The following is a 57,671-nucleotide window of genomic DNA, read 5'->3' as shown; positions in this document are numbered from 1 at the left end:
TATCAATATGAACACCTTGATTTGCAAACGCCTGTTAGGTCGCGATGCTGACCGTACCGAAGCGCCAATTGTGTTGGACGAGTTTGCTAACACGGCTTCTGCGGGATCTGTGATTGCGTTTGGTTTAAACCATGAAGACCTGGTTGCCGGTGACGTGGGAGTACTTTGCTCTTTCGGTGCAGGGTATTCAATTGGCTCACTAGTGATCCGTAAACGATAGTTTTTATCATAGCGCGGGCGATGCCTGCGCACCGTACCTAGCCAAAAAACGTTATGTGCTGTATATCGAAAGTTTCAGGGACGTTGCATCAATGCGCTTCCCTGTATTTCATCTCCTAAATAATGATAATAAAGGTGAGATAAAAGGATGATTTCAGATGTAGGCTATGGGTTAAATAGTCTGGCGCACTTAGCCCTTTTATTGCTGTTGTTAACGGTACGCAAACCCGGCGTAGCCAAGCATTTATTGGTATTGGCGACCGCAGCCACCTTTTTATGGTCTACAACCTTAATCACTTCGCTATTTGGACCTATCTCGCTAAGCTGGTTACTCAGCGCTGACGTGCTTAAGCAGCTCGCATGGCTACTCTTTTTGGCTGGCTGTATACAAACCAGCTTTAGTAATATCTTCGACGTTCTAAAACGACCTGTAACGTTAATTATTATTGCCCCCGCACTAGCAGCATTGCTCGCCCCTTATCTATTGGTAGTTAATCCCGCGTGGAGCTTTCTTGTACTGATCGTGTTGTCATTAGAAGTGCTTGTTCTTCTGGAAGTTGTATATCGACAGGCTGGGCGTGAGCAGTGGGCGTTTAAACCCATCATTATTTATCTGGGAGCAACCAACCTGTTTGAGTTCGTTACCTATGCAAACGCTACCATGGTAAACCAGGTTGAAATTGGCTACATAGCGGCACGAGGCTATATTTACTTCTTGTTAATGCCCTTACTCGTCATATCGATTCGACGAATTCATCACTGGGGCATTGATATCTTTATCTCGCGGGACGTGGTATTGCACAGCTCTCTACTCTTAGTGGCGGGCGGTTATCTTTTTGTGATGGCTGTTGTCGGCTACGCCATAAATTATATGGGAGGCAACTGGGGAGCGACGGTTCAAATCATATTGGTTGTGATGTCATTCGCATTGCTCGCCACGGTATTCTTGTCCAACGGCTTTCGCACTAAGATAAAAGTATTTATCACTAAACATTTCTTTGCGAATCAGTTCGACTACCGGGTTGAATGGGTGAAATTAACGCAGTGGTTAACACGTGCAGGGGATACCTCATCAGATGTTTACCACGCTGGCCTAACAGGAATGCTTAACGCCATTCAATATGAGTCAGGTCTGCTGTTTAAAGTAACGCAGAATGGCTATGAATGCGTGGCTAAGGCATCACCTATTACAAACACTGCGGCAACAGATAACAATGAAGCGTCAACTGATTCGAAAGAAAACAACCCTACCTGTACAACGTTGGAAACGCTCGCAAGTTACAGCGACAAAAATGGCTGGATCATTGATACGGACGCCTACCTCGTCAAACCATTCGATTACGAGGGGTTAAAGCTAGATAGAGATGCACTAAAAGCATGGGGCTACCAACTCTTCGTGCCTTTCTTAAAAGAGGGAAAACTGTGGGGATTTGCTGTTCTCGCGTCAGGAGACAATGAAAAAATCACTTTAAATTGGGAAGTGAAAGACTATCTAACCGCCGTATCTGAGCAAGTAGGCACGTACATGCAGCACCACGAGGCCGCTCAAGTGGTAGCAGAAAACGCCCAATTTGCGGCATTCAATCGAATGTCTGCGTTCGTTTTACATGACTTAAAAAATGTACTAGCTCAAGTCGACCTTATTCTTGCCAATGCTCAACAGCATAAACACAACCCTGAATTTATCGAAGACACCTTCGAAACCTTAGAGCATACTAAGGCAAGAATGGAAAAAATGCTCAAGCAGCTGACTGATAAGAAGGCCGTTGAAGAAGGTGTAAACTCAGAATTTTTGATTTCGGAGCTGGCCAAAGATGTGGTCAACAACCGCTGTTCAGGTTTACGTCCGCTACCAACAGTTCATGTGCTAAAAGAAACGGCCGTGACGGTTGATAAGGATAAGGTGGCAAACGTGCTTTATCACCTAATCAGCAACGCTCAGCAGGCAACCGCAGATGACGGAGAAGTCGACGTGGTGATCACTGGAAATTCTGACAACAAAACGCAGCTAGTTTTGATAGAAGATACAGGGTCAGGTATGGATAAAGCGTTTATTGAAGAGCGACTATTCAAGCCATTTGATACCACGAAAGGCAATGCTGGTATGGGGATTGGTGCATATGATGCAAAAACATATATCGAGTCTATCGGTGGCAAACTAACTGTTCAAAGTGAACCTGGACGCGGTAGCTGTTTTACGCTGTATTTTCCGATAGGATAGGGCGTATAACTAAAAAGTGGATATTATCAAATCCACTCCCTTTCGATGGATGAAGTAGAATAATAGGATGATGAAATGACCGATACCATTTTGGTAGTAGATGATGATTTAGGTATCCAAAAGCAACTTAAATGGAGTCTTACCGATTACAACGTTGTTTTTGCGGACGATCACACATCTGCCATAGCCCAGCTCCGTCGTTTTGAACCTAAGGTTGTTACCCTAGATTTAGGGCTTCCGCCAGATCCAGCGAATGCGTCGGAAGGTTTGCGTATTCTTCACGACATCATTGCGCTAGCGCCTAGAACCAAAGTTATCGTTGTTACAGGTAATAACGATAAACAACACGCATTAAAAGCAATCGATTTTGGGGCATACGATTTTTATCAGAAGCCTATCGATTCAGATACCATCAAATTATTGGTGCACCGTGCGCTTAATCTGTCTAAGTTAGAGCATGAGAATAGCATTCTTGCCCGCACCCGTTCTGGCATGTCCAGAATAGTGGGTAACAGCGAAGCTATTCAAAAAGTGGTACGTCGCGCTGAGAAAATTGCCAATACCGACATAAGCACTCTGTTACTTGGTGAAAGTGGCACAGGTAAAGAAGTTTTCGCGCGCAGTATTCACGAACACAGCCCTAGAAAAGACAAACCTTTTGTTGCTATTAACTGTGCGTCTATCCCAGAGAACTTACTAGAAAGTGAGTTGTTCGGTTACGAAAAAGGGGCGTTTACTGGCGCGAACAAAACCACCGTCGGCAAGATAGAAACAGCACAAGGCGGAACACTGTTTTTAGATGAGATTGGTGATATGCCCATTGGTCTGCAAGCTAAGATGCTTCGGTTTTTGCAGGAGCGCGTGATCGAGCGCGTTGGTGGACGCAATGAAATTCCCGTTGATATACGCGTAATTTGTGCAACACACCGCGATTTACAGGCTATGGTGGCGCAAGAAACGTTCAGGGAAGATTTATATTACCGTGTGGGGGAAATGCCGATCATGATCCCTCCTTTACGTGAACGAGACCAAGACATTATTTTACTTGCACGTACGTTCTTGAATATTTATCGCGAAGAATTCAAAGCTAAAGCGAAGAGCTTTTCAGAAACTGCAGTTAACGCCATGCTAGCCCATAAGTGGCCGGGCAACATTCGAGAAATGCAAAACAAGCTAAAGTCGGCGGTTATTATGGCTGAAGGTACGGTAATTCAACCTGACGATTTAGGCTTGATGCCTGTAGATGCCCATGATGAGCCTGAAACGTTGAATCTGCGTGAAGTGCGAGAAATTGCTGAAAGTCGAGCTATTCGCAGGGCCTATCAAAAAGCAGATAAGAATATGTCGAAAACGGCAGAATTACTTGGCGTCACTCGTCCCACGTTGTATTCGCTCATTGATAAATACCATATGGAAGATATCAAAAATAGCGACTAGGGTAGACATGACTACCAAACAAGAGAGAAATGTACTTCTCACCTGTTGATATCTGGGCGAACTCGCAGTTCGCCTTTATCCTTGTGTACCCACTTAAAATACAAACTGGCAGTGAGACTCTGCTAAGACGTCATGACCGCTGAAGGTCACCTCAACCGACACTTGGTTAGAGCCACGCTCAACAAAGATAACGCTCCCACAAATGTTACACACGTGGTGGGTTTCGTTATTAGCCTCGTGTAGTTCCGCTAGCGCTGACGGAGCACAGTCAATAACCAGCTGCTCTTTTTCAATTGTAACGCGCAGTTCACTGGTATCTGAATGGCTTAGCGTTTCGTCATCGGCGTCAAGCTCTCCGATATGATCAATTTCATATTGAATTGCTTGGCAGCTGCAGCTTCCTCTGTACATATCTCTATTCCTCTACTGCTATTTCTCGAGGGGCTCCGGCCATTTGATACTTGCCACGTTGTTGAACGATGTGGCAATTCTCGAACTAGGAAAATTAAACTTCGTATCTAGTGGAGTGGGGTATTCCCTTGGAGTTTTAAGCGTTTCGATTACGCCAACCCATCCATTTCTCCCTGATAACTTAGTGGCATACAGCGCGTAGTCGATAACAGCGAATGTACGTTTCCACGCGGTATCAAAGTCCCCCTCTCTATTTGGAGGAAGCAGCGAAAAGCCAATGCTACAAGTAATATTGATTGGTTTTTCTAAGCCGATATCAAAAGGAGTGTTTGCGACCATTTCTCGGCAGCGCTCGGCAACCTCAGGGAGCTCTTCACGAGTAGATTGGCGACAAACCACCAAAAACTCCTCGCCTCCCCATCGAATAATTAAATCCGTTTGTCTGAACACCTCTTTGAGGACATTGGCAAACGCTGATAGCACTTTATCGCCGGCAATATGCCCATAGTCGTCGTTGATGCGCTTAAAGTGGTCGATATCAATAAGTAAGCAAAGTAAGTCTTGTTTCGTCTTTCCTGTACTGGGGCTTTGTTTTGCCGAGAACTGGCTGCGCCTTATTTCACCGGGAAGCTGCGATTCGAGGTAGTGCCTATTGTACAAACCCGTTAACGGATCGCGCAGGCTTACCTCTTCTAGCGTTTTATAGGCTCTTTCCAGTTCTTGATTTTTTTCTTGAAGATTGAGTGTTTGCTGGCGTACTTCTCGGCGCAAAATAATCGTTTGCTGACGTTGTTTGTAGCGGCTCCACACTAAAAACGTCAAGAGTAACGCTGCTAATGATATGCTCCAAAGAAGAGTCGTCTGCAGGTTTTCTCGCTCAGCTTGCGCTAACGCCAGCTGCTTGGACTCTTCCAGTTGCTCCAACGTCCTAGATTGCCTCACAAGCTCAATCTCAGCCTGCAGGCCTTCAATGGCAGACTTGTTTTCTGAATCAAGTAGTACCTCACGCAGCTGCTGCATAACAGATTGAATATCTAAAGCTTTTTTGAATTCGCCTAGTGATACAAAGGCGCTTAGCTGTAACGAAAGAAAACTAAGCTGTCCTCTAAGGTCTCTATTTTTTCTCGCGTCAATGGTACCCGTGCGAGCCTCTTCCAAGGCTAATTCGAAACTCTGCTCTTTCATATAGGCTTGCGCTAAAGCGAGTCTGCCTTCTTTGACCAATTTTGCCTGACCCGATGAATCGGCAAATTGCATGGCTTCTTGCAATAACTCTCGCCCTTTAGCCGTATCGCCGTTTTCAACCAATGCTCTTCCCAATAGCATTTTTGCTTCGGCTATGGCCCCTACATCAGAGGTGGATAGCAGGAGTTCAAGACCTTCGTTAATTGCTCTTATCGCTTGGTCTACAGAGCCTGTTTTGAGAGACAGGGCACCAATACGAGTTTTGATCACACCAAGTAATCGAGTCTCCTGTGTTTCCTCGATACTGTCGAAAGCGTCTTGGTAGTAGGTATGAGCCAACGTAGCTTGGTTGAGCAAACTGTATATCTCACCGATGCGCAGCAACGTAACACTCATTTCATTGGCCATGTTTTTTTCACGAAAATAACGTAGCGCTTGCTTTAACGGCTCCAAAGCGGTTTCAATTTCGCCTTGTTCTTGTTGAATTATGCCTAGCTCAAGGTTCAATTTAGCCTTAAGTAATTCATTACGCTCAATTTGAGCAATAGACATAGCGCGACGCACATAAGTCAGTGCAATGGCATAATTTGAAAGGTGTCTTTCTGAGGTGGCTAGTTGTAATAGCGTTGACGCCATTTTGTTTAATTCACCATCTGTGGTGTAGCGTTCTAAGGCGGCATTAAAAATGGCTTTTGACACCTCAAAACGCGATGCGTTTTGAAGTAAAAGTCCGAGGGCAGAAAATGTATCAGCAGACATTTGTTGCTGTTGTAGCGCTTGCTCTAAAAGCAACAGTGCCTTGCTATCGGCGTCAGCATATTGCTTGGCATTTAAAAGGTTCTCGACATCAGCAATCTCGGTATTGAAAAGCTCGAACGCTTCTACCGTTTTTACCTGTGCGCCATGCACAGCAATTAGCAGGGCACACACCAGCACGCGCACTGTGCTAAATCCTTCACGGCCCATTCGATTGTATCTCCTATACGCTGTCAGAACATGCTGTCGGTGAGTATCCCAGTAGGCTAACGCCAAGGCAACATTATTATTGTGAAGGATAAAACGAATGAAATACGTATTTGGATTTATACTTTAGTCTAATTTATGCTGTTATTTTCAATCCACTCTCGAATCAGTGCAGACTTGGCTTTACCTGTCTTTTGGGCAATGTTTGCAAGTTTTTCAATACATTGCGGTGTTAACGTAAAGGTAGCATGTCGCATACCTTCTGATTTTGCAGGCTTTCTTATCGGCACGACGCGGTCTGTACGAACGTCTTTTAAATCGTTTTTTGCCGCCGATGGTTGCTTTTTATCCACTTTACCTTGGGCATAAAGCAGCGCATCGTCGATAAAATCTTCTACAGTTCGTAGATTGGGCTTAGCTAACGGCTTCGACTTTTTGAGGTTGAGTAAACTCATAAGCATCCTCCACTTTGCCAGCTAGTAGCTCTTCAAACAAGGTTCTTATTTCTGTGGCCGCTTTACCTTCTGGTTCACTCTCAATAACTGACTGCCCTGACTCTTCTGAATCGTCATACATGTTTCTACTAAAAGTAACAGAGTTTAGGACGGGAATGCCAAATGAGCGACACACTTCTTTTGCCTCTAGAATACGGTTTGCCAGGCTAGGTAGAGAAGGGCACTGTGTGATAACGAACGCGGCGTTCATTTTCGGGTTAACCATTTTACAGGTAGATAAAATATCTTCCATGTGAGGTACCGTTTTGAGATCGCGACGTTTGGGTCTAAGTGGAATCAGTATATGGTCAGCAACAGCCATTGACGAGCGAAGCGCTAGGTTATCTTGTCCACCACAGTCTATTACAACGTAATCGTAATACTGACGCAGGCTAAGTAATTCGTTACGTATTTTACCGTATAACTGAACACAGTTAATTTCAGCGAGACGAGGGTTAGCTTTACGCTCTTGGATCCAGTCTGAGGTCGTTCGCTGCGGGTCACAGTCGACCATTAACACCTTGGCACCTTTTTCAGTGCGAAGATACACTGCAATGTTTTGTGCCAGGCAGCTCTTTCCGCTACCGCCTTTTTCTCCACCAACCAAAATAATCATGGTGATAACCCTCGAATATCGCTTATGTTAAAATACTGAGCGTTACGGTGGGTCGTGAATGGTGTCACGACCGTACCTAACCTCCAGTCAAAGCATAGGCAGGCTATCAGCTAGGTTCAGCATCAAAATCGATATTAACGAATGTAAGACAATACCTATTGATTTGTGCAAAAACTCATTCTAGTCTTCTTACTTTATAATTGAGATTACCGATAAGAGGTTGTTATGTCAGAAAGTCGCTTCACTTCCAAAGAAGGCCAAAAAGTACCTAGCGTTTCATTTCCGTGCAGAGAAGGTGAGACGTGGGTAACGAAAACGACAGATGAATTATTTTCTGGCAAAAATGTTGTGGTCTTCTCACTTCCAGGTGCTTTTACACCAACCTGTTCTTCTACCCACTTGCCTCGCTATAACGCTTTAGCGAAAAAGTTTGCGAAACACGGCATTGATGAGATTGTTTGTGTATCGGTAAACGATACTTTCGTTATGAATGCATGGGCCGCAGATCAAGAAGCCGCTAACATAACCGTTATTCCCGACGGTAACGGAGAATTTACCGATGGCATGGGTATGCTAGTCGATAAAGCGGATTTGGGTTTCGGCAAAAGAAGCTGGCGTTACTCGATGCTAGTGAAAGATGGCGTGGTAGACAAAATGTTTATTGAACCTGATGTAGCTGGCGACCCGTTTGAGGTGTCGGATGCAGATACCATGCTGGCTTACATTGCGCCAGAGGAGCAAACTAACGCACCTGTTTCTATTATCACAAAACCGGGTTGTCCTTTCTGTGCTAAAGCGAAAAAACTGCTTGATGAAAAAGGCTACGAGTACGAAGAAATCGTGTTGGGCAAAGATGCATCACTAACCAGCTTAACGGCGATTAGCGGTCGTGAAACTGTGCCGCAGGTCTTTATCGGTGGTAAACATATCGGTGGTTCTGACGATCTAGAGGTTTACTTTAGCTAACGTAATATACGTATTAATCGTCACAAGAAACGGGAGCATGGTAAACTGCTCCCGTTTTTTATTAATTATCCGTAGCGGAGAATAATAGTGTCATCGAAGTTTTTTGTAAAAATGCTCATAGGTATTGTTGCGCTTTTAGGTGTAAATATGGCTATAGCCGCAAATTTATCTATACCCGATACGAGCGAAATGAAAAGCAGAAGTTTTTCAGACCTTCAAAATCAGTTCAAAGCATTTTACGAAAAAGAGTGGGGCCAAACCCAGCCGTGTAGAGAAACGGCACTCAATCGTTTTTCGGTATGCAGCAACGTATTGCGCAATGAAGGCAATTCGCCTTTCATGCTGACCAACAAATCAAGCAGCAAGGTGGCAGTGCTTATCCACGGCTTAAGCGACTCACCTTTCTTTATGCGTGAAATCGCCAACATCTTATTTGAACAGGGTTTCACTGTAGTCGTGCCGCTTTTGCCTGGGCATGGTAAACGAGATGCCGACGATGACATGTCTGACTGGGATTTAGCTGAGCGCTGGCAGGGGCATGTTGATGAAGTCATTAAATTGGCTGATAGCATGGGTGATACTTTGCTTGTAGGTGGCTTCTCTACAGGTGGTGCGCTGGCGGTTGAACATTATCTGGATAGTGCAGGAAACGAAGTAAATAATATTGATGGTCTTATGCTATTTTCTGGCGCGCTGGCGCTGTCTGATAATGCTGAAAGTATGTCTCGAATTTGGGGCATTAAACTTTTAGCCAGAATTATTGATGGAACCTATCAAACTCATGGCCCCAACCCTTATAAGTATCCAAATGTGGCAGGTTTAGCAGGGTTGGAATTGATGGATTTAATAAACATCATTCGGGACAAAGTCGAGGAAGGACAGCAAATTGAAGTGCCGCTATTTGCCGCTCATTCTCAAGCTGATGTAACCACGCCAATTCGCGGCATAGAGCAGTTAATGAACGCAAGTAAAGGTCCGAATACCTTTTTCGTTATCGATGAATCGTACGGGTTGTGCCATGCAGATTTAGTTGTGAATACAAGCTTGCTCAATAAAATGAATTTCAACGCAAGCATGGTTAATCAGCAAGAAGAGTGTGCGGTACCTAAAGCAAACCCGCTATTTTCAACCATGGGCCTTATGTTGCGAGATTACCTGTCTCAGTTTGAATAAGTTACTGGGGGCTGTTGACCTTTGGTGTACAACAAAGGTCAACCGGCCCTAGCTTAGCGACATTAACGGCTGGCTTTACTGCTTGGTTACATCACGCTATTATTTCGTTGCACAATAGACAGCAATATTTTGAGTACAGTATTTGAGAAAGTTTCGGATTAGTTTAATGCGCAAACGGTATAAGTCGGCGAATGCAAGTTCGTTTATCCTTACACTGTTTTTAATGGTGGCCCTCGTGTCGTCAGGTAGCGCTGTATCTATCGAACATTCATACGAACATGCCCATTCAATGTCGGTGGTGACACCGCAGTCGGATGCTGCTCATGCTAACCATCAGGTTCGAATGCCTGAGTCTGCTAATACACATTGTCAGCACCAAGAATTGTCATCACAACATGCGGATTTAAGTGCTAAAAACAGCAAGAGCAAACCCTCTCAGTTCGACGGCGTCCAAGTTAGCGATGCAGGCGTGAAAAGCGTGAAAGCATCGCAGATGAGCGACATGCCTTGCTGCAAGGATGAATGTAATTGCCCAGCCGATCACTGTTTTAATCTTAGCGCGAGTGCGCTCATTCAGCCCACCGTTGAAACCGAAATATCGGTAGCCAGAATGGCTGCCACTGCACCTATACTGGGGCAGCGCTCATCTCCTCACTTCGGGCAGTTTCGCCCACCTAAGTCACTTTTCACAGCATAGATCTATCTCGCGGATTTATTTCGCAGCAGAGACGTTTTTATGTCACGACGTCGTTTAGTCGTTTTGAGATGTCTCTAATCTTTTATCTATGTAACGCGTGGTAAGCCTTTTTGCTAAGCCCCTTTGTCGAATTTAGCGAAGAGCGGGGCAACGCCAACACGCCTTACACCTGGAAAGTGATGTTATACATGAGCAACTATTCGGTACCTAAAAAAGTGAACGAACGCGCTAACAGACCTTGTAAAGTAAGCGCTTTGTTCGCCTTAATTTTTGTGCTTTCTTCTTTTTTGATGGCTAATAAGCCTGTTGTCGCGCAGACCCTAAGCCTGGAACAAGCGCTGCAGTTAGCTATTCAATACGACCCTTTGCTTAAAGGGAATGCGCATCGAAAGGATCGCTTTAATGCAGAAGCTGAAGCGTCATCATATTGGGCAAATCCTCAGGTTTCAGCGTCTGTACAAAATTTGCCTACCGACGGCTTCGCATTTGACCAAGAGCCTATGACGCAATTTAAAGTTGGTTTGAAGCAGCAGTTACCGCGAGGCGATGAAAACCTCTACAGCCAGCAAAAGTATCAGGTTATGGCTGATCAAATGTCGGTAGAGAGCCAAGCTAGAAAGGCGTGGCTTAAACGTGAAGTTACCCTTACTTGGTTAGATTGGGTCTATGCAACACGTCGCATTGGATTATTGGACAAAGAGAAATCATTGCTTACTCAGCTACTCGATTTTACTGACTCCAGATACAGTCAAGGCGTTGGTGCAGCGGCGCAGCAAGACATACTGCAAGTGCGCTTGGCATTGTTGTCACTAGACGACAAATATGTGCAGGCCTACCAGCAAAAAAATGAAGCGAGATCGGCACTTTCAAAATGGTTTGGTGCGCCACTAGATGACTCTGTAAGCGCACCGCTGGCTCAATCAACGCAAGAATCAACGCTTTCTTATCCAAAGCGTATCGAGCTCGATGCTATCTTAAACGACAGCAACCTCAGCCTTTCTTCGTTCTTAACGGTTATTGAGAACAGTGAGCCTTTTTCAATACTACAGCATCATCCTGAGGCTATGCTGCTTCAAATTCAGACCCAGATAGAAGCGCAAAATGTGAACATAGCGCGAGAGCAAACTAAGTCTCAGTGGGCATTTGAAGCAAGTTATGGATACAGACAAGATGCGCAAAATGGGGCAAGCCGAGCTGATTTTGTGTCATTGGGTGTTCAAGTAGACCTTCCGTTTTTCAATAAATCTCGTCAAGACGCTTCAATAGCCGCAGCGGCTTCCAAAATGAGTGCGTCTGAAACGGATTTCCGCTTGAAAGTGAACGAGCTTGCCGCGAATGCAGAGGTGCTTAAATCACGCTTGTCAGCGCTAAGTGAGCGCAAAGCGCTTTATGAAACGGCGTTAATTGGAGAAACACAGCAACTTTCTGAAGCTGAACTGACAGCTTACACCACAGACACAGGTGATATCGGTGATGTTGTCAATGCCAACCTCAAGCAAGTACAAGTGCAGGATGATTTACTCAAAATCGACATCGAGCGCGCCAGAACACTGGCGTCACTTGCTTACTTGTACCTGCCCACTCACGCCCATTTTTCGAATAAAGAGTAGTTAATATGACATCTTCAACTCACCCTGCTCCAGATACAAAAAGCACGCTAATAAAAGGTTTGCTAACAGGTCTGCTATTTGGCGGCCTGATAGCGTTCGGCTTGGCCTCACTATTGTTGTCTGATTCATCAAAACACGGAAATGGTGAAAGTGCCCACAGCGGAGTAAATACCCACAGCGATAAAAGTGCCCACAGCGACGAAACTGATAATAAAGCCCCTTTATATTGGGTAGCGCCTATGGATGACAGCTATCGCCGTGACAAACCGGGAAAGTCACCGATGGGAATGGACTTAGTGCCCGTATACGCCAATGACGACGCAACGTCTGCGAAAAGTAATGAGCGTTCGCCTGGTACCGTAATGATTCCGCCAAATGTACAGCACAATATAGGGGTTAAAGTCGCGCCCGTTACCATTGGAACACTTCAACAGACTGTAACGGCGGTGGGTAACGTTGCCTACGATGAAGATAGTATTGTGCACATCCACCCTAGAGTATCAGGTTGGGTCGACAGGCTTTTCATTAAATCCCAAGGTGAGCAAGTTGAAAAAGAACAGGCACTTTATACCCTATACTCGCCAGAATTAGTTAGCGCACAAGAAGAATACGTTTTAGCCCTTAAGCGAGGAGACGCACGTTTAATTGATGGCGCAGCCGAGCGCCTAAGAACTCTGGGGCTATCAAAGGGCGTTATCGAAGAATTGCAGAAAAGTAGACGGGTAGCACAAACCGTCACATTTAACGCGCCGCAAAGCGGTGTAGTAGAAGCGCTGAATATCAGGGAAGGATTTTACGTTCAGCCCGGGACAACCTTGATGAGCATCGCACAGCTAGATACGGTGTGGGTGATTGCTGAGGTACCTAAAAAATACGCGCAAATCATAGCGCCTCATAATAGCGCTGTGGTTACCCTCGACGAAATGGACCATGGGTCCGATGCTAAATGGGAAAGCCACGTAGAGTATATTTATCCGTCTTTGTCAGAAACAACGCGAACCCTGAAAGTGCGCATACCGCTAAACAATAACAACCACACGTTAAAGCCCAATATGTTTGCCCACGTTGGAATAAAGCCTACTCAACGCAAGGCGGCGTTACTGGTTCCTCGCAGTGCCGTTATTCGCACGGCTGAGGGCGCAAAAGTGGTACTCAGTGATGGCGATGGCAACTTTAAGTCGGTACGGGTAACGCTGGGGCAAAGCGATAGTACACATTTTGAAGTCGTCGAAGGCTTGCTGCCAGAGGATGATGTGGTGGTATCAGCACAATTTTTGATTGATTCAGAGTCGTCGAAAAGCAGTGACTTTGAGCGAATGAAAGCGCCCGATCATCAGGCCACGACAACAGGTACTATTGAGGCAATTGAATTGCCGGCTGACACCGAAACGAATAGCGCTTCGAATAACGCAAAGTTAGTGATCGCTCGCGGACCGATTGAAAAATGGGGACGGGGACCTGCGACAATGTCATTTTCGGTATCAAATCATATTGACTTATCTCAGTTCAGAGAAGGCGACAACATCATGTTCACCTTTGTGACTGGCGAAGAATTCACGGTTATTGATATGCATAAACATAGTGAACATGCGGTGAACAAGGGCATGGTGCATGACTCAGGTTACAGCAATCATAAACATGATGCAGGCAACCTGAAGGGGAACGGAGAGCAAAGCGACGCTCACGAGTCAATGGTTCATAAGTCAATGGTTCACAAGTCGGCAGAACAAAAATCGATAAATCATAAGGAGCATATGCACCATGATTGAATCGGTAATTCGCTGGTCGGTAAACAATAGAATACTGGTATTGCTGAGCGCTATTATGCTCAGTATTGCGGGTGTCTGGGCGGTGAAAAACACCCCCGTTGATGCTATCCCTGATTTATCTGATGTCCAAGTTATAGTGAAAGTAAACTATCCCGGTCAGTCGCCGCAAGTGGTGGAAGATCAGGTGACGTTTCCTCTCACCTCTGCGCTAATGTCAGTGCCTGGCGCACAGACGGTGCGAGGGTATTCATTCTTCGGCGATGCCTACGTATATATAATCTTTGATGATGATACAGACATGTACTGGGCTCGAAGCCGTGTTCTGGAATACTTAAGCCAAGCGTCTTCGCAACTTCCAGAAGGCGTGACACCTCAGTTAGGTCCAGATGCGACAGGAGTAGGTTGGGTTTACATTTATGCGTTGGAGAACGATGCTAGTCAGCCAAATGCGCTAGATGCTGGTGAGTTAAGGGCGTTGCAAGACTGGTTCTTGAAGTTTGAGCTTCAGTCAGTTGAAGGCGTATCTGAAGTTGCGTCTGTTGGAGGGATGGTTAAACAATATCAAGTTATTGTCGACCCTGAAAAATTACGTGCCTATAACATCCAGCCATCCATGATAGACATTGCCCTTAAACGGGGTAACCGTGCGTCAGGCGCTTCGGTTATTGAAATGGCCGAGGCAGAGTACATGGTTAGCGCGCAAAGCTATATTCAGGGCATTGATGACATACTGGCGTTGCCCACAGGCGTTATCAAAGACGGCGTTAGCATAACGATTAACGATGTAGCTCAAGTGGTAGAAAGCCCGTTGATGCGCCGCGGTATTGCTGAACTAAACGGGAATGGCGAAACCGTGGGTGGCATTATAGTGATGCGCTATGGCGAAAACGCAAAAGCCACTATAGATGCGGTCAAAGCCAAGCTGGATTTATTAAAAGCGAGCTTGCCGGAAGGGGTGAATATCGTTCCCGTGTACGATCGCTCCACCCTTATTGATAAGTCCGTCGATACCCTCACCAATAAGTTGGTGGAGGAATTGCTGGTTGTTGGTTTGGTATGCGCTATCTTCTTGTTTCACATACGTTCATCTATGGTTGCGCTAATCAGTTTGCCTATTGGTATTCTCGCCGCCTTTATCGTAATGAAGCTGCAGGGACTTAATGCCAACATCATGTCTTTAGGTGGCATTGCTATCGCTATCGGTGCAATGGTGGATGGCGCTATTGTTGTGGTTGAAAATTTACACAAGCACATTCATCAGCATGCTGTTTCATCAAGTCAGGGAGCCTCAGCGAGTCAAAGGGATTCAGCGAGTCAAAGGGATTCAGCAAGTCAGGTTGGGTCAGGGAGTGCCCAGTCGCAAACATCTATACCAACCTCTGCAAAGCTTTCGGCAGCCAAACGTTGGGAGCTGGTGATTAAGTCGACCACAGAAGTTGGCCCAGCTTTATTCTTTGCGCTCCTAATTATAACCGTATCCTTTATTCCTGTTTTCGCATTAGAAGCACAAGAAGGGCGTCTTTTTGCGCCTCTTGCCTTTACCAAAACCTATGCCATGGCAGCAGCTGCGGCGCTGGCAATTACTTTAGTTCCTGTGCTGGCGGGTTATTTCGTACGCGGAAAAATACGATCTGAAGCCCAGAACCCGGTAAATCGAGCTTTAGAACGTGTGTATCAGCCATTGCTAACGCGGCTGCTTAACTACCCACTGCTCACTTTGGTGGGGGCATTTTGCTTATTGCTTTCCATGTACTGGCCGTTAAGCCAACTAGGTAGCGAATTTATGCCCGAACTGGACGAAGGCGATTTGATGTATATGCCTACTACCTATCCGGGTATTTCAGTGGGTAAAGCCAGAGAGCTTTTACAGCAGACGGACAAGCTTATTGCAACCTTGCCCGAGGTTGAAACGGTATTCGGGAAAATTGGACGCGCAGATACGGCCACAGACCCTGCACCATTGACGATGATTGAAGCCTTCATTCAGCTTAAACCGAAAGCGCAGTGGAGGGAGGGCATGACCACTGAAAAGCTCAAAGAAGAGCTTAACGGTCTGGTGCAATTTCCAGGGCTGACCAATGCGTGGGTAATGCCAATTAAAACCCGTATCGACATGTTGGCAACCGGGATAAAAACCCCTGTTGGGATCAAGATTGCGGGGCCTGACCTAGCAGGCATTGAAGCCATTGGAAAGGATATTGAGATACTGCTTAAAGACCTGCCCAATACAGCATCAGTATACGCTGAGCGTGTGGTGGGTGGCCGTTACGTTTATATCGATATCGACAGGCAGTTGGCGGCGCGCTACGGCATGACGATAGACGATGTTCACAGTATTGTAGGCTCGGCAGTGGGCGGCAAAGTGGTTACACAATCAGTGGAAGGGCGTGAGCGTTTTCCTATTGCCATGCGCTTTTTACAGCACTACCGCGATACGCCTGAATCTTTAGCATCCATGCCTTTCGTCACACCAAGCGGTGTTCACATTACCCTTGGCGATGTCGCGACCGTGCGTATTGACGACGGGCCGGCTGGGATTAAAAGCGAAAATGCCCGATTAAACGGATGGGTATATATTGATATCTCGTCAGACTCAGCCACGGGTATTGACTTAGGGGGGTATGTAGATAGCGCGAAACGTCATTTGTCACAGAACCTTGATTTACCCACTGGATACTCTATTACGTGGGCGGGGCAGTTTGCTTACCTTGAGCGCGCGAAAGCAAAACTGTCGGTGGTTATACCGCTAACGTTAGCCATTATCTGCCTGTTACTTTATCTGGCATTTAAACGCCTTCGCGATGTGGCACTCATACTCGCTACCTTACCGTTGGCGCTGGTGGGCAGTGTATGGTTGCTTTACCTTCTTAACTTCAATCTGTCGGTGGCGGTAGGAGTTGGGTTTATTGCCCTTGCAGGTGTAGCGGTGGAAATAGGCGTTATCATGCTGGTCTATCTAAACCAATATGTATCAGAAGCACTCACTAGCCACGCAACAGAAAATGGCAACACTAAAAAAGATGCGCTTGTGAAAAAGGCTATTGTCCATGCCGCCTCGGCAAGACTTCGCCCAGTTATGATGACATCGCTTTCTATTATTGTGGGCTTGTTGCCTGTACTTTATGCCACTGGAACTGGTAGTGAGGTGATGCAGCGCATTGCGGCGCCTATGGTAGGTGGTATGGCGAGTGCACTGGTATTAACGCTGTTGGTATTGCCAAGCGCGTTTTACTTAATTGTGTCACGCAAAAAATAATAGAGTTGAAAGTGTAGTAGAGTTGATAAAGCATGGGGAAGCGATAACACGCTTCCCTACGCTTCATTTTTAAAGTGTTGCGCGACTAGTGCGCTGCCGCATAGTCTTCCACTTGTTGCCAAACGCGTAAAAGGTTTCCGCTCAGTATCTTTTCAATGTCGGTACGGCTATAACCTCTATCAAGCAATCCTTGTACTAGGTTTGGAAAACTCGCCACATCTTTAAGCCCAATGGGGAGTGAGTCACCTACACCGTCATAGTCTGAACCAATACCTACATGATCAACACCAATCAGTTTTACCACGTGATCGATATGGTCAAGCACTTCATCAAGGGTTGAATAAGGGTAAGGTACTTCTTTGCGATAATTCTCTTCAAAGTTCTCTAGCTTAGGGCTGTCTTCGCCTTCTTTTTCAACCAACGCTTTGCGCGCTGCAGTAAGGCCACTGCGCCACTTGCCAGCTTCTTTAGAAACAAAACTAGAACCAAAGTTAATCATAATAACACCGCCATTTTCGCCGAGTTTTTTGATCATCTCGTCGTCCATGTTGCGCTCAAAACCGGGAGTAAAGCGGCGCAGTGAAGAATGTGATGCTATGACTGGCACCTTTGTTAACTCAATAACCTGATAAAAAGCGTCGTCAGACACATGGGAAATATCCAGCATGATGCCGATGTTGTTCATTTCGCCCACTAAGGTTTTGCCAAACGGGCTAAGGCCTTTCCACTTTCTGCGCAGGTCATACGAAGAATCAGAAATGTGGTTGGCCTGACTATGAGCGAGGGTAATGTAGCGGATGCCGCGCTCGTAAAAAGCCTTTAGATTCGCCAAGTCACCTTGAATAGGAGAACCATTTTCCATACCCATAGGTAGTGAAATTAACCCTTTTTCAAACTGGGATTTTACGTCAGAAGGGCTTTTAGCAATGGCAAATTTATCAGGTGCACGTGCAACAATGGCTTCTACTGAATCGATGAGCTCATGGGCAAGCTGTGTAGACTCTGGAGAGTTATCTAAACTAGCGGGCACATAAATACTCATAAAAGGGGCGTTCAAACCACCGGCTACTGCGCGCGGGTAGTCAAAGTCGCCATCCTGCGTGGCTTTAGTGACATCAACCCACTTTTCCTTTACGCGATAAGGAACGTCTATGTGACCATCTACAATAATGGTTTCTTTCGCGATGTTGATAGCTTTTTCAGATGCTGAATAAGTAGAAGTCTCAGCAAGTACAGAGTGTGAAGCAAAAAGCGCAGAGATAATTAATGCGCAAGATGAAAGTGGGAAGCGCCCCTTCATAGAAAATCCTTATTTTGTTTTTTATCGCTTAGGTCAACAACCGCTAACTTAATAGCAATACGAGACTAAAGGATAATGCGCACTGCGACAATAGGCTTTTACTTGCTATGCATTTACCCCAGATTGCTCTCACTAAGCCCTAAATTAGTCGATATTGCTCATTTTTAGAGCGCTTGTGCTTGTTTACTTCAAGTTTACATTGCAATAAAAATTTAAAACTTGTTATGGTGAAGACTGCGTGACTTCATTGCGCGAATACGGGATACTCCCAAGCGCTCCGCCAACTATCGATGACTACTATGCATCAGCGCGGCCGACGTAATTTTTTAGTGGCACCCGCTCTTCTCACATAATCAAGCCGGGGCCACAGCTAACAAGTATGAGAAATAAATATGGCTATTAATTTTGTACCGCTAGATAAAGAAAAGCATAAAGACCTAAAGGTTGCGGTAAATACATCTTTCAGCTTTGCGAAAAATACACACCTTGCAGCAGCAACGATCCGTGAATTTGCACAACTAGCTGCGACAATGCCGCTAGTGTTCATTGAAGACACTACATCAAAGCGTCACCACGTTGTGACTATGCTTGGTATGGAACAAGGTCAAAACCTTTTTCTAACTGGCGACAGCTGGAAAGGCCCTCACGTTCCAATGAACATCCTTCGCTATCCATTCGACGTGCGTCCAGACGGCGACAAGCTTGGCGTTTACATTGATGAAAACTCTGACCTTATTTCTGACGAAGGCCAAGCGCTATTCACTGAAGCTGGTGAAGCAAGCGAGTTCCTAGATAACCGTCAGAAATTCCTAGCAGACCTTGCGAATAGCGAAATGCTAACTCAGCGTTTTGTTGCGAAAGTCGTTGAACTGGACCTTCTTGATCCAATTCAAATTCGCCTTACTTACCAAGATGGTAAACAGCGCAATGTTACCGGCATGATGAGCATCAACGAGAAGAAGCTTCTTGAGCTGCCAGAAGAGCAGGTGCTTGAGCTACACAAGCAAGGCTTCCTAGGTGCTATCTACGCAGTAATGATGTCTGTTGGTCAGCTAAACCGCCTTGTTGAGCTTTCTAACGACACAGAAAACCCAATTCGCAGCATGCAGCTTTCTGCGGTTAAAGCAGAAGAAGCAGCACCTGAAGCGGCGCCAAACGCGTAATCGCTCCCTCATTTTGAAGTTTAAAAGCCCGCAAAGTTGCGGGTTTTTTTGTACCTAAAATTCACGTTCAGACTTCGTCACGTTTCGTTCAGAAACCGTTAAGTTTTAATGTCTTATCTTACACCTCGTTCCCAACACATTTTTTAAGGACAAAAGACATGAACACTAACACTAATAAGCTAAAAACTACGCTAACTGCACTATCACTTATCACGGCTTCAGTATTTACAGTCTCAGCAGCACATGCAGCTACACAAAACGAAGTACAGTTTACCGCTGTCGATCCTGAAGGATTCGATGACAACCTCTACGGTGCAAGGTATGTGCGCTACCTGGAAGAAGTTAGCGGAAACAGCGGCGCTTACCTTATAAACCCTTATCTTCAGCGTGTATCGAGTTTATCTGGTGGTTACGCCAATTTAGATGGTGCCGACTTTTTTAATCTTGGAGCGACGTTTTACATCGATGAAAACTTAATGTTAGCAATCGAAGGGGTTCATAGGAAATGGAACAATGGCTATGGCGAATCTGATAGCACCGACATAAATGCTAAGCTGGGTTACAACTTATCACGTGAGTGGCAAGTTGGCGCAGGTTTGACTTATCAGCACTTCAGCACTGAATATGCCTTCGAAGATGACGTGTTTGAAGCTAGCGGTAACGAATCTTCTGCATTAATTTTTACTCGTTACACAACTGTTGGAAAGGAGGGTAAAGGCTGGGACTTTATGGCCGAGTATATAGCTGAAAGTAATGACGTTTTTTATGGCTCAGCTCGTTACTTCTTCAATAAAGGTTTCAGTGTTGCTGGCTTGTTCACCTATTCAGATGCGCCAGACGGCTTTGTAAATGAAAAGGCTGTTGGAGTAGCACTCGATTATTGGGTCAATGAACAGTTTTCAATATCAGCAAGCTATGAAACGGATATTGATGGGGAAGAAAGCAGTGACGTTGCTTCACTTTCAGCATCCTATCGTTTCTAAGTAAGAACTCCCTGATTATTGCTATGCGTTAGCACGCGTTGATGTAAATGCAGTGAGTTAGCACTAGTCGTGTTAACTCACTCGTTTTTTAACGTGCTGATGTGGCGCAGCTGTTTGAATTACGACTCAGCATACGCGCAATACCGCTGAAAACAGCGTTAAACATAATCGTGAGATCTCGCCGCTTATTTACAGTCAAAAACAGCAGTTCATCGATTAATTACACCTTTATTTTTTCTCACCTGAATATTTTTTAATCTTTTTTACACGCCTAATCATACACTTCCTAAAAACACTGTATATCCAACCAGTTTAAACCCAGTGTTTATGCGGCTTTCACGCCTTTTTTCTACTTGACAGTGGGGATCATTGATACCTAAACTGTATCTCAGTGGGTAAATGTGGCGAATTGTGGATCAAATCATCATCACTTTGCAGATTAGTACTCAAAAAACAAGAAAACCAAGAGCAAATAATAAAAGGCTAGGGGAATGTTCCGCGGCGCTAACGCAATCAATCTGGATACAAAAGGCAGACTGGCTATACCGACGAAGTATCGTCAGTCGCTGCTGGATGATTGTCAGGGACAACTGGTCTGCACAGTCGATACACAACAAAGTTGTTTGCTACTTTACCCACTTCCCGAATGGGAAGAGATTGAGCTTAAACTCTCTAAACTTTCAAGCATGATCCCAGCCGAGCGTCGCTTGCAGCGATTGCTACTAGGTTATGCTTCTGAAGGTGAGATGGATAAAAGCGGGCGCATTCTTGTTCCTACTCCACTGCGAAGTTTCGCAAAACTCTCAAAAGAAGTCATGTTAGTTGGTCAGTTAAACAAATTCGAAATTTGGGATGCCGATATTTGGGCACAACAAGTTGAAGCTGATATAGACACCGAACGCAAAGGCGAATTTGAACTTACCGAACGATTACAGGACTTTTCTCTATGACGCAGCCTAGCGAATTTAAACATATTTCAGTATTGCTTGATGAATGCATTGAAGCCCTAGCGATTAAACCGAACGGTATCTACATTGACGCCACTTTCGGCCGTGGGGGGCACTCAGCACATATTTTGGATGCATTGGGTGAACACGGGCGTCTCATCGCCTTTGACCGTGATCCGCAAGCAATCAAAGCGGCAGAACGTTTCGCCGATGATAAGCGTTTTAGCATTATCCACTCACCATTTGGTGATATGGCAGAAGAAATCGAAGCGCTGGGACTAACCGGTAAGATTGACGGTGTGCTTATGGATTTGGGGGTGTCTTCACCTCAGCTAGATGATGCCGAGCGTGGTTTTAGCTTCCTTCGTGACGGCCCACTGGATATGCGTATGGACACCTCACGTGGACAAAGTGCTGCAGACTGGTTGGCTAACGCCGAAGAACAAGACATTACGCAGGTTATTAAAGAGTTTGGCGAAGAGAAGTTCGGCAAACGCATAGCCCATGCCATTGTAAACACGCGAAAAGAAACACCCATTACGCGCACAGCTCAGCTAGCCAAAATTATCGACGAAGCGGTTCCTGTAAAGGATAAGTTTAAACATCCGGCAACCCGTGCATTCCAAGGTATTCGCATTTATATCAATGCGGAACTTGAGCAACTTCGTGTTGGCCTTAAAGCCGCGACACAGGTGTTGGCGAAAGAAGGACGTCTTGCCGTTATTTCGTTTCACTCTCTTGAAGACCGTTTAGTAAAACGCTTCATTAAGGATCAAAGTAAAGGGAAATCAGTACCGCACAACTTACCGATTACTCAGGCTGAAATAGATGCAGATAAAGTGTTAAAAGCCTTGGGCAAAGCGATAAAACCTTCAGAACAGGAGATTGCGAACAACGTTCGCTCTCGCAGTTCGGTATTACGTGTGGCAGAAAAGTTATGACCAAAGCCGCGCCAGACAAGGCCAGCACTAATTTTAAATTACTGCTAATAATTGTATCAGATTTGACCCGCAACAAGTTGCGGGTTTTGTTGTATTTAATGGTTATCACAAGTGCCATGGCAGTGACACTAAGCAGTCATCACAACAGACAGCAGGTCATTGCCCTTGAAGACCTTATGCAAGAGAAAGATGAGCTTGATGTCGAGTGGCGTAACCTAGTGCTTGAGCAACGCGCGTTGACCGAGCATAACCGCATAGAAAACCTGGTTGAAAAACAGTTAGAAATGTACCGTCCAACCGCAGACGATGAAGTAGTGGTGAAGTTAAAATGAGTACAACAGCACTTTCTCGCCAACGTAAAAAAACCGGTGCAAAACAAAATGTCACGCCAAGCTTAGTGCACTGGCGCTTTGTCGTTGTGCTTGTTGTTATTATGCTAGTTTTCAGCGTGCTAGCCGCCCGTGCAGCCTATATTCAAGTTATTGAGCCAGACGAGCTAATTCAACAGGGTGACAACCGCACACTAAGAACCCGTGATATGCCAACCTATCGCGGGCTCATTACCGATAGAAATGGTGTTGAGCTGGCGGTGAGTGTGCCTGTTCGGGCCATCTACGCAGACCCTAAGGTTATCCATGAAAACAACGGCTTCGAGGAAGAGCGCCGTTGGGAAGCGCTGGCAGATGTACTGCGCCAAGACGTCAATGAACTCAAAGAAAAAGTGGCAAACCCCAAACGCCGCTTTGTTTACTTGCAGCGTCAGGTGTCGCCTGCCATGGCAGAGTACGTTGATAAACTGGACATTCCAGGCATTTATCTTCGCCGTGAAAGCCGCCGCTACTATCCTACAGGTGAAGTTTCAGCGCAGTTAATCGGCGTAACCGATGTTGACGACACGGGCGTTGAAGGCTTGGAACGCATGTATAACGAGTGGCTAACGGGCACGCCGGGTTCTCGTAAAATACGCCGCGATGCGAAAGGCCGTCAGGTAGAGATCTTAGAAACAAAATCAGGCGAAAAAGCCGGCGACCTGCAGCTGACTATTGATCAGCGTATTCAGGCACTTGCTTATAAAGAAATTAAAGAAGCCATGATTTATTACCAATCAAGCTCGGCTTCCGCCATTGTCATCGATGTAAAAAGCGGTGATGTGTTAGCCATGGTGAATGCACCGTCATTCAATCCGAATGACAGAAGCGATATTTCTGCGCACAGAATGCGTAACAGGGTTATTACCGATGCGTTCGAACCAGGCTCGGCGCTAAAACCGCTGGCCGTCCTTACTGCATTAGAGTTCGGTGAAGTGGAGCCCGAAGACTCAGTAAACACTCATCCAGGATGGATGCGATTAGGCGGCAGCCTAGTAAAAGATTCGCGCAACTACGGCGAACTAACGCTAGAAGAAATTATTCAGCATTCCTCAAATATGGGGACGTCGAAGCTGGCGCTTTCTGTGCCTAAACAGTTCCTGCTGGATACCTATTACAATATGGGCTTAATGAGCGATACCGGGCTTAATATGGCGGGTGAGAGTAGCGGTATCTTTCATGAGCGCAGCCGCTGGTCTGAATTTGAGCTAGCCACGCTGTCATTTGGATACGGCATTTCGGTTACCACTGCACAGTTGGGGCGTCTTTACGCAACGTTGGCGAACGGCGGTATTAAAACACCGCTTAATGTCATCAAGTCGCCAGAGCAACCTTCATGGCAGGCTCAATCTGAGCGGGTGATCAGCGAAGAAAACGCTAACGCTATTGTTCAAATGATGGAAAGCGTAACCCAGCGTGGCGGCACAGCAACAAAAGCGTCGGTACCAGGTTATCGCGTTGCTGGGAAAACAGGAACAAGCCGAAAAGCGGTGGCCGGCGGGTACGGCGAAGAGTACGTCAACATTTTCGCCGGTATCGCACCTGTGTCTGACCCCAGGCTAGTAACTATTGTATTGATCAACGAACCTGGCGGTGATTTGTATCACGCGGGGGATACCGCTGCACCTGTCTTTTCATCAATTATGGGTGGCGCACTGCACATGTTAAACGTTACGCCCGATGACAAGCAGGTTACATCTAGCCGCTTATTGAAAGGAGGTCAAAGTGGTAGTTAGTGCCTTTATTCAAAGTATAAAAGCTTTATTGGCGAAATTTGGTGTAGACGCCCCAGATATCCGCATTGAAGGTTTAACGCTAGACAGCCGAGAAGTGAATACACGCTTAGCGTTCTTGGCAATTAAGGGCCACGAACGCGATGGTCGAGATTTTATACCCCAGGCAATAAGTTTAGGGGCCCGTGTAATTCTGGCGCAAACTGAAGACAGTAGTGCCCATGGTCAGATGGAAATGCGTGACCACAGCGTCATTATCTCGCTGTATGAATTACCACAAATGCTCTCTGCATTAGCTGCTGCATTTTACGACTACCCTGCTCAGAAAATGACGACGGTAGCAGTGACAGGGACAAACGGAAAAACCTCTACAGTTCAATTGCTTACCCAGCTTAAGGATGCGTTAGGTACACGTAGTGCAAGCATCGGAACTCTAGGGAGCAGTGTGTTTGATGGCGATGAAACCCAGTGGTCGAACACGCCGGCAGCAAACACTACGCCCGATGCCATACGTATGCAGTATTTGTTGGCAGACTTTGTGCAAAGTGAAGTGCGCCATACGGCCTTCGAAGCAAGTTCTCACGCATTGGTTCAAGGTCGGCTTGGTACAGTAAAAACCGATATCGCTGTTTTCACCAACCTTACTCGAGATCATCTCGATTACCACGGCACCATGGAAGAGTACGGCAAAGCCAAGCGCTTGCTGCTTCAGCAGCCAGGTTTAAAGGCTGTGGTATTAAACGCTAATGATGATGAAAGTAAGAAGTGGGATGGTGCAGCAGATAAGTCGATTACACGCATCTGGACAGGTATAGACGAAAGTGGTCTGGATGGAAGCGGTGAAAGTGAGTGCTTGCGAGAGCATAACAATCCTCAAAGTCGCCATTGTTTCGCCACAAATGCTTCTTATCATGCAGGTGGATGTAGCTTTGAACTGGTGAGTTCGTGGGGAAGCGCTGCTATTTCGCTGCCACTATTCGGAAAGTTCAATATCAGTAATGTATTGAGTGCTATAGGTACGTTACTCGCTGAAGGTGAGCGTTTTGATGACGTTGTTAACGCGGTAAATGCGATCACGCCTGTACCCGGGCGAATGGAAGTCTTCTCTGTAACGGGTGCCGCTAACTTGGTGGTGGACTACGCGCATACACCAGACGCTCTGGAGAAAGTGCTGTTAAGCGCCAAATTCCATACAACGGGCAAAGTGTGGTGTGTGTTTGGCTGTGGCGGGGACAGAGACAAAGGCAAGCGACCGTTAATGGGGCAGGCTGCCGAGGTTGGTGCTGACGCTATTGTGATCACCACAGATAACAGTCGCAGTGAAAGCCCTGAATCTATCGCCGAGGATATCATTGCGGGTTTGAAAAACCGTGAGCTGGCAGTGTCTATTCCCGATCGCGAGCAAGCTATTCGTCATTGCCTTGAGCATGCGCATGAAAGCGACATCATCATCGTGGCCGGAAAAGGCCATGAAGATTACCAAATTATCGGTGACAAAAAGACTAACTATAACGAACGTGCAGTTGTGGCGCGACTGCAACAGGAGTACAGCAAATGATAACAACAACGCTGTCATGGATAGCCGAAAAGGTTAATGGAAAATTAAAAGGCGCTGCTGACGTTGAAGTGTCTGCAGTAAGTACCGATACCCGCACCCTTGAAGATGGCGCAGTGTATCTAGCCTTGAAAGGCCCGAATTTTAATGGCCATGATTTTATTTCAACGGCGGAGAAAGCGGGAGCAAGCGCGGTTATTGCCAGTGAAGACGTAGCAACCTCGTTACCTGTCATCATGGTTGATGATACCAAAGAAGCGCTTGGCCTGTTAGGTGCGGCAGTAAAAGCTTATGTGGCGCCCAAAACGATTGCGATTACCGGAAGCAGTGGCAAAACCACCGTAAAGGAAATGTGTGCCGCTATTTTGGAGCGAAGAGGAAATGTATTAGCCACAAACGGTAACTTCAATAATGATATCGGTGTGCCGCTAACCCTTCTACGTCTTGAACCTCAGCATGAATATGCAGTGATGGAGTTAGGCGCAAATCACATTGGCGAAATCGCCTACACCACGAACCTTGTTAAGCCGGACGTAGCGACTATCGTAAACGCTGCCGCTTCTCATCTAGAAGGCTTTGGAAGTTTGCTAGGTGTGGCGCGCGCCAAAAGTGAAATTTTTAAAGGTTTAGGCAGTGATGGTGTGGCGGTAGTTAACGTTGATAGTCAGTTTGCCGAATTTTGGCAAGGCAAACTTAAACAGACTAAAACGCTTACGTTTTCGCCCCAGCAGAAAAACGATGCTGATTTTAGAGCAGAAGATATCACTATTGGGCTAGATGGGTGCGCAGCATTCCACTTGGTTTGCCCGCAAGGAGATATGTCTATTCAGCTTACTATTCCTGGCGTTCACAACGTGGGGAATGCCCTTGTCGCTGCGGCATTAACGCTGCAAGTTGGCGCCACACTAGAAAACGTGCGCGACGGCTTACTTGCCATGAAGCAAGTTAGCGGCCGCTTGAATGTAAAGCAGCTTACCGAACAGGTTCGGCTGTTAGATGACACCTACAACGCCAACGTGGCGTCTGTAAATGCGGCAATTGATACGCTAAGTAGCTTTTCAGGTATCCGCGTTCTTGTTCTAGGCGACATGAAAGAGTTGGGTGAAAAAGCGCGTTTTTACCACGAGCAGGTGGGGGAATACGCTAAACAAAAAGGAATTAATTACCTGTATACCATGGGTGTTTTGAGTCAATCAGCTAGTGCTGTGTTTAATGAAAATGGTGGCCATTTCAGCGATGTTGAAAGTTTGTTGGCCGCAATGGAGAGTGATTTGTTAGTGCAGCAGCGCGATATTTCAATTTTAGTTAAAGGTTCACGCAGTTCCAGAATGGAACGTGTGGTAGAGGCGGTAGAGGCCTCTGCGCTGGGAAAGCACGATAGCCGTCGGGAGCGAATAGCATGTTAATTTGGCTAGCCGACTGGCTGACACAATTCGATTCAGGGTTTAACGTATTTTCATACCTTACCCTTCGTGCAATCTTAAGCACGCTGACCGCATTACTTATTGCCATTCTTATTGGCCCTAAGATGATTCGTTATTTGCAGCGTATGCAAATTGGTCAAACTGTACGAGACGATGGCCCGCAAAGCCATTTGTCAAAATCAGGCACACCCACTATGGGCGGGTTACTTATACTCGCAGCAATTGTAGTAAGCGGCCTGCTTTGGGCTGACCTGACTAACCGTTATGTGTTGGTAACCCTTACCGTGGTTGTGGCTTACGGTATTATTGGGTTTGTTGACGACTACAGAAAAGTGATCCGCAAAGATTCGAAGGGGCTTATCGCCCGTTGGAAATATTTCTGGCAATCTGTGGTTGCGTTAGGCGTCGCATTCTATCTATACAGCAGTGCAACAATAAGCGCTGAAACCTCACTACTGGTGCCTTTCTTCAAAGAAGTGTTCCCGCAGTTAGGTGCGTTCTTCATCATTATTACCTACTTTGCCATTGTAGGCACAAGTAACGCGGTAAACCTTACCGATGGATTGGATGGACTTGCCATTGTGCCCACTATATTGGTGGCAGGCGCATTTGCCATTTTCGCCTATGTGACAGGTAATGCGAACTTTGCTGAATACCTGAATATTCCTCATATTCCGCTTACCAGCGAACTGGTGATTGTGTGTACCGCCATGGTCGGTGCAGGCTTAGGCTTTTTATGGTTTAACACGTATCCGGCACAAGTATTTATGGGTGACGTTGGCTCACTAGCGCTAGGCGGCACACTAGGTGTGTTAGCTGTATTAGTGCGCCAAGAACTCGTGTTAATCATCATGGGTGGTGTTTTTGTTATGGAAACCCTGTCGGTCATCCTTCAGGTAGGTTCTTACAAATTGCGTGGCCAGCGTATTTTTCGTATGGCGCCTATTCACCATCACTATGAATTGAAGGGCTGGCCAGAGCCGCGCGTAATAGTGCGTTTTTGGATCATTTCAATCATTTTGGTGTTGGTGGGTCTTGCTACCCTCAAACTTAGATAAGCGCTAAAGAGATAAATCGTAATGTCGTATAACGTACGTGAGCATAGTTATGTAGTCGGTGGCCTAGGTGTTACAGGTCAGGCTTGCGTGCGCTTTTTGTTGCAAAAGCAGGCAAAGGTTAAAGCATTTGATACCCGTGCTAATTTTACTCTAGTTACCGACCCTGATTCTGATATTGATACTGACATGCAAGCGTTTATGGCAGAGAAGGTCACTTGCACTGCTCTAAGCGAAGATTACTTTGATGGTGTAGACACCTTGGTGTTAAGCCCGGGGCTTGCTCTGAATATTGAACAAGTGGCTTTAGCGCAAAAGTGTGGTGTTGAGGTGATCGGCGACGTGGAATTGTTTGCCCGATTAAATGCCTCCACGAGTGATGCTACGCCAGCTAAGCGCGTAGTAGGTATAACCGGCTCTAACGGTAAAACCACGGTTACTTTATTAGTGAACCATCTGCTCAAAAGCTGCGGCGTAAAAAGTATTGAAGCGGGTAACGTAGGCCGCCCTGTGCTTGAAGCGCTTCAAAGTGATGCCGATGTAGTGGTGATGGAGTTATCAAGTTTTCAACTTGAAACAACGTCTAGCTTGGTGCTCGAAGCTGCTACTGTTCTTAATATTTCCGATGATCACCTAGACCGTCACGGTACCCTTGAAGCCTATATCGATGCCAAGCATCGCATTTTTGATAACGCGAAATCTGCGATTGTATGGCGAGACGGTGAGTTTGTAGCGCCAGACGAGCAGATTATTGCTGACGCTAAGGGTAATGCTGCATCAAATTCAGTATCTGATGGCGTATCTAATGCTGTATCTAATGCCGAATTTAATGAAGACGCGCTAGCGTCAAAAACCATTGTTGAATATGGACTGGGAGAGTCGACCACAGGGTTTGCGATTGCGTCTTTTGACGGTGACGGTGGTACGCTTTGCGATGAACAAAGTCTATACATCACGTTTAATGACGAAAAGCTTATTGCCCTTAGCGATATTCATTTGGCGGGCATGCACAACGTACTAAACATCATGGCTGCATTGGGTATCTGCCTTCAGCTAGGTGTTTCGCCAGCGCTCGCGGTTAAACATCTACACAGTTTTAAAGCTGCGCCACATCGTTGTGTGGAAATAGCCCGTGTAAACGACATCCGCTATATCGACGATTCCAAAGCAACCAACATTGGCGCCACTGTAGCTGCCCTTGAAGGGTTAGCCCCGACTATACAAGGGAAGCTCATTCTTATTGCAGGTGGTGACGCTAAAGGCGCTGATATAGCCAGCCTCTCGCCTTATCTAACTAAATATGTATCGCACGTGTTTGCTTTGGGCAAAGATGCACACCTGTTTGAAAAGAGTTTTGCGCATACAACTCGTGTGGCAACGATGAAAGACGCCGTAAAAGCAGCAACAAGACTTGCTGCCCCTGGTGATGTTGTGCTGCTTTCGCCTGCGTGTGCAAGTTTAGATATGTTTAAGAACTATATGCATCGCGGTGACGTGTTTAAACAAGATGTACACGACCTACTTAATCTACACAGTAAGAACGACGACGCTGTGGAGGCCACATCATGATTGCTGCCTCTACCAAACTTAGCGCGTTATTTGCCGCGAAGCACGACGGACAACCTTCGGCAACGCACCCCTATGACGTGACGCTTATCTTAATTGCGCTCGCGCTAATGAGTATTGGCATTATTATCGTCACCTCGGCGTCGATGCCGGTGGCCGATAGGCTGCACGACAACCCCTTCTATTTTGCTATTCGCCACGGTATTTACATTGTTGGGGCGATCGTTGCCGCTATGGTAGTGCTGAATTTGCCCATGCAGTTTTGGCGCATGACCAATCCCTATCTTCTGCTCGCGGCCATCGCGCTATTGTTAGCAGTTCTGGTAGTGGGAAGAACTGTAAACGGGAGTACCCGTTGGTTGGCGATTGGGCCTATAACCATTCAAGCTGCCGAGCCTGCTAAGCTCTTTTTCTTTGCCTATTTGGCGGGTTATCTGGTTCGCCGCTACGAAGAAGTGACCGAAAATCTAAAAGGATTTATTAAACCCCTTGTCGTGTTCTTTGCGTTAGCGATGCTATTACTGCTACAGCCAGACTTAGGTACCGTCGTTGTGATGTTTGCAACCACGATTGGCTTGCTGTTTTTAGCGGGTGCACGACTTTGGCAGTTCTTCGCACTGGTGTTTGCAGGCATATTAGCGGTTGTAGCGCTTATCGTGTTTGAAGAATACCGAATGAAACGGGTTACCTCCTTTTTAGACCCTTGGGCCGACCCATTTGGCGCTGGTTATCAGCTAACCCAGTCTTTGATGGCCTATGGCCGCGGTAACTGGTTTGGGCAAGGCCTAGGCAATAGTTTGCAAAAACTGGAATTCTTACCCGAAGCACACACTGACTTCGTTATGGCCATCCTAGCGGAAGAGCTAGGTTTCGTTGGTGTGCTTGCCGTACTCGGCCTTATTTTGTGGATGGTGTTGCGTGCGCTGAGCATTGGAAATAAGGCACTTGAAAAAGGGCGAGCGTTTGATGGTTACATGGCTTACAGCATAGGCATCTGGTTCAGTTTCCAAACGGCGGTAAATATTGGTGCAAGCGCAGGTATTCTGCCAACAAAAGGGTTAACACTGCCGTTAGTTAGCTACGGCGGCTCGTCACTTATCATCATGTCAGTAGCAGTAGCCATATTACTTCGTATCGATTTTGAATTACGGGTTGATGGCGTACAGGCGATTGGCCGGGGCGACAGCAAATCCGGTAAGAGCAAGGCCCGCCGTAAAAAGCCTATTCCTACAAGCACGTCGCAAACTAAAGCGTCACAAGCTGAAGGTGAGGCAAGTGTAGAGAGCGGAGCCGATGAAGCGGATTTTTCTACAGCGACGGTTGAAGCTAAACCCACTAAAACATCAAGTGCGGAAGATGAAGGAAAAGCTGGCATTAAAGCTATACTCGCGCGGGTAGCGCAGGAGGCTGATAATGGCTAAGCGTTGCTTAATTATGGCTGGCGGTACAGGCGGGCATGTTTTCCCAGGCCTTGCAGTGGCAAACGCGCTTCGAAAGGAAGGTTGGGACATTCATTGGCTAGGCACCGCCGAGCGGATGGAAGCGCAAGTTGTGCCTAAGCACGACATACCTATTCACTTTATTCCGGTAAAAGGGCTTCGTGGCAAAGGTGTTACGGCACGTCTTCAAGGTGCTGTTGCGTTAGTTAAAAGCTTATTTTCTGCAAGGCGAATTATAAAGCGCCTTCAACCTGATATCGTTATTGGGTTTGGCGGTTACGCTAGCGGCCCTGGTGGGGTTGCTGCAAAAAGCTTAGGTATTCCCGTTATTGTGCACGAGCAAAATGCTGCTGCGGGCATGACCAATAAGCTCCTCAGTAAAATCGCAAGCCGCGTGCTTCTGGGCTTTGACGATGCCAAAGAACAATTTTCAGGTGGCGCTACTAAGGTGCATACTGTTGGCAATCCTGTTCGTGATGAAATTTGGCAGGTGAAGCCCAAATCTGTAGACATTGACGCAGACGCTCGTGAAAACACCACAGAGCATAAACAAGGCCTTAATTTACTTGTTGTAGGCGGCAGTTTAGGCGCACAAATTCTCAATGAAACCGTGCCGGAGACTTGCGGGGTGCTAGAAGGTTTATCAATCAAACACCAATGTGGAAAAGGCAACAGTGAAGGTGTCATTAAAGCCTACACGTCGGTGGGCGCAGATATGTCGAAAATCGATGTCAGTGACTTTATTGATGACATGGCCGCAGCTTATGAATGGGCAGACTTTGTTGTCTGTAGAGCCGGTGCGCTTACGGTAAGTGAAGTTGCAGCTGCCGGACGCGCAGCGATTTTCGTACCGCTACCTTTTGCGGTTGACGATCACCAAACAAAAAATGCGCAGTCGTTAGTAAAGCAAAATGCGGCACTGATGATTGCTCAATCTGTATTGAAAGAAAATTTAGGGCAGGCGGTGCGTCAGTGGTTACAACACCCTGAAGGCTGCTTAAAGATGGGTGCTGTTGCGAAAACATGTGCAAGCACTCATGCCACGGAAAATGTAGTAAGCCACGTTAAAAGCGTGGTAGGAGTAGGGGACTAATGGTTTTTAAAACCCCATTTGAAAGCCCGCAAATGCGCAGGGTGAAAAATATATTCTTTATTGGTATCGGCGGTGCCGGTATGGGTGGTATTGCCGAAGTATTACTGAACGAAGGTTATGCTATTGCTGGCTCTGACATTCAAGAAGGGCCAATGACACAGCGCTTAAGCGAATTAGGTGCTGATGTGAAAATAGGCCACCGTGCGGAAAATGTTGAAGGCATGGACGTTATTGTGGTGTCTAGCGCCATCAACGAGCAAAACCCAGAGATTATCGTGGCTCGTGAAAAGCGCATTCCAATAATTCGCCGTGCAGAAATGCTGGCAGAATTGATGCGATTCCGCCACGGTATTGCGGTGGCGGGTACGCACGGCAAAACTACCACAACCAGTTTGATTTCAACGATTTTCGCAGAAGCGGAGTATGATCCTACGTTTGTTATCGGTGGTTTGCTTAACAGCGCTGGTACGAATGCGCGACTAGGCAAAAGCCGTTATCTAATCGCAGAGGCTGACGAAAGCGATGCGTCGTTCCTTCATTTGCAGCCGATGGTTTCTGTGGTGACCAATATTGAAGCCGACCATATGGATACTTATGGTGGCGACTTCTCAAAGGTGAAAGATACCTTTGTTGATTTCTTGTCGAACCTACCGTTTTATGGTCAAGCCATTGTGTGCGGTGACGATGCAAATATCCAAGAAATTCGCCCTCGTATAGGTCGAAGTATTCTTACCTACGGTTTTGAATCACATAATGACTATCGCGCAGAAAATGTTTCTCTGTCATTCGGTAAAGCGAATTTTACGGTTATACGCCCAGAACGCGAACCGTTAGATATTACGCTGAATCTTACCGGTAACCACAATGTGCTTAATGCGCTTGCTGCTATCGCTGTAGCAACGGATGAAGGTGTAGATGACGACGCTATCATTCGCGCACTAGCTAGTTTTGGCGGCATAGGTCGTCGTTTCGAGCAGCTAGGTACGTTTACTACCAGTAAGGGCGAGGTGTGTTTAGTCGATGACTATGGTCACCACCCAACCGAAGTAAGGGCGACTATCGCTGCGGCTCGTGCAAACTGGCCTGATAAGCGCTTGGTTATGGTTTACCAGCCACATCGCTTTACGCGCACCCGCGACCTTTACGAAGACTTTGTTGAGGTACTGTCGAGCGTTGATGCACTGTTGCTTCTTGATGTATATGCTGCCAGTGAACAACCTATTGAAGGTGCTGACAGTAAAGCGCTATGCCGTTCCATTCGTCAGCGCGGTCAAATAGAGCCTGTGTACGTAGGTGACAAAGACGCCTTACCAGCTATTTTGGCGAATATCATGCAAGATGGCGACGTCGTTATGACTCAAGGGGCGGGCAACATCGGACAAATTGCTAAGCTCTTAGCTCGTCACGCGCTAGAGCCGATCACACTTGCAAAGGAAGGGGAATAAGATGTTTACACCTTCAGTAAGTATTCACTCACAGAAAACCCACTCGCCGAACGAGTATGGCAAAGTAGCTGTGCTGCTCGGCGGTGACTCTGCTGAACGGGAAGTATCGCTTAATTCGGGCAATGCGGTGTTAAATGCATTGTTACGACAAGGCGTAGATGCGTTTGCGTTTGACCCAGCAGAGCGACCTCTGACCGACCTTATCGACCTTAACGTCGATAGAGCGCTCATTATGCTGCACGGTCGCGGTGGTGAAGATGGCTCTATGCAAGGAGCCCTTCAGTTCCTAAAAATCCCCTACACGGGAAGCCGAGTTTTAGGTTCTGCGCTGGCAATGGACAAAATTCATACTAAGCAAGTGTGGCAAAGTTTAGGCTTACCCACTGCAAAATATGAAATTGCTGATAAAAGGCACTTTGAAGCTGGTAAGTGCAGCGCTATAATGGATAAATTGGGGAATGAAGTCATGGTAAAACCGGCCAGAGAAGGGTCGAGTATTGGCATGGCGAGAGTGACAAGCGCTAAACAGCTCGAAACTGCCATTCAGGACGCCTTTAAATACGATAATCAAGTCCTGTTAGAGCAGTATATAGATGGCCCCGAATTCACTGTTTCTGTATTGCAGGGACAGGCGTTGCCGTCTATTCGCATGTCTACTCCACATACATTCTATGATTATGCTGCGAAATATCAGGATAATACAACAGAATACTATTGCCCAAGCGGCTTGTCTGAAGAGCAAGAAGCACAGCTAGCAAAACTAGCTTCCCGTGCTTTTGATGCTATTTCTGGCAGCGGCTGGGGTAGAATTGACGTTATGCAGGACAACCAAAGGCAGTTTTATTTGCTAGAGGCGAACACAGTGCCTGGCATGACAGAAAAAAGTTTGGTGCCTAAGGCAGCCAAAGTTGCAGGATTAACTTTTGATGAACTGGTATTAAGTATTCTTTCTACCAGTTTTGATGACGTTGCAAACAAGGCGTAAACGTGGCTGATACCAACACTAATCAAGGTAAGCCCGCTTCTGCAAAGAGCGGCAAAAGTAAAACGGCAGTGTGGGGCGGCGTCGCTTTCTTACTGTTTGTTATTGCAGGATTAGTGTTTGGTGGGCTTAAAGCAAATCAGTATTTGCAGGATGAACAGCAAATGCCGGTACAGGTTATCGATTTTTCTGGTGATTATCAGCACATCGATATTACCAAGCTAGAGCGGTTAATACGCAAGGCGCAGCCTGGAAGCTTTTTTGCCCTTGATGTCAACGAAGTATTTGAGCTTGTTGAAGCGCAGCCTTGGGTTTATCGCGCGTCAGTAAGAAAGAAGTGGCCAAATACGTTAAAAATTTATTTGGTTGAGCAGCAGCCGGTTGCGCAATGGAATGAAGATTTGTTGTTAAACCCTTATGGCGATACGTTTAACGACGAAGGCGTGAAGTTAGACTTACCGCGCCTTTACGGCCCGGGTGGCAGCGAAAAAACCGCCCTTGAAGGCTACAACGCCATGCACGCGTTGATAGCGACGACGGATATGACGTTAGACGAGCTGTCCTTAAGCGAGCGATTTGCATGGCAAGTGCAGTTGAAAAACGGCATTAAATTGAATTTAGGACGTCAGGAGTTTATCGATAGGCTACAACGCTTTATTGATGTTTATCCACTTCTGGCGCAACAAGAGAAGGCGGTGAAATACGTCGACCTTCGCTATGACACGGGCGTAGCAGTCGGATGGAAAGACGACAGCGCCACAGATGAAGAGAGTTAAGGAAACCATGTCAAAACCTGCTGAACGCAATTTGATTGTAGGACTAGATATCGGCACCAGCCAAGTAAAAGCTGTTGTGGGTGAATTACTAGAAGATGATCAAATCAGTATTGTTGGCGTGGGCACCCATGCATCGAAAGGCATGGATAAGGGCGGCGTTAACGATTTGAACCTGGTGGTGAAATCGGTCCAGCGTGCAGTAAACGAGATGGAGTTAATGGCAGATTGCCGAGTGTCTTCAGTTTTTATGTCTATCTCGGGACGTCACGTTAAGTGCCAAAATGAAAATGGCATGGTACCGATTAACAATCAGGAAGTAACACAAGAAGACGTAGATAACGTTATTCATGCAGCGCGCAGTGTGCCAATTGCAGCGGAACGTCGTCTACTACACGTGTTACCACAAGAATTTACTATTGATGTGCAGGAAGGGATTAAGAACCCTATTGGCATGTCGGGAGTAAGAATGGAAGCGGATGCTCACATTATTACCTGTGCCGACGATATGGCGAAAAATATGGTGAAATGTGTAGAGCGTTGTGAACTTAATGCCGATCAGCTGATCTTTTCAGCGTTGGCATCAAGTTATGCGGTACTGACTGACGACGAGCGCGAGCTTGGCGTGTGTGTGGTTGATATCGGTGGTGGTACTATGGATATGGTTATCTACACCGATGGCGCTATTCGTCACACGGCGGTAATACCGGTTGCGGGTAATCAAATTACCAGCGACATTGCTAAAATATTTAGAACGCCTATTAGCAATGCAGAAGAAATTAAGGTGAATTACGCCTGTGCATTGAAGGATATGGTGAGTATGGAAGACAGCATTGAAGTGCCTAGCGTGGGCGGACGCCCAGCTAGAGTGATGTCTCGTCATACGTTAGCTGAGGTGATTGAACCTCGCTATCAAGAGCTTTTTGAGCTGGTACATGATGAAATTCGTGCCAGCGGTCTGGAAGAGCAAATCGCTGCAGGCCTTGTGCTTACAGGCGGTACCGCTAAGATGGAAGGTGCCGTGGAATTTGCCGAAGAACTTTTCCAGATGCCCGTGCGCGTGGGCAAACCCATCAACGTAAAAGGCTTGTCCGAATATGTTGATGACGCTGGATTTGCGACAGTCGTAGGACTGCTGCAATATGGCAAAGTACAATCTGACAATAAGAAGTCCAGTACGCAGAAGACCGGTGAAAGCTTATTTCATCGAGTGCAAAGCTGGTTTAAAGGTGAATTTTAATTTTATTTTGGGGGCGCTATAGCTACGGCATCAAGGCTAGCAGGAAGCAATTAGCCTAAGGGAATGACCTGGCGTAGTGTTTAAAAGACGTACAACCGGAGAGTAAGTATGTTCGAATTAATGGATAGTCACGGCGAAGAAGCCGTAATCAAAGTCATCGGTGTCGGTGGCGGCGGCGGCAATGCCGTTGAGCACATGGTGTCTCAAAGCATTGAAGGCGTAGAATTTATTGCAGTTAACACCGATGCACAGGTGCTTCGCAGCTCAAGTGCAGACGTTACACTTCAAATTGGCTCAAGTGTAACAAAAGGGTTAGGTGCGGGTGCTGATCCGAACATTGGTCGAGAAGCAGCACAAGAAGACAGAGAAACCATTCGTCAGGCGCTAGACGGTGCAGACATGGTTTTCATTACTGCCGGTATGGGCGGTGGTACAGGAACGGGCGCAGCGCCAGAAGTGGCAAAAATTGCTCGTGAAATGGGCATTCTTACGGTAGCGGTAGTTACCAAGCCATTCCCATTTGAAGGTAAAAAACGCACCTCGTTTGCGGAACAGGGCATCGTAGAGTTGTCTAACAACGTTGACTCGCTGATTACTATTCCAAACGAAAAACTACTTAAAGTAATGGGTCCAGGCACGCCGCTTCTTCAAGCGTTTAGCGCTGCAAATGACGTATTACGCGGTGCAGTTCAAGGTATTGCTGAACTGATTACCCGTCCTGGTCTAATCAACGTTGACTTCGCAGACGTACGTACCGTTATGTCTGAGATGGGTAAAGCGATGATGGGTAGTGGCGCTGCAAGCGGTCCAGACCGTGCTGAAGAAGCTGCTGAAGCCGCGATTGCCAGTCCGCTTCTTGAAGATATCGACTTGTCAGGCGCGCGCGGTATTCTTGTAAATATCACTGCGGGTCCAGATTTCGCCATCGACGAGTTTGAGACTGTTGGTAACGCCGTTAAAGCGTTTGCCTCAGAGAACGCCACAGTGGTTGTGGGTACAGTGATCGATATGGAAATGACAGACGAGCTTCGCGTAACGGTTGTTGCAACCGGTATTGGCGCAGAGCGCAAGCCTGACATTTCGCTAGTAAGCTCTGAAGGCTCTCGTCTAACACAGCCTGCAAAAGAATACGGTAACACGCAATCAAGTGAACCACGTTCTGCAGTAGGCGGTACAGAGGGCAATCAGGCGCTGAAGGCCGACGACAGTGCACAGCCAGAAAATGATTTGGAATATTTAGATATTCCTGCATTTCTTCGTAAGCAGGCAGACTAATTTAGCTGCCTGAAACGGAAGGGAATTATTTCGCGTTTGTGATGTCTCACCTAGTAAGGTGTATTTATACAACGTGAAAAATTTCGCGTGGATAGGTTGATTAAATACGTAATCTGACAGAGTTAAATCCGTCAGAACGGGTGTTTTTTGACATGTGAGTAATAACTCACTATAATTCGCGCCCGCTTTTTTTAATAGGTAAAAGCTTAAGCAGATGATTAGACAACGTACAATCAAGCAATCGGTACAAGAGACCGGAATTGGGCTTCATAAAGGGGAAAAGGTCACAATGACTCTCCGACCTGCGCCAGCAAACACGGGTATCGTGTTTAGGCGTGTTGACCTTGAACCACATGTTGACATACCTTCGCGTGCGAACGCGGTAGGTAATACCATGCTGTGTACGTGCCTGAATAACGAAGACGGTGTGACTATCCAAACGGTAGAACACTTAGCGTCTGCGCTTGCAGGTTTAGGTATCGACAATATTATTGTTGAAGTAGACAGTAACGAGCTGCCAATTATGGACGGAAGTGCTAGCCCGTTCGTATTCTTGCTTCAATCTGCCGGTATCGAAGAACTAAACGCGCCTAAGCAATTTATTCGTATTAAAAAGCCAGTTCGTGTAGAAGATGGCGATAAGTGGGCCGAATTAGTGCCTTATGACGGTTTCCGCGTTGATTTCCAAATTGACTTTGATCATCCTGTGATCAGTCAAACTCGTCAGCATATGGTGATGGATTTTGATTCATGCTCATATGTAAGCGAAGTTAGCCGGGCACGCACTTTTGGTTTTATGCGCGACTTAGAGTACATGAATGCTAACAACCTAGCGTTGGGTGGCAGCATGGAAAACGCAGTGGCGTTGGACGAATTCCGCGTACTCAACCCTGAAGGGTTGCGCTACGACGATGAGTTCTTAAAGCATAAGATTTTGGATGCTATCGGTGACTTATACCTTGGCGGCCATAGTCTAATTGGTGAATTGCGTGCGTACAAAACAGGCCATGGTCTGAATAACAAGCTATTAAATGCAGTACTTGCGCAAAAAGAGTGTTGGGAGTTCGTGACCTACGACTCGCAGGAAACAGCACCAATTCGTTATGCTCAGCCCGCATTAGCGTAAGAATTTTAAAAAGCCGCCTTACGGGCGGCTTTTTTTCGTATGGCATTTACTGAAATAAATGATACAGTAGCCGAATAATTAATATAAATTTCACCCATGTGACATAAAAACGATAGGTCGAAGGTTGTCGCCTTTGGCTAAAAACACATTCATCGTGGTATGAAGTGGTATGAAAAGAGTGGCGTGAAACAGCAATTTTCTTCGTGGTATGAAACTAACAATTACACTCGCTGGTAAAAATAAACGCTATAGGCACAGTATTAGTGTCCGTACGCTTGTGAGCGCAACGGTGCTCTCGTCTATTTTTATGCTAGTGTCGAGCCGTTCAACAGAATCGGTATCAGAAGATATTGCACGAGTTCGTTTGGCACAGACTGAAGTCAACGAACGACAAAAAGACGTTGAAGCGTTAAAACAGCAAACAACGGTCAAATTACAAGCTTTGCTTTCTCACGTCGCAGAGTTATCTGCGCAGGCTACATTGCTGGACGAGAAAGGTAAGCAAATCGCAACAGAATTAGGTATGTCAGCGGCTGACCTGGACGCTTTCGTACCGGTATCGATACCGGATAACCTTCAAGACGATCCCATCCTTCACGAAATAGCCAAACTAGAGCAATCACTCGATTTGAAGTCTCAACAGTTGTCTATGCTTGAAAGTTTGGTCAGGGGTCACCATATCCACGAACAGAGCCAATTATCTGGTCGTCCGATAGAGTCAGGGTGGTTGTCTTCTTATTATGGTATGCGGGCCGACCCGTTTACCGGCGAACCAACTATGCACAAAGGGCTAGATTTCGCTGGTAAGGCAGGGGAAAACGTAGTGGCAACTGCCGCAGGTATTGTGACCTGGGCTGGTGATCGCTACGGCTATGGCCAACTTGTAGAAATTGATCACGGTGATGGTTTTGTTACCCGCTATGGGCATAACGATACCCTTACTGTCTCAATAGGCGACGTGGTAACCAAAGGGGAACCTATCGCTAAAATGGGCAATACGGGGCGCTCAACTGGCGTTCATGTTCACTACGAAGTAATAAGAAACGGAAAACAAGTCGATCCTCTGCCTTTTGTCTACAAAAAGTAGCATAGGTAGCAGCCAGGTAATTCTCGTAGACGGTGCCTTTATTAATTAAAAGTCATCTAAAACGAAGAAGCATAATTTTAGAACATCGCAAAACACAACGTGGTTACCGTTGTGTTTTATACGTTTAATTTAGCTGTGCACATTGTGCGGCGCCTCGACAAGTAGTGGAATAATAAAGCTAATGTTTTCAAGCATCCTTCGAAAAGTATTCGGTAGTAGAAACGACCGACTATTAAAAAAATTACGCAAAAACGTAGATGCCATCAATGCACTGGAAGCAGAATTTGAAAAGCTTTCCGATGAGGCGCTAAAGGCTAAGACAGACGAATTTAAAGCGCGTATTGAAAAGGGTGAAACCCTTGACGATATTCTTGTAGAAGCCTTCGCTACGGTGCGTGAAGCAAGTAAACGCGTATACGGCATGCGTCACTTCGACGTTCAGATGCTAGGCGGTCAAGTACTTCACGAAGGCAAAATTTCGGAAATGCGTACCGGTGAAGGTAAAACCCTTACGGCTACTTTGCCAACTTACCTTAATGCCCTATCAGGCAAAGGTGTTCACGTTGTTACCGTGAATGACTACCTTGCACGTCGTGATGCTGAGTGGAGTAATCAGTTATTCATGTTTTTAGGTATGCGTGTAGGTTGCAACGTACCGGGTATGTCACCTGAGCAAAAGCGCGACGCATACCAAGCAGATGTTACCTATGGAACCAACAACGAGTTTGGTTTTGATTACCTGCGCGACAATATGGCGTTCAGCCCTCAGGACCGCGTTCAGCGCCCGCTGAACTATGCGGTAGTGGACGAAGTTGACTCAATCCTTATCGACGAAGCCCGTACGCCACTTATTATTTCTGGTCAGGCCGAAGATAGCTCAGAGCTGTATCGCCGCATCAACACCATTATTCCTAAACTTGTTCAGCAAGAAAAAGAGGATGAAGAAGGCCAAGAGGGCGATGGTGACTACACGATTGACCTTAAGGCAAAACAAATTCATCTTACCGAGCGCGGTCAAATTCACGTTGAGGAAATTCTTCAACAAGAGGGCATGCTGCCTGAAGGCGAGTCGCTGTTTGCTGCAGGTAATATTTCACTGCTTCATCATATTAACGCTGCGCTTCGTGCACACAAGTTGTTTGCTAAAGACGTAGACTACATCGTTAAAGAAGACCAAATCGTTATTGTTGACGAGCATACGGGTCGTACGATGGAAGGCCGTCGCTGGTCTGAAGGTTTACACCAAGCTGTAGAAGCGAAAGAAGGGGTTCGTATTCAAAACGAAAACCAAACCCTTGCGTCAATTACCTTCCAGAATTATTTCCGCTTGTATAACAAGCTTGCGGGTATGACAGGTACAGCAGATACAGAAGCCTTCGAATTTAACCATATTTACGGCTTAGAAACGGTAGTTATCCCAACAAACCGTCCTATGCAGCGTAAAGATATGGCTGACCTCATCTACCTAACGGCAGAAGAAAAATACGAAGCCATTGTTGAAGACATTAAAGAGTGCGTTAAACGCGGTCAACCTACGCTTGTGGGTACTGTGTCTATCGAGAATTCAGAACTCATTTCTCGCATTCTTAAGAAGTCGAAAATTCCTCATAAAGTGCTTAACGCTAAGTTCCACGAACACGAAGCAGATATCGTCGCTCAGGCTGGTAAGCCAGGCGCGGTTACGATTGCGACTAACATGGCAGGTCGTGGTACCGATATCGTGTTAGGTGGTAACTGGCAGGCAGAAGTAGAAAAGATTGAAAATCCAACTGAAGCGCAGATTGAGAAGATCAAAGCCGAATGGAAAGAAAGCCATGACGCTGTGCTTGCCTCAGGTGGTTTACACATTATTGGTACGGAGCGTCACGAGTCTCGCCGTATTGATAACCAGCTTCGCGGTCGTTCGGGTCGTCAAGGTGACCCGGGTTCAAGCCGTTTCTACCTATCATTAGACGACGCACTTATGCGTATCTTTGCCTCTGAAAAAATGGGCAACATGATGAAGCGTTTAGGTATGGAGCGTGGTGAAGCCATTGAGCATCCGTGGGTAACTCGCGCCATCGAGAATGCACAGCGCAAAGTAGAAGGTCGTAACTTCGACATTCGTAAGCAGTTGCTTGAATACGATGATGTGGCCAACGACCAGCGTAAAGTCATCTACGAGCAGCGCAATGAGCTTCTTGATGAAGGCGATATTAGCGAGACTATCGCGGCTATTCGTGAAGACGTTATTTCAAGTGTTGTCGATGAGTACATTCCGCCACAGTCTCTAGAAGAAATGTGGGATGTAAGCGGACTTGAAGAGCGCATGCGTGCCGATTTCGCCGTAGACTTGCCAATCAAGACCTGGCTTGAAAATGACGACAAACTTTACGAAGAGAAGCTTCGCGAGCGCATTCTTGGCGAAGTCGTTGATGCTTATAAGCAGAAAGAAGCGGTAGTGGGCGAGCAGGTACTGCGCCAGTTTGAAAAAGCGGTAATGCTTCAAAACCTAGACAGCCATTGGAAAGAGCATTTGGCGGCAATGGATCACCTGCGCCAAGGTATTCATTTACGCGGCTATGCGCAGAAGAATCCTAAGCAAGAATACAAGCGTGAGTCGTTTGCCTTGTTCTCACAAATGCTAGAAGCGCTTAAAGTTGAAGTGATCACCATTCTTGCGCGTGTAAAAGTACAAGCTGAAGAAGACGTGCAAAAAGTAGAAGAGCAACGTCGTCAAGCTGACGATGTGCCTAAGAACTTCGAGCACGAAGAAGCGAGTGCAACACCAGAAGAAGCTAGCGACAGAGTACGTACGCAAGTTCGCGAAGGTGCGAAAGTAGGCCGTAACGACCCATGTCCTTGTGGCTCTGGTAAAAAGTATAAGCAGTGTCACGGCAAGCTTAAGTAATGAAAGTAGTGCATGTTGCTGTGGGCGTTATCGCCCGCGGCGATGAAATATTCATTACTCTTCGCCCTGACAATGTTCATCAGGGCGGAAAATGGGAATTTCCCGGCGGCAAAGTAGAAGATGGTGAGACTGTTCTACAGGCGCTGAAGCGAGAGCTTGTTGAAGAAGTTGGGATTATTGTGAACCGCAGCGAGCCTGTGATTGTGATTACCCATGATTACGGCGACAAGCAAGTTAAACTAGATGTTCATCGCGTGTGTGATTTTACCGGCGAGCCGCACGGCAAAGAAGGCCAACAGTCTCGATGGGTAAGGGTAACGTCACTAAACGCCTCTGACTTTCCTGAAGCGAATATACCCATTATTAGCGCATTGCAAAAATAATAAAAACGGCCACATCTTAAAGTGGCCGTTTTCTTTTAGAGCAGTTCTATTTTAAGCGATTTCTTTGCTTTAGATTGGAAAATTAAGAGCGCTCAAGATATACCTTTTCGGAGCTACACCTACAAGGTTATTCGTTCAGCGGTGGCAAATGCCACATCCAGTTTGAAATAAGCGGCTTCATTAATAAAGTGCGGGTAGGTTTCAGCTTCGTTTTCCCATAGGATATCTTTGCCGTCAAACGTTCGAAATACAGGTGCCCCAGGTATGAGAGGTTTGAAATCGTTATCTTGCAGTGAATGATGGATCATGGCGGTACGTTTTCCATTAGCATCTAACGGAAAAGACACATTATCGCCTAAACGAAAAGCTTCACAGGCAGGCAAAGCGTCAGTACTGATTTGCCCTTTATTATACGCGGCACAAAAATCCAATATTGCTTCAGCCATGGTTTGTGTTAGAAGGTAAACATCTTCTCTTAACACGCCCTGTGGCTGCCCACCCACTTCTATCATTACACCTTTCTTACCAGTTGTGCACAGGTAACCATGTTCAAGGTAGGGCTTTTCGTCTTCTACCAAAATGTTGGCTTCTGGCATTTGCTGCTTTACGTATCGCGCCAGCTGAATATGAAATTCATCCGCTTCCAAAATGATAAGCGTAGCACCCATTTCGCTGGTGGTGTTGTGAATATCAATCACAAAATCTGTGTTCGAATCACCCTTAGGCCCTAACTGTTGGTTAAGAGCCTTAGCAAGCTCAGCTTCTTTCGCAGAATTGTTATTCGATAAACGTTCAAAGGTAAACTGACGGTTTAAGTCTTCGTCTACGAAACGAACGTTTGCCGCAATGGCCGCTTCATTGGCGATGCTTAACGAAACATTTAGCTCATTAAATCGCGAAGGTAGCCCAAACTGTTGCCAGTTTCGAATAAGCTGAATACCACTGGTTTCATTTCCATGAGTACCACCAACAAGCGCGATAGAATTAAACATTCATGTTCCTTTTTGTATAGGTTGAAGATGAGGAAGGCTGCGCAGCGAGCTATTGAGTAATATTGTGATGAATTAATACGTTCGCTGTCTGCGCATCTACCCACGACTTGGAGAGCAAGTAAACCGATACTACACCACTGCGCTTTGTACGAGAATACGTCTTAGTAGAATTTACCTAAATACTGATGTTTGCCAAATTGTGGGGAAAGACAGCGCGTATTAGTGCTTAAAGAAGTCATCTGATTGCTGTGCTAGCATCGCCTCTATCTCTTCAACATCGATATGCTTGGGCGTTGCGTCTTCTGCAGGCTTGCCGGTTATTTTTCTGTCTTCAGCGGCCCATTCACCTAAATCGATAAGTTGGCATTTTTTACTGCAAAAAGGGCGATATTCGCTTGTTGGTGCCCAAACAACCTGCTTGGCACAAATAGGACATTTCACTTCCATTATTTACTCCAGTGAAATACGTCTAAACGGCGAAGTTTGCGATTTGCTTATACTACCGCAGACGGTAAATAATAAATTAAAGACTCTGGCCTGCTGATCTTTGCGGTACATCACACGTCAGCAGGTCTTAAGTTTAACAGGCCGCTAAACGAAACTGAATACTGCTTTCCACTGCGCCAGATTGGCCCTCTAGAGGAGAAAATAGCATGAAGCGGAGTGCGTAACGGTATTTGTTGCCGCTAAGCGTAGGGTAATACCCTTCATCAACGCTACATTTAACGCGAATTAACTCGTTTTTATCTTCTGCAGCGCCTTGGTAAAAACCGTTGTCAGCAACTACATTGACAAATTGACCTCGTTCGCGAATAAACGACAGGCTAACAGCAATCGCATCATCGAGTAAGGCTAACGTTTCAAGCCATTGCGCTATTTCAGCGAGGCGTTGTTCAAGGGGTTGTTGTAACCAAAAATGAAGATTGGGCAAATCGAAGCTGCACGCGCCACCTGGAATGGCAAAGCGCTGCCTGATTGCGCTTAGCAGTTTATCTTCTTTCAAAGCACTACCAAAACGGCGGTCTGTTTTTAGCTTTTGTTTTAGGGTAAGCACGGTTTTTAGCGCTTGCTCTAAGGCGGTGCTGTCAATTTTCGGGTGTTTAGACCAATAAACCAAGTTCTTTTCATGGGCTTCGAGGTCTTTGGTAAGATCGGAGCGAAGATCCAGTCTTTCAATGAGATCAAGTAATTCGAAAAGCTGTTCAAAAAACACCAGCTGCAGATGAGTATGTTCTGATTTAGCCGTAATTTTAAGTTGTCCAAGCAGCTGCTCAACACGTAAATAGTTACGTACTTTTTCCTTTAGTGGAAATTCGAAAACAGCGTGACCCATGGAACCCCTTAAAACACATAGACTTAGAGAAATGTCGCTAAAAATTTAGCTGAACAGTGAAAGGCAACAAGCCTAAAGCATCAAAGCGTTTAAGCCAAGTATACTTGTTCGCCAAATCTTTACTTTGACGTTAATTGGTCAAAAAAGTTTCAAAAATCAATCCGTAAGGCTGTAACGCCCTGCTTTTAGATAGTGAATTTAGTTATTAGGGAAGTGTTTTTGCGTTAACTTCGTCTATCAACTTCACGCTTTAGATAGCAAAAGTAAGTGTTCATGCAAGGCCGAAACTTGCGAAGAGAGGGCGTTTAGGCTGGTGCTATTGTCTAATACATGGTCTGCAGCGCTCAGCCGTTCTTTACGGCTAGCTTGTGACGCCATAATACTTTTAATCGTTGCTTCAGAGCTACCATCTCGCTTTAAGGCGCGTTCAAGCTGAAGCACTTCAGGGCAGTCAACCACTACTACGTGGTTACACATTTCAGTAAGCTTGTTTTCAACCAATAGTGGAACAGACAAGATGCAATAGGGGGAAGTCGATTCCATGATTAGCTGTTGCATGCGAGAACGAATAAGCGGGTGGAGAAGGCCGTTCAGCCAGGTTTTTTCATCTGGGTTAGCAAAAACCTTCTCTCGAAGTGCGGCGCGATCAAGGCTACCGTCTTCAAGCAAAATATGCTCGCCAAAATGCTCAGCTATTTGAAGTAACCCTTGTGAGCCCACGGCAACTACATCTCTTGCGACCTCGTCGGCATCCACGATGTCTATGCCTAACGACGCAAAAATATCAGTGGCAGCAGATTTACCGCTACCTATCCCGCCAGTAAGGCCTACTACAAAGGGAGTCTGCTTATTCATAATGCCGGCACCTTCTAACTAAAGTACGTAATCAAGATAGGTGGTAATAATGGCATCTTTAAAAAGCAGTGTCAGCCAACCCGCCACTGCGAGATAGGGACCAAAAGGAATTGCCAGCGACTTACCTTTGTTTTGAATCACCATTATGAGTATGCCTGCAATTGCACCAACAAACGAAGAGAGCAAAATAATAATGGGCAAACCTTGCCAGCCCGTATAAGCGCCAAGTGCGGCGAGCAGCTTGAAATCGCCATAGCCCATGCCTTCTTTGCCAGTGGCAAGTTTAAATAGCCAATAAACAGACCATAAACTTAAGTAACCCGCCGCTGCGCCAATAATAGCGTCGGTGGTGCCTACAAAAATGTGTTGCGTGCTCAACAGTAACCCCAACCACAGTAGAGGCAGTGTCAACTGGTCAGGTAATAGCATCTTATCTAAGTCAATAAACAGCAGAGCAACGAGTATGTAAGTAAACAATACGGCCCATAGTGCTTGCGATGTGACACCAAATTGATAGGCCGCAAAAGTACAGGCTAAAGCAGTAAACAATTCAACCAGCGGGTATCGAACTGATATTCCAACTTTGCATTTAGCGCATTTACCTTTAAGGAACAGGTAGCTAACAACAGGAACATTTTCCCATGCGCGAATCTTGTGGCCGCAGCTAGGGCATGTGCTGTTTGGTTTTACAAGGTTAAATACTTCTTCTGACGCTGATGAGTTTTTATTGTGAGGTGTCGGCTCACCCTCGCTAAAATAGCTTTGGTACTCTTGCTGCCAGCTGCGTTCCATCATAATAGGCAAGCGGTAAATCACCACGTTCAAGAAACTGCCAACCATTAAGCTTACAAAAAAGACTAGGGAATAGAATACAGCAGGGTAAAGCTGACTAAGCGTAATTATCGCGTCCATGGTATGTGGTTCTTATGATTGTTGATTTTCGTTCTTTTGGTGCTGAGCCACGTTATACCACGTTACCCATCTGGAATATAGGGAGGTACATAGCCACAATCAAGCCGCCGATTACCACGCCAAGTACGGCCATGATCATAGGTTCAAGTAGGCTAGTTAAACCGTCTACCATATCATCGACTTCAGCTTCATATATGGTGGCAATTTTGCTGAGCATTTCATCAACCGCGCCCGACTCTTCACCAATGGCAATCATCTGCGTCACCATGTCAGGGAATACTTGTGTAGCGCGCATCGCAACATGCATTGGCATACCGCCCGCCACTTCTTTACGCATGTATAAAATGGCTTCGCGGTATACTGCGTTGCCCGATGCACCTGCGGCGGATTCAAGTGCGCCAATAAGCGGCACACCTGCTGCAAAGGTCGTGGCTAGGGTTCGGGTAAAGCGCGCAATACTTGCTTTCTTTAGTATTTCGCCAATAACGGGAATTTTTAAAATGTTGCGGTCTACCGTGTCACGTAGCTTCTGGCTTCGCTTATAGGTGCGCATAAACATAAACCCAGCACCGCCAATACCTATGGCGATAAAAATACCGTAGTCTTGGACGAACCGTGAAATAGCCAATACGAACTGGGTGAAGGCAGGGAGTTCTGCGCCAAAGCTGCTGAAAATCTCTTCAAACTGCGGCACAACAAATATAAGAAGGATGGTCGTAACAATAAAGGCAACAACCAAAACCGCGATAGGGTAAAACATCGCTTTTTTGATTTTTGATTTTAGAGCTTCGGCCTTTTCTTTGTAGGTCGCGATGCGGTCATAAATCGTTTCAAGTGCGCCCGACTGCTCACCGGTGTAAACCAAGTCGCAATACAAATCGTCAAAATATAGGGGGTGTTTTCTAAGCGCCGACGAGAGCGGGTTACCAGATTTAACCTCATCGGTAATTTCGCCTAAAAGTTTCCGCATCGACGGGTTGGCATGTCCCTGCGCAATCATATCCAAGGACTGAATAAGGGTCACCCCAGCGGCAAGCATGGTGGCGATTTGACGAGAAATGACAGAGATGTCGGCAGGCTTTATCTTCTGTGCACCACCAAACAAAGGTTTAGCGAGCTTTTTAACCTTATTGGCAGAAATGCCTTGGCGACGTAAAAGGTTTTTGGCTTCGGAAAGTGACGTTGCTGAAATTTCGCCTTTTCGGGCTTGGCCGTGACGGTCCTTTCCTTGCCAAGTGAATATAGTAGCTGCCTTTGCCATTACCGTGTGCCTTTTAAAAATTGAAACAAAAAAGCCCAGTGAATACCGGGCTTTTTCTATACAATTACTTTGTTAGCAAAGTGTTGCTGGAGTACATGTTGCAGCCCAAGTTACACGACCGTCAGTTAATGTTGGGTCTAACTCGTATGTTGCCGCGTTGTTTGAACTGTCAGTTATACCTGAATCGGTAGAAGCTTCTGCAGTAATAACACCATTAAGTGTAGTTAACCCTACTAATGATGAATCACTAGAGTTGTCCACATCCGCAGGAATGCCGTTTGAACCGCCTGTACAGCCAGTAAGTGTGCCGGTAGTCTGTGCACAAATCTCTACAGCAGTTTTTGCTGCTGCAGTTGCGTTAGTTACTTCTGTAAACTTCGCTTTTTGCGTGTAGTTTTGGTAAGCAGGAAGTGCGATTGCTGCAAGGATACCGATGATTGCAACAACAATCATTAGTTCGATTAGGGTGAAACCTTTTTGGTTTTTAGTATTCATGTTCATCATGGTTTTTCTCCGGGACGTGTATAACACGTAAAGTTTAAATCTAATTCAAATTGACGTTTATACCCGAGTCGTCCATTTAACGCCCCTGGTACTTGATACTCAGTATAGAATTTTATTTGTTACTGACAAGTATAGGCAAATATACCTATGTCTAGCTTTTTCAGTATGACACGGTTCGCCGCGCCTTGGCAGGCTTTATCACTTGAACTTTCGTATAAAAGTTAATGACTTAAGTGCGTATGTCTATCTATACACAAAAAGCATTATCGAGAAATGACCGAAAAGAATGACGAGTAATCGTATTGTAAATTATACATCTACTCGGTGATTTAAAATCACTGTGCAACTTCAACCATTAAGGTCTCAGTAATTAAAGCCACAGTATAGGGAAGTGATAATTGCGATAACGTAAATTTCACTGAAACACTTTAGCTTTATAATAAAACACGTGCAACAAAGAAGCCGCGTTATAAAAGTGGAAGTACAAGGGGATAAGCAACACATTCGCTTACCTAATGTTAAATCCACCTTTACAGCTTATAATTTGGCTCTTTATCTTTCTTGCTCTGCTATGACAAATTAATGCGCAGCGACAAATCAATGGCCTGAACGTGCTTGGTTAAAGCTCCAGATGAAATGTAATCTACGCCTAGCTTAGCGAGAGACGCCAGTCGTTCATCAGTAATGTTTCCTGATACTTCCAGTTTACATTGACCTTTGTTGAGCGCTACTGCCTGTTGGATCTGTTCGTTAGAAAAATTATCCAGCATGACAATGTCGGCACCTGCACCAAGGGCTTGTTCAAGCTCGGTTAAATTCTCTACCTCTACTTCAACGGGCTTGCCCGGCATCATTGTTTTCGCTCGGCTTACGGCTTTTTCGATGTTTCCGCAAGAAAATATGTGGTTTTCCTTAATTAAGAATGCATCGAACAAACCCACACGATGGTTTTGACCACCACCACAACGCACCGCGTATTTCTGTGCGTGCCGCAAACCTGGCAACGTTTTGCGGGTATCGAGAATTTTAGTGTTGGAGCCATCTAAATACTTAGCGTAAAAGGCAGTAACAGTGGCGGTTGCCGACAGGGTTTGTAGGAAGTTAAGCGCCGTACGTTCTGCCGTCAATATCGCGCGAGCAGAGCCTTCCAAACTAACCAGTACGGTGTTGGCATCAACTTTGTCACCATCTTTTACATGCCACGTTAGCGACACCGACTCGTCGATTAGTGCAAATGCTTGGTTTGCCCATGCGATTCCACAAACCACGCAAGGCTCTCGCGTAATAATAGTGGCTTTTGCATTAACGCTTTCATCTATCAGGTTCGCCGTAATGTCGTTTGCAGCATTTAATTCGCCGCCAAGATCTTCAATAAGCGCGTTCGATACTTGCTCTCGAATCGCTTGCATGTCTGGTGATGTCATCTTCATCGCTATGATCTATGCTATCTGTGTATTTAAAGGGTACGCAATATTAACCATTCTCCGCGCTGAGTAAACTCTAATTGGCGAAGAACACTCATTCCCAGCAATATATGGTCATCTTGCATACCGGGGTTTAAGTTTGCTTTTACATCGCGCACCACAATTTCACCAATGCGCAAAGTTTCAATGGTCGATTCGGCGACTCTTACAACGCCGTTAGCTGTGCTGGCTAACCCTTCTCGACCCGCTTTGAGTTGAAGCTTGTTAGCCAAATGGGCGGGAACGGCCACATCAGTGGCACCCGTATCAACAAGAAATACGACTTCCTCACCATTAATATAACCTGTTGTCACATAGTGACCTTGGCGATTTTGCTTAAGTCGGACTTCGGTTTGTGAACCAATACGCTCTGATGTTGGTTCGCTATTTGGGTTAATTTGTTTTTCTAGAAGATCTGAGAAAATAAAAACCAGTAGACCAAAACCGCAAATCCAAGCAAGCGCAACCATCCATTTACCCGTTGACGCTGTCGGGTCTTGTTGTTCATTCATGCTTCTACCTTTCTTATAATAGTGGTGCACCGCTTTTCGTATCGCTAAATACTCGGCGTAATCTCTTAAGCAAAGGACTAACGTGCTGATTAGCTTGTTAGAATGCAATGTATAGCCCTATACACTTATATCCATATACAATGTAGGCTATAACGCAGAAAATCAATTATCGAAGCAAATACTATGGTGCTTTACAACGAAGCAAAGTACACAGCAAGTCCGCATTATGATGCTCGTCCTGACAGCACAGACGTTTGCCTGTTAGTGATTCACAATATTTCACTACCTCCTTCACAGTTTGGTACGCCGGGCATTCGCCAATTGTTTACCGGAACCCTCAATCCTGATGAACATCCTTTTTATAGAGAAATTGCTGGGCTACGGGTCTCTGCTCATTGTGTAATTTATCGAACGGGTGAAATAGAACAATTTGTACCTTTTGATCAGCGGGCATGGCACGCGGGCCTGTCTTCATTTCAAGGCCGCAGCCGCTGTAACGACTATGCCATAGGTATTGAACTTGAAGGCACTGATACGTTGCCTTACACCGATGCACAGTACCAAGCCCTTGGCGAACTCACTGATTTTATTACGAGATACTATCCTCGGATCACTTTAGGGCGTATCGTAGGCCATAATGATATAGCACCAGGGCGAAAAACTGACCCTGGTGCAGCTTTCGATTGGGCAAGATATAGAATACGCGTTGCTGGGTTTAAATAATTTAATTAATCCGCACTGCAGAAAAAAGGAAACTCAATACCTATGATGTTAATGAGCTTGCTATTGGTTCTCAGCCTCGAGCGGTTGATAACCAAAACACCTAATTGGCATATTGAAAAGTATGCCGCTCAATATCGTGCTTTTCTTCAAGATAAAGGGTTGATTAAGTTTCAAGAAGGAAATGAAGGTGAGGAGGGGAGTAAAAAGGTCTCATCCATAGCACTTTATTTCTATCTTTTACTTCCCACAGTAGTGCTGGGAGCAATTGAATACTGGGTACTTGGCGCATTTCTTACTTTTATAGAGCAAAGCATAATTTTGTTCATCTGTATTGGCTGCCCCGCATTGCGAGCCGTCTACAAGAGCTTTTTGAATGCTGCTGACCGAGGTGACCTTCAGGCGTGCAGTATGTACACTGACCAATTAGGGCATTGTGCAAGTCAAACAGACAGTGACGGAAGTGCAGGTACAGAAGGCAAAACTTTTGGCCAACACCTTACCTGGCTTAACTATCAACACTATGCCGCTGTGATGCTGTGGTTTATTGCTTTTGGTGCACCTGGCGCGCTGTTTTATAGCTTGAGTCGAAGCACAACCGAGGCATTGTGTGATGCAAATCACCCTTTAAAAGCCGCTGCTGGCAGATTAATGTTTGCGCTTGATTATATTCCTGTTCGCGTTACCGCTTTTGGCATGCTGATGATGGGACATTTCTCACGAGCGTTGCCTGAGTGGATTAAGTATGCACTTCAGTTCGATGTATCTGCATACGATGTGCTTACACAAATTTCTTCGAAAGCTGAGATTCTAACGCCTGATGAACAGCAGTTGCAGGCTGAAAATGCAGCAATAGAACCGAAGGTGCTTGTAAAGTTAGCAAAACGTAATGTTATTTTTCTTCTTGTAATAACATCAGCGCTCACGCTTGTAGGTAGTCTTGCATAGTCATTATTTTTAAAATTTACTAGCCTACTTGGCTTAGAAGGGCGTTTGGTCTATCTATTAATTGTATGTAGATCAGGCGCTTTGCCCCTATTACTGCATTCTCCCTTCCTCATCAGACCAGTTTGCGGTTACTGATTTTTCTTAACAAATTCAACAATAAAGCTTAACACCCAGCAAAAGGTAAATGCTTTGCTATGCTTGTGAGTATTTACCTCGAAATCGATCTGCCTTAAACTAGATAGGTAAAATGGTATTACCAATTGTGTTTGTGATTAAATATTCCACGATTATTTTTTACATTCACCGCTCTTATAACGTCGCTATTGTTATAGAGCACGGTTTAAATAAAAGGATACGTAGAGCGCATGCGGCAGCAGCGAAAAAAACTCTCTGATGTGATTACCGAGCAACTCGAGTCAATGATACTCGACGGTACGTTATTGGCTGGTCAGAAATTACCGCCAGAGAGAGAGCTTGCGCTTGAATTTGATGTATCGCGACCTTCGCTTAGGGAAGCCATTGGTAATTTACAGGCACGTGGGTTGGTAGAACGTAAGCAAGGCGGCGGTACGTTTGTTAATCGCAACCTTAATTCTGCCATGACAGACCCCCTAATGGACTTAGTTAGCCAGCGTCCTGAAACTCAATTTGATTTGCTTGAATTTCGTCATGCGCTTGAAGGGATGGCGGCGTACTATGCAGCACTTCGTGGTCAACCTGAAGATTACAACGCATTGAAGCAAGCGCTGAACGACGTACCTACGCCTAAAGCGCACGAAAGCAAGCGTGCCCAAGCTGAGGCGCTAGGACAGTTTTATATCATTATGGCAAGAGCATCACACAATATGGTGTTGTTGCACGTAATGAGCACCATGCAAAGCATGCTGGTGGACAATATTGAACGAAACTTTGACATGCTGGCAGCGCACCCTGAAGCGGTGGAAGACATTGCTAAGCAGCGTCGTGAAATTGTAGAAGCCATTGCTTCTCGCGACCCTGAAGCTGCGCGTCAGGCATGTAATACGCATTTGGCGTTTATTGAAAAAACGCTATTAACCATTAATCAACGCGATACCCGCGTACAGCGCGCATTGCGACGATTAGAGATTTAGTTACTAGTCTGACTTTTTATAAGATAAGGGCTAGATAGCTATTCATTCGCAGAGGCCGGTCAGGTTTTTCCTGTGCCACTGCAAAAGCAGGTGAGCCAGATTGGGTCACTGTGAGTACAACGTAATTTAGTTTTCCTTCTTTTAGCGCCTTTAAGAGTAAAGGCAATGCTAAGGGAGGATTTTCTATATAAGCAAAAAATAGGATGGCACCATGTCTGATATGATGCACCAAGATGTAGATCCTCAAGAAACTAAAGAGTGGATTGATGCGCTTGAGTCGGTTTTAGAAGAGGAAGGCGTAGAACGCGCCCATTATTTACTCGAAAAACTTATTGATAAAGCACGTCGCAGCGGAGCGCATCTACCGTATGACGCAACTACTGCCTACATCAATACTATCCCAGCAGCGCAAGAGCCAAAAATGCCTGGCGACTTGACCATCGAAGCGCGCATCCGTGCGGCGATTCGTTGGAACGCATTGATGATTGTATTGCGTGCATCTAAAAAAGACCTAGAGCTTGGTGGCCACATTGGTAGCTTCGCATCATCGGCTATGCTTTACGATGTTGGCTTTAACCACTTCTTCAAAGCGCCTAACGAAAATCAAGGCGGCGACTTTATTTTCGCTCAGGGCCATATTTCTCCAGGTATTTATGCGCGCTCATATATGGAAGGCAACTTAACTGAAGAGCAGTTAAACAACTTCCGTCAAGAGTGTGCTGGCGATGGTCTGTCGTCATACCCACACCCTCACTTAATGAAAGACTACTGGCAATTCCCAACCGTATCTATGGGTCTTGGTCCACTTCAAGCTATCTACACAGCGCGCTTCCTTAAGTACCTAACTAACCGTGGTATCAAAGACTGTTCAGGTCAGCGCGTTTACTGCTACATGGGTGACGGTGAGTGTGATGAACCAGAGAGCTTGGGTGCAATTGGTCTTGCTTCTCGTGAAGGCCTAGACAACCTAACGTTTGTTATCAACTGTAACCTTCAGCGCCTAGACGGCCCGGTACGTGGTAACGGCAAAATTATCCAAGAACTTGAAGGTACGTTCCGCGGCGCTGGCTGGGAAGTAGTGAAAGTTATTTGGGGTAGCTACTGGGATGAGCTATTAGCTCGTGATAAATCTGGCAAGCTAATTCAGCTTATGGGCGAAACGGTAGACGGTGAATACCAGAACTGTAAAGCCAAAGGCGGCAAGTACACCCGTGAAAACTTCTTCAACAAGTATCCTGAAACAGCGGCACTTGTAGCGAACATGTCTGACGACGACATCTGGCGCTTGAACCGTGGTGGTCACGACCCAGTTAAAGTATTCGCGGCTTACCAAAAAGCGATTGATACTAAAGGTCGTCCAACGGTAATCCTTGCTAAAACGGTTAAAGGTTTCGGTTTAGGTGCATCAGGCGAAGCACAAAACGTAGCGCACAACGTTAAGAAAATGGACGTTGATTCAATTAAAGCGTTCCGCGACCGTTTCAATATTCCAGTAGCAGACGAAAAAATTGCTGACCTGCCTTACTTCAAGTTCGACGAAGACAGCGAAGAAATGAAGTACCTTCGCGAGCGTCGTGAAGCTCTAGGCGGTTACTTGCCTTCTCGCCGTGAACAGGCTGAAGAACAGCTTGAAATTCCTGAGCTAAGTGCATTCGACGCCATCTTAAAAGGTTCAGGTGACCGTCAAGTATCGTCAACCATGACGTTTGTGCGTGTACTTAACGCGCTATTGAAAGATAAGAAAATTGGTAAGCGTATTGTTCCAATTATTCCTGATGAAGCCCGTACATTTGGTATGGAAGGCTTGTTCCGTCAGGTAGGTATTTACGCCAATGAAGGCCAGAAATACGTACCGCAAGATGCCGACCAAGTCGCTTACTATCGCGAAGATAAGAAAGGTCAGGTATTACAAGAAGGTATTAACGAGCTAGGTGCAATGGCATCGTGGGTTGCGTCGGGTACGTCTTACTCAACGTGTAACGCTACCACTATTCCGTTCTACATTTACTACTCAATGTTTGGTTTCCAACGTGTTGGTGACTTGGCATGGGCGGCAGGCGATAGCCAAGCGCGTGGTTTCCTATTAGGCGCAACAGCAGGTAGAACCACACTTAACGGTGAAGGTCTACAGCACCAAGACGGACACTCACATGTTCAAGCGAACCTAATTCCTAACTGTATTACTTACGACCCAACGTATGGTTACGAAGTAGCAGTTATCGTTCAAGACGGTCTACGTCGCATGTACGGTAATAACGAGAATATCTTCTATTACCTAACATTGATGAACGAGAACTATCAGCATCCTGCAATGCCAGAAGGTGATGATGTTGCTGAACAGATCATTAAAGGTATCTACAAGCTTGAGCGTGTTGAAAATGACAAGTCTAAGCTGAATGTTCAGTTGATGGGCTCAGGCACTATCTTGAACGAAGTGCGTAAAGCGGCACAGATTCTTTGTGACGACTACAACGTATCTTCTGACGTTTACTCAGTGACCTCGTTCAACGAGCTAGCGCGTGAAGGTCAAGACGTAGCACGCTGGAACATGCTAAACCCAGAAGCTGAGCAAAAAGTACCTTACATTGGTCAGGTAATTACGAAAGACGCAGGTCCTGCGATTTCTGCCACTGACTATGTGAAGAACTACTCAGACCAAGTACGTGCGTTCATCGAAACTGAATACCGCTGCCTAGGTACAGACGGTTTCGGTCGAAGCGATAGCCGTGAAAACTTGCGTACTCACTTTGAAGTTAATGCGTCATACATTGTGGTGGCATCACTTTACGAATTGGCTCAGCGCGGTGACGTTGAGAAGAAAGTGGTAGCAGAAGCCATTAAGCGTTTTGAAATTAACGCTGAAAAACTTAACCCACTTTACGCGTAAGCCAGATAAGGTATTTTACATATGTCAGATATTCAAAAGATTATCGTACCCGACGTAGGCGGTGACGAAGTTGAAGTTATCGAGCTATGTGTTGCCGTAGGCGACAACATTGAGGCTGATGAAGGCGTTGTTACTGTTGAAAGTGACAAGGCGTCAATGGACATCCCAGCACCGTTTGAAGGTGAGATTGTTAGCCTGTCTGTATCAGTAGGCGATAAAATCAAAGAAGGCGATGTGATTGGTGAAATGAAAGTTGCCAATGGTGACAGTGCCGATGAAGGCGCGTCTGAAGAAAACGCTTCAGATGAATCTTCTAAAGAAGATGCACCTAAGCAAGAAGCACCAAAAGACGAAAGCAAGTCAGAAGCAGCGCCAGCTGCGTCTGGC

At 46.0% G+C, this 57,671-nt stretch carries 49 protein-coding genes (2 of these 49 running past the window's edge); 35 read left to right on the top strand and 14 right to left on the bottom strand.

Annotated features, from left to right (window positions below; all coding sequences use genetic code 11):
• From ACFI6L_RS01950 to prsR, 3 genes are all read left to right on the top strand, one after another.
• On the top strand, positions 1-220 hold the final stretch of the coding sequence (locus ACFI6L_RS01950; RefSeq protein ID WP_462573327.1) for a beta-ketoacyl-ACP synthase III. Its footprint begins 905 nt before the window's first position; 220 of the gene's 1,125 nt are visible here — the last part of the coding sequence; the start codon falls outside the window, past its left edge; it ends in the stop codon at positions 218-220.
• 147 nt (positions 221-367) lie between these two features.
• Complete coding sequence (gene prsK / locus ACFI6L_RS01945) at positions 368-2,440, top strand: XrtA/PEP-CTERM system histidine kinase PrsK (protein WP_462573326.1); 2,073 nt, start codon at positions 368-370, stop codon at positions 2,438-2,440.
• Positions 2,441-2,515: 75 nt separating this feature from the next.
• Positions 2,516-3,877, top strand: coding sequence for a PEP-CTERM-box response regulator transcription factor (gene prsR, locus ACFI6L_RS01940; protein WP_014950451.1), 1,362 nt, complete (start codon positions 2,516-2,518; stop codon positions 3,875-3,877).
• A gap of 93 nt (positions 3,878-3,970) precedes the next feature.
• Here the strand turns inward: prsR and ACFI6L_RS01935 are convergent, their stop codons facing one another.
• From ACFI6L_RS01935 to ACFI6L_RS01920, 4 genes are all read right to left on the bottom strand, one after another.
• Positions 3,971-4,288, bottom strand: a complete 318-nt coding sequence (locus ACFI6L_RS01935; RefSeq protein WP_239245196.1) for a GFA family protein — start codon at positions 4,286-4,288, stop codon at positions 3,971-3,973.
• Positions 4,289-4,306: 18 nt separating this feature from the next.
• Positions 4,307-6,439, bottom strand: a complete 2,133-nt coding sequence (locus ACFI6L_RS01930; protein ID WP_462573325.1) for a GGDEF domain-containing protein — start codon at positions 6,437-6,439, stop codon at positions 4,307-4,309.
• A gap of 128 nt (positions 6,440-6,567) precedes the next feature.
• Complete coding sequence (locus ACFI6L_RS01925) at positions 6,568-6,891, bottom strand: hypothetical protein (RefSeq protein ID WP_014950448.1); 324 nt, start codon at positions 6,889-6,891, stop codon at positions 6,568-6,570.
• The gene (locus tag ACFI6L_RS01920; protein WP_014950447.1) at positions 6,851-7,546 is read right to left on the bottom strand and encodes an AAA family ATPase; all 696 of its coding nucleotides are present in this window, start codon (positions 7,544-7,546) and stop codon (positions 6,851-6,853) included. The genes ACFI6L_RS01925 and ACFI6L_RS01920 overlap by 41 nt, the downstream gene beginning before the upstream one ends.
• 225 nt (positions 7,547-7,771) lie before the next feature.
• On the opposite strand from ACFI6L_RS01920, the gene ACFI6L_RS01915 reads away from it, so the two are divergent.
• From ACFI6L_RS01915 to ACFI6L_RS01890, 6 genes are all read left to right on the top strand, one after another.
• Positions 7,772-8,512 (top strand): glutathione peroxidase, encoded by a 741-nt coding sequence (locus tag ACFI6L_RS01915; protein WP_014950446.1) that lies wholly within the window; start codon positions 7,772-7,774, stop codon positions 8,510-8,512.
• An 84-nt stretch (positions 8,513-8,596) separates the two neighbouring features.
• Positions 8,597-9,685 carry an alpha/beta hydrolase gene (locus ACFI6L_RS01910; protein WP_462573332.1) on the top strand — a complete coding sequence of 363 codons (1,089 nt, stop codon included), beginning with the start codon at positions 8,597-8,599 and terminating at the stop codon, positions 9,683-9,685.
• A 166-nt stretch (positions 9,686-9,851) separates the two neighbouring features.
• The gene (locus ACFI6L_RS01905) at positions 9,852-10,382 is read left to right on the top strand and encodes a hypothetical protein (protein WP_230598777.1); all 531 of its coding nucleotides are present in this window, start codon (positions 9,852-9,854) and stop codon (positions 10,380-10,382) included.
• Positions 10,383-10,570: 188 nt separating this feature from the next.
• The gene (locus tag ACFI6L_RS01900; protein ID WP_462573324.1) at positions 10,571-11,992 is read left to right on the top strand and encodes a TolC family protein; all 1,422 of its coding nucleotides are present in this window, start codon (positions 10,571-10,573) and stop codon (positions 11,990-11,992) included.
• Positions 11,993-11,997: 5 nt separating this feature from the next.
• The gene (locus ACFI6L_RS01895; RefSeq protein ID WP_462573323.1) at positions 11,998-13,761 is read left to right on the top strand and encodes an efflux RND transporter periplasmic adaptor subunit; all 1,764 of its coding nucleotides are present in this window, start codon (positions 11,998-12,000) and stop codon (positions 13,759-13,761) included.
• Entirely contained in the window at positions 13,754-17,017 is a 3,264-nt protein-coding gene (locus ACFI6L_RS01890) for an efflux RND transporter permease subunit (RefSeq protein WP_462573322.1), read from the top strand. The genes ACFI6L_RS01895 and ACFI6L_RS01890 overlap by 8 nt, the downstream gene beginning before the upstream one ends.
• Positions 17,018-17,102: 85 nt before the next feature.
• Here ACFI6L_RS01890 and ACFI6L_RS01885 read toward each other — a convergent pair whose 3' ends face one another.
• A complete protein-coding gene (locus ACFI6L_RS01885) occupies positions 17,103-18,317 on the bottom strand; it encodes a dipeptidase (RefSeq protein ID WP_462573321.1) in 1,215 nt (404 codons plus the stop codon).
• A gap of 392 nt (positions 18,318-18,709) precedes the next feature.
• On the opposite strand from ACFI6L_RS01885, the gene ACFI6L_RS01880 reads away from it, so the two are divergent.
• From ACFI6L_RS01880 to mutT, 21 genes are all read left to right on the top strand, one after another.
• Positions 18,710-19,480, top strand: a complete 771-nt coding sequence (locus ACFI6L_RS01880; RefSeq protein ID WP_014950439.1) for a SapC family protein — start codon at positions 18,710-18,712, stop codon at positions 19,478-19,480.
• Positions 19,481-19,638: 158 nt separating this feature from the next.
• Positions 19,639-20,463 carry a putative porin gene (locus tag ACFI6L_RS01875; protein WP_061486408.1) on the top strand — a complete coding sequence of 275 codons (825 nt, stop codon included), beginning with the start codon at positions 19,639-19,641 and terminating at the stop codon, positions 20,461-20,463.
• A 491-nt stretch (positions 20,464-20,954) separates the two neighbouring features.
• Positions 20,955-21,413, top strand: coding sequence for a division/cell wall cluster transcriptional repressor MraZ (gene mraZ, locus ACFI6L_RS01870; protein WP_012519465.1), 459 nt, complete (start codon positions 20,955-20,957; stop codon positions 21,411-21,413).
• Positions 21,410-22,351 carry a 16S rRNA (cytosine(1402)-N(4))-methyltransferase RsmH gene (gene rsmH, locus ACFI6L_RS01865; protein WP_014950437.1) on the top strand — a complete coding sequence of 314 codons (942 nt, stop codon included), beginning with the start codon at positions 21,410-21,412 and terminating at the stop codon, positions 22,349-22,351. Before mraZ ends, rsmH begins: the two co-directional genes overlap by 4 nt.
• The gene (ftsL, locus tag ACFI6L_RS01860; protein WP_014950436.1) at positions 22,348-22,683 is read left to right on the top strand and encodes a cell division protein FtsL; all 336 of its coding nucleotides are present in this window, start codon (positions 22,348-22,350) and stop codon (positions 22,681-22,683) included. The genes rsmH and ftsL overlap by 4 nt, the downstream gene beginning before the upstream one ends.
• Positions 22,680-24,455, top strand: coding sequence for a peptidoglycan glycosyltransferase FtsI (locus tag ACFI6L_RS01855; RefSeq protein WP_014977227.1), 1,776 nt, complete (start codon positions 22,680-22,682; stop codon positions 24,453-24,455). Before ftsL ends, ACFI6L_RS01855 begins: the two co-directional genes overlap by 4 nt.
• A complete protein-coding gene (locus tag ACFI6L_RS01850; RefSeq protein ID WP_462573320.1) occupies positions 24,445-26,010 on the top strand; it encodes a UDP-N-acetylmuramoyl-L-alanyl-D-glutamate--2,6-diaminopimelate ligase in 1,566 nt (521 codons plus the stop codon). The genes ACFI6L_RS01855 and ACFI6L_RS01850 overlap by 11 nt, the downstream gene beginning before the upstream one ends.
• The gene (locus ACFI6L_RS01845) at positions 26,007-27,413 is read left to right on the top strand and encodes a UDP-N-acetylmuramoyl-tripeptide--D-alanyl-D-alanine ligase (protein WP_462573319.1); all 1,407 of its coding nucleotides are present in this window, start codon (positions 26,007-26,009) and stop codon (positions 27,411-27,413) included. The genes ACFI6L_RS01850 and ACFI6L_RS01845 overlap by 4 nt, the downstream gene beginning before the upstream one ends.
• The gene (gene mraY / locus ACFI6L_RS01840) at positions 27,407-28,489 is read left to right on the top strand and encodes a phospho-N-acetylmuramoyl-pentapeptide-transferase (protein ID WP_014950432.1); all 1,083 of its coding nucleotides are present in this window, start codon (positions 27,407-27,409) and stop codon (positions 28,487-28,489) included. The genes ACFI6L_RS01845 and mraY overlap by 7 nt, the downstream gene beginning before the upstream one ends.
• A gap of 21 nt (positions 28,490-28,510) precedes the next feature.
• Positions 28,511-30,055, top strand: a complete 1,545-nt coding sequence (murD, locus tag ACFI6L_RS01835) for a UDP-N-acetylmuramoyl-L-alanine--D-glutamate ligase (RefSeq protein WP_462573318.1) — start codon at positions 28,511-28,513, stop codon at positions 30,053-30,055.
• A complete protein-coding gene (ftsW, locus tag ACFI6L_RS01830; RefSeq protein ID WP_039227951.1) occupies positions 30,052-31,473 on the top strand; it encodes a cell division protein FtsW in 1,422 nt (473 codons plus the stop codon). Before murD ends, ftsW begins: the two co-directional genes overlap by 4 nt.
• Positions 31,466-32,584, top strand: coding sequence for an undecaprenyldiphospho-muramoylpentapeptide beta-N-acetylglucosaminyltransferase (gene murG, locus ACFI6L_RS01825; protein ID WP_462573316.1), 1,119 nt, complete (start codon positions 31,466-31,468; stop codon positions 32,582-32,584). The genes ftsW and murG overlap by 8 nt, the downstream gene beginning before the upstream one ends.
• Positions 32,584-34,029, top strand: coding sequence for a UDP-N-acetylmuramate--L-alanine ligase (gene murC, locus ACFI6L_RS01820; protein WP_069944763.1), 1,446 nt, complete (start codon positions 32,584-32,586; stop codon positions 34,027-34,029). The genes murG and murC overlap by 1 nt, the downstream gene beginning before the upstream one ends.
• Before the next feature lies 1 nt (position 34,030).
• Complete coding sequence (locus tag ACFI6L_RS01815) at positions 34,031-35,014, top strand: D-alanine--D-alanine ligase (RefSeq protein ID WP_014950427.1); 984 nt, start codon at positions 34,031-34,033, stop codon at positions 35,012-35,014.
• A 2-nt stretch (positions 35,015-35,016) separates the two neighbouring features.
• Positions 35,017-35,787 (top strand): cell division protein FtsQ/DivIB, encoded by a 771-nt coding sequence (locus ACFI6L_RS01810; RefSeq protein WP_014977223.1) that lies wholly within the window; start codon positions 35,017-35,019, stop codon positions 35,785-35,787.
• A 7-nt stretch (positions 35,788-35,794) separates the two neighbouring features.
• On the top strand, positions 35,795-37,024 hold the full coding sequence (gene ftsA / locus ACFI6L_RS01805; RefSeq protein ID WP_014980043.1) for a cell division protein FtsA: 1,230 nt from the start codon (positions 35,795-35,797) through the stop codon (positions 37,022-37,024).
• Positions 37,025-37,132: 108 nt separating this feature from the next.
• On the top strand, positions 37,133-38,299 hold the full coding sequence (ftsZ, locus tag ACFI6L_RS01800) for a cell division protein FtsZ (RefSeq protein WP_014980042.1): 1,167 nt from the start codon (positions 37,133-37,135) through the stop codon (positions 38,297-38,299).
• Positions 38,300-38,513: 214 nt separating this feature from the next.
• Positions 38,514-39,425, top strand: coding sequence for a UDP-3-O-acyl-N-acetylglucosamine deacetylase (gene lpxC / locus ACFI6L_RS01795; protein WP_014980041.1), 912 nt, complete (start codon positions 38,514-38,516; stop codon positions 39,423-39,425).
• 208 nt (positions 39,426-39,633) lie between these two features.
• Positions 39,634-40,512, top strand: a complete 879-nt coding sequence (locus ACFI6L_RS01790; RefSeq protein WP_014950422.1) for a M23 family metallopeptidase — start codon at positions 39,634-39,636, stop codon at positions 40,510-40,512.
• Between the two features lie 181 nt (positions 40,513-40,693).
• On the top strand, positions 40,694-43,402 hold the full coding sequence (gene secA / locus ACFI6L_RS01785) for a preprotein translocase subunit SecA (protein ID WP_462573315.1): 2,709 nt from the start codon (positions 40,694-40,696) through the stop codon (positions 43,400-43,402).
• Complete coding sequence (gene mutT, locus ACFI6L_RS01780; protein ID WP_348670395.1) at positions 43,402-43,785, top strand: 8-oxo-dGTP diphosphatase MutT; 384 nt, start codon at positions 43,402-43,404, stop codon at positions 43,783-43,785. Before secA ends, mutT begins: the two co-directional genes overlap by 1 nt.
• Before the next feature lie 119 nt (positions 43,786-43,904).
• Here mutT and ACFI6L_RS01775 read toward each other — a convergent pair whose 3' ends face one another.
• From ACFI6L_RS01775 to ACFI6L_RS01735, 9 genes are all read right to left on the bottom strand, one after another.
• Positions 43,905-44,777 carry an aspartoacylase gene (locus ACFI6L_RS01775; RefSeq protein WP_061486401.1) on the bottom strand — a complete coding sequence of 291 codons (873 nt, stop codon included), beginning with the start codon at positions 44,775-44,777 and terminating at the stop codon, positions 43,905-43,907.
• Positions 44,778-44,996: 219 nt separating this feature from the next.
• Complete coding sequence (yacG, locus tag ACFI6L_RS01770) at positions 44,997-45,224, bottom strand: DNA gyrase inhibitor YacG (protein WP_061486400.1); 228 nt, start codon at positions 45,222-45,224, stop codon at positions 44,997-44,999.
• A gap of 133 nt (positions 45,225-45,357) precedes the next feature.
• Positions 45,358-46,110, bottom strand: coding sequence for a cell division protein ZapD (gene zapD, locus ACFI6L_RS01765; protein ID WP_342317703.1), 753 nt, complete (start codon positions 46,108-46,110; stop codon positions 45,358-45,360).
• Positions 46,111-46,353: 243 nt separating this feature from the next.
• Positions 46,354-46,965, bottom strand: a complete 612-nt coding sequence (gene coaE / locus ACFI6L_RS01760; RefSeq protein ID WP_283622374.1) for a dephospho-CoA kinase — start codon at positions 46,963-46,965, stop codon at positions 46,354-46,356.
• Positions 46,966-46,983: 18 nt separating this feature from the next.
• A complete protein-coding gene (locus ACFI6L_RS01755; RefSeq protein ID WP_462573313.1) occupies positions 46,984-47,877 on the bottom strand; it encodes a prepilin peptidase in 894 nt (297 codons plus the stop codon).
• A 52-nt stretch (positions 47,878-47,929) separates the two neighbouring features.
• Positions 47,930-49,138 carry a type II secretion system F family protein gene (locus ACFI6L_RS01750; RefSeq protein WP_435786686.1) on the bottom strand — a complete coding sequence of 403 codons (1,209 nt, stop codon included), beginning with the start codon at positions 49,136-49,138 and terminating at the stop codon, positions 47,930-47,932.
• A 72-nt stretch (positions 49,139-49,210) separates the two neighbouring features.
• Positions 49,211-49,642 (bottom strand): pilin, encoded by a 432-nt coding sequence (locus tag ACFI6L_RS01745; RefSeq protein ID WP_435786687.1) that lies wholly within the window; start codon positions 49,640-49,642, stop codon positions 49,211-49,213.
• A 569-nt stretch (positions 49,643-50,211) separates the two neighbouring features.
• Positions 50,212-51,066 carry a carboxylating nicotinate-nucleotide diphosphorylase gene (gene nadC / locus ACFI6L_RS01740; RefSeq protein ID WP_014950401.1) on the bottom strand — a complete coding sequence of 285 codons (855 nt, stop codon included), beginning with the start codon at positions 51,064-51,066 and terminating at the stop codon, positions 50,212-50,214.
• 32 nt (positions 51,067-51,098) lie between these two features.
• Positions 51,099-51,617 carry a retropepsin-like aspartic protease family protein gene (locus ACFI6L_RS01735; RefSeq protein WP_014977216.1) on the bottom strand — a complete coding sequence of 173 codons (519 nt, stop codon included), beginning with the start codon at positions 51,615-51,617 and terminating at the stop codon, positions 51,099-51,101.
• Positions 51,618-51,800: 183 nt separating this feature from the next.
• Between ACFI6L_RS01735 and ampD the strand changes: the two genes are divergently transcribed.
• From ampD to aceF, 5 genes are all read left to right on the top strand, one after another.
• Complete coding sequence (gene ampD / locus ACFI6L_RS01730; RefSeq protein WP_342317701.1) at positions 51,801-52,340, top strand: 1,6-anhydro-N-acetylmuramyl-L-alanine amidase AmpD; 540 nt, start codon at positions 51,801-51,803, stop codon at positions 52,338-52,340.
• A gap of 42 nt (positions 52,341-52,382) precedes the next feature.
• Positions 52,383-53,285, top strand: a complete 903-nt coding sequence (gene ampE, locus ACFI6L_RS01725; protein WP_342317700.1) for a beta-lactamase regulator AmpE — start codon at positions 52,383-52,385, stop codon at positions 53,283-53,285.
• Between the two features lie 365 nt (positions 53,286-53,650).
• Positions 53,651-54,397 carry a pyruvate dehydrogenase complex transcriptional repressor PdhR gene (gene pdhR, locus ACFI6L_RS01720; protein ID WP_014950397.1) on the top strand — a complete coding sequence of 249 codons (747 nt, stop codon included), beginning with the start codon at positions 53,651-53,653 and terminating at the stop codon, positions 54,395-54,397.
• Between the two features lie 211 nt (positions 54,398-54,608).
• Positions 54,609-57,284: a pyruvate dehydrogenase (acetyl-transferring), homodimeric type gene (aceE, locus tag ACFI6L_RS01715; RefSeq protein WP_039228012.1), complete on the top strand. Its 2,676-nt coding sequence runs from the start codon at positions 54,609-54,611 to the stop codon at positions 57,282-57,284.
• 21 nt (positions 57,285-57,305) lie between these two features.
• On the top strand, positions 57,306-57,671 hold the beginning of the coding sequence (aceF, locus tag ACFI6L_RS01710; RefSeq protein ID WP_342325900.1) for a pyruvate dehydrogenase complex dihydrolipoyllysine-residue acetyltransferase. The gene runs 1,683 nt beyond the window's last position; the window shows 366 of its 2,049 coding nt (coding positions 1-366); its start codon is at positions 57,306-57,308; the stop codon falls past the right edge of the window.

The sequence above is a fragment of the Alteromonas sp. G4i35 genome (genome assembly GCF_054960375.1).
The sequence above is the reverse complement of the archived record's forward strand: the minus strand, read 5'-3'. Positions and strand labels throughout refer to the sequence as shown.

Excerpts from the sequence above, each read along its gene's own strand:
- zapD (WP_342317703.1), bottom strand. The coding sequence starts at position 46,110 with ATGGGTCACGCTGTTTTCGAATTTCCACTAAAGGAAAAAGTACGTAAC.
- ACFI6L_RS01925 (WP_014950448.1), bottom strand. The coding sequence starts at position 6,891 with ATGAGTTTACTCAACCTCAAAAAGTCGAAGCCGTTAGCTAAGCCCAAT.
- murD (WP_462573318.1), top strand. The coding sequence starts at position 28,511 with ATGTCGTATAACGTACGTGAGCATAGTTATGTAGTCGGTGGCCTAGGT.
- ACFI6L_RS01935 (WP_239245196.1), bottom strand. The coding sequence starts at position 4,288 with ATGTACAGAGGAAGCTGCAGCTGCCAAGCAATTCAATATGAAATTGAT.
- prsR (WP_014950451.1), top strand. The coding sequence starts at position 2,516 with ATGACCGATACCATTTTGGTAGTAGATGATGATTTAGGTATCCAAAAG.
- murC (WP_069944763.1), top strand. The coding sequence starts at position 32,584 with ATGGTTTTTAAAACCCCATTTGAAAGCCCGCAAATGCGCAGGGTGAAA.
- ftsW (WP_039227951.1), top strand. The coding sequence starts at position 30,052 with ATGATTGCTGCCTCTACCAAACTTAGCGCGTTATTTGCCGCGAAGCAC.
- mraZ (WP_012519465.1), top strand. The coding sequence starts at position 20,955 with ATGTTCCGCGGCGCTAACGCAATCAATCTGGATACAAAAGGCAGACTG.
- ftsL (WP_014950436.1), top strand. The coding sequence starts at position 22,348 with ATGACCAAAGCCGCGCCAGACAAGGCCAGCACTAATTTTAAATTACTG.
- ACFI6L_RS01915 (WP_014950446.1), top strand. The coding sequence starts at position 7,772 with ATGTCAGAAAGTCGCTTCACTTCCAAAGAAGGCCAAAAAGTACCTAGC.
- ampE (WP_342317700.1), top strand. The coding sequence starts at position 52,383 with ATGATGTTAATGAGCTTGCTATTGGTTCTCAGCCTCGAGCGGTTGATA.
- ACFI6L_RS01845 (WP_462573319.1), top strand. The coding sequence starts at position 26,007 with ATGATAACAACAACGCTGTCATGGATAGCCGAAAAGGTTAATGGAAAA.
- ftsA (WP_014980043.1), top strand. The coding sequence starts at position 35,795 with ATGTCAAAACCTGCTGAACGCAATTTGATTGTAGGACTAGATATCGGC.
- secA (WP_462573315.1), top strand. The coding sequence starts at position 40,694 with ATGTTTTCAAGCATCCTTCGAAAAGTATTCGGTAGTAGAAACGACCGA.
- ACFI6L_RS01900 (WP_462573324.1), top strand. The coding sequence starts at position 10,571 with ATGAGCAACTATTCGGTACCTAAAAAAGTGAACGAACGCGCTAACAGA.
- ACFI6L_RS01815 (WP_014950427.1), top strand. The coding sequence starts at position 34,031 with ATGTTTACACCTTCAGTAAGTATTCACTCACAGAAAACCCACTCGCCG.
- ACFI6L_RS01875 (WP_061486408.1), top strand. The coding sequence starts at position 19,639 with ATGAACACTAACACTAATAAGCTAAAAACTACGCTAACTGCACTATCA.
- ACFI6L_RS01930 (WP_462573325.1), bottom strand. The coding sequence starts at position 6,439 with ATGGGCCGTGAAGGATTTAGCACAGTGCGCGTGCTGGTGTGTGCCCTG.
- prsK (WP_462573326.1), top strand. The coding sequence starts at position 368 with ATGATTTCAGATGTAGGCTATGGGTTAAATAGTCTGGCGCACTTAGCC.
- mraY (WP_014950432.1), top strand. The coding sequence starts at position 27,407 with ATGTTAATTTGGCTAGCCGACTGGCTGACACAATTCGATTCAGGGTTT.
- ACFI6L_RS01890 (WP_462573322.1), top strand. The coding sequence starts at position 13,754 with ATGATTGAATCGGTAATTCGCTGGTCGGTAAACAATAGAATACTGGTA.
- ACFI6L_RS01790 (WP_014950422.1), top strand. The coding sequence starts at position 39,634 with ATGAAACTAACAATTACACTCGCTGGTAAAAATAAACGCTATAGGCAC.
- ACFI6L_RS01920 (WP_014950447.1), bottom strand. The coding sequence starts at position 7,546 with ATGATTATTTTGGTTGGTGGAGAAAAAGGCGGTAGCGGAAAGAGCTGC.
- ACFI6L_RS01750 (WP_435786686.1), bottom strand. The coding sequence starts at position 49,138 with ATGGCAAAGGCAGCTACTATATTCACTTGGCAAGGAAAGGACCGTCAC.
- ACFI6L_RS01905 (WP_230598777.1), top strand. The coding sequence starts at position 9,852 with ATGCGCAAACGGTATAAGTCGGCGAATGCAAGTTCGTTTATCCTTACA.
- ftsZ (WP_014980042.1), top strand. The coding sequence starts at position 37,133 with ATGTTCGAATTAATGGATAGTCACGGCGAAGAAGCCGTAATCAAAGTC.
- aceE (WP_039228012.1), top strand. The coding sequence starts at position 54,609 with ATGTCTGATATGATGCACCAAGATGTAGATCCTCAAGAAACTAAAGAG.
- rsmH (WP_014950437.1), top strand. The coding sequence starts at position 21,410 with ATGACGCAGCCTAGCGAATTTAAACATATTTCAGTATTGCTTGATGAA.
- yacG (WP_061486400.1), bottom strand. The coding sequence starts at position 45,224 with ATGGAAGTGAAATGTCCTATTTGTGCCAAGCAGGTTGTTTGGGCACCA.
- ACFI6L_RS01735 (WP_014977216.1), bottom strand. The coding sequence starts at position 51,617 with ATGAATGAACAACAAGACCCGACAGCGTCAACGGGTAAATGGATGGTT.
- ACFI6L_RS01880 (WP_014950439.1), top strand. The coding sequence starts at position 18,710 with ATGGCTATTAATTTTGTACCGCTAGATAAAGAAAAGCATAAAGACCTA.
- ACFI6L_RS01885 (WP_462573321.1), bottom strand. The coding sequence starts at position 18,317 with ATGAAGGGGCGCTTCCCACTTTCATCTTGCGCATTAATTATCTCTGCG.
- murG (WP_462573316.1), top strand. The coding sequence starts at position 31,466 with ATGGCTAAGCGTTGCTTAATTATGGCTGGCGGTACAGGCGGGCATGTT.
- ACFI6L_RS01855 (WP_014977227.1), top strand. The coding sequence starts at position 22,680 with ATGAGTACAACAGCACTTTCTCGCCAACGTAAAAAAACCGGTGCAAAA.
- pdhR (WP_014950397.1), top strand. The coding sequence starts at position 53,651 with ATGCGGCAGCAGCGAAAAAAACTCTCTGATGTGATTACCGAGCAACTC.
- nadC (WP_014950401.1), bottom strand. The coding sequence starts at position 51,066 with ATGACATCACCAGACATGCAAGCGATTCGAGAGCAAGTATCGAACGCG.
- ACFI6L_RS01745 (WP_435786687.1), bottom strand. The coding sequence starts at position 49,642 with ATGATGAACATGAATACTAAAAACCAAAAAGGTTTCACCCTAATCGAA.
- ampD (WP_342317701.1), top strand. The coding sequence starts at position 51,801 with ATGGTGCTTTACAACGAAGCAAAGTACACAGCAAGTCCGCATTATGAT.
- mutT (WP_348670395.1), top strand. The coding sequence starts at position 43,402 with ATGAAAGTAGTGCATGTTGCTGTGGGCGTTATCGCCCGCGGCGATGAA.
- ACFI6L_RS01775 (WP_061486401.1), bottom strand. The coding sequence starts at position 44,777 with ATGTTTAATTCTATCGCGCTTGTTGGTGGTACTCATGGAAATGAAACC.
- ACFI6L_RS01895 (WP_462573323.1), top strand. The coding sequence starts at position 11,998 with ATGACATCTTCAACTCACCCTGCTCCAGATACAAAAAGCACGCTAATA.
- lpxC (WP_014980041.1), top strand. The coding sequence starts at position 38,514 with ATGATTAGACAACGTACAATCAAGCAATCGGTACAAGAGACCGGAATT.
- coaE (WP_283622374.1), bottom strand. The coding sequence starts at position 46,965 with ATGAATAAGCAGACTCCCTTTGTAGTAGGCCTTACTGGCGGGATAGGT.
- ACFI6L_RS01755 (WP_462573313.1), bottom strand. The coding sequence starts at position 47,877 with ATGGACGCGATAATTACGCTTAGTCAGCTTTACCCTGCTGTATTCTAT.